Source organism: Mucilaginibacter pocheonensis (assembly GCF_031456535.1).
Classification (GTDB): Bacteria; Bacteroidota; Bacteroidia; order Sphingobacteriales; family Sphingobacteriaceae; genus Mucilaginibacter; species Mucilaginibacter pocheonensis.
Genome location: NZ_JAVDUU010000003.1, coordinates 461,374 through 517,394, shown reverse-complemented (window position 1 = coordinate 517,394; position 56,021 = coordinate 461,374). Strand labels below are relative to the sequence as shown.

63 protein-coding genes (2 of these 63 only partly in view) are annotated in these 56,021 nt (G+C 41.8%); 20 read left to right on the top strand and 43 right to left on the bottom strand.

The genetic code is table 11. The features are described 5' to 3' along the window. From J2W55_RS15590 to J2W55_RS15505, 18 genes are all read right to left on the bottom strand, one after another. Nucleotides 1-278: the 5' end (the start) of a baseplate J/gp47 family protein gene (locus tag J2W55_RS15590; protein WP_310097416.1), read on the bottom strand. Its footprint begins 3,511 nt before the window's first position; 278 of the gene's 3,789 nt are visible here — the first part of the coding sequence; it begins with the start codon at nt 276-278; the stop codon falls past the left edge of the window. After that, nucleotides 278-685: a gp25 family contractile injection system sheath assembly initiator gene (locus tag J2W55_RS15585; RefSeq protein WP_310097414.1), complete on the bottom strand. Its 408-nt coding sequence runs from the start codon at nt 683-685 to the stop codon at nt 278-280. The genes J2W55_RS15590 and J2W55_RS15585 overlap by 1 nt, the downstream gene beginning before the upstream one ends. Before the next feature lies 1 nt (nt 686). Then, nucleotides 687-1,028: a PAAR domain-containing contractile injection system baseplate protein gene (locus J2W55_RS15580; protein WP_310097412.1), complete on the bottom strand. Its 342-nt coding sequence runs from the start codon at nt 1,026-1,028 to the stop codon at nt 687-689. A gap of 31 nt (nt 1,029-1,059) precedes the next feature. Continuing rightward, nucleotides 1,060-2,856 carry a type VI secretion system tip protein VgrG gene (gene vgrG / locus J2W55_RS15575; RefSeq protein ID WP_310097411.1) on the bottom strand — a complete coding sequence of 599 codons (1,797 nt, stop codon included), beginning with the start codon at nt 2,854-2,856 and terminating at the stop codon, nt 1,060-1,062. 3 nt (nt 2,857-2,859) lie between these two features. Next, a complete protein-coding gene (locus J2W55_RS15570; protein WP_310097409.1) occupies nt 2,860-3,579 on the bottom strand; it encodes a CIS tube protein in 720 nt (239 codons plus the stop codon). After that, entirely contained in the window at nt 3,579-3,740 is a 162-nt protein-coding gene (locus tag J2W55_RS15565; protein ID WP_310097406.1) for a DUF5908 family protein, read from the bottom strand. Before J2W55_RS15565 ends, J2W55_RS15570 begins: the two co-directional genes overlap by 1 nt. 38 nt (nt 3,741-3,778) lie before the next feature. Further along, the gene (locus J2W55_RS15560; protein ID WP_310097403.1) at nt 3,779-4,306 is read right to left on the bottom strand and encodes a phage tail protein; all 528 of its coding nucleotides are present in this window, start codon (nt 4,304-4,306) and stop codon (nt 3,779-3,781) included. 2 nt (nt 4,307-4,308) lie between these two features. Next, nucleotides 4,309-4,740, bottom strand: coding sequence for a phage tail protein (locus J2W55_RS15555; protein ID WP_310097400.1), 432 nt, complete (start codon nt 4,738-4,740; stop codon nt 4,309-4,311). A 42-nt stretch (nt 4,741-4,782) separates the two neighbouring features. Further along, nucleotides 4,783-6,792, bottom strand: a complete 2,010-nt coding sequence (locus J2W55_RS15550) for a phage tail sheath C-terminal domain-containing protein (RefSeq protein ID WP_310097398.1) — start codon at nt 6,790-6,792, stop codon at nt 4,783-4,785. Between the two features lie 18 nt (nt 6,793-6,810). Beyond that, nucleotides 6,811-7,983 carry a hypothetical protein gene (locus tag J2W55_RS15545; protein WP_310097395.1) on the bottom strand — a complete coding sequence of 391 codons (1,173 nt, stop codon included), beginning with the start codon at nt 7,981-7,983 and terminating at the stop codon, nt 6,811-6,813. Further along, nucleotides 7,980-8,576 (bottom strand): contractile injection system cap protein, encoded by a 597-nt coding sequence (locus tag J2W55_RS15540; RefSeq protein ID WP_310097392.1) that lies wholly within the window; start codon nt 8,574-8,576, stop codon nt 7,980-7,982. Before J2W55_RS15540 ends, J2W55_RS15545 begins: the two co-directional genes overlap by 4 nt. Nucleotides 8,577-8,940: 364 nt before the next feature. After that, entirely contained in the window at nt 8,941-10,476 is a 1,536-nt protein-coding gene (locus tag J2W55_RS15535) for a RagB/SusD family nutrient uptake outer membrane protein (protein ID WP_310097389.1), read from the bottom strand. A 25-nt stretch (nt 10,477-10,501) separates the two neighbouring features. Then, nucleotides 10,502-13,834: a SusC/RagA family TonB-linked outer membrane protein gene (locus tag J2W55_RS15530; RefSeq protein ID WP_310097386.1), complete on the bottom strand. Its 3,333-nt coding sequence runs from the start codon at nt 13,832-13,834 to the stop codon at nt 10,502-10,504. A 384-nt stretch (nt 13,835-14,218) separates the two neighbouring features. Further along, nucleotides 14,219-15,097: a hypothetical protein gene (locus J2W55_RS15525; protein ID WP_310097384.1), complete on the bottom strand. Its 879-nt coding sequence runs from the start codon at nt 15,095-15,097 to the stop codon at nt 14,219-14,221. A 39-nt stretch (nt 15,098-15,136) separates the two neighbouring features. After that, nucleotides 15,137-16,381: a YdcF family protein gene (locus J2W55_RS15520; RefSeq protein ID WP_310097381.1), complete on the bottom strand. Its 1,245-nt coding sequence runs from the start codon at nt 16,379-16,381 to the stop codon at nt 15,137-15,139. An 82-nt stretch (nt 16,382-16,463) separates the two neighbouring features. Beyond that, entirely contained in the window at nt 16,464-18,917 is a 2,454-nt protein-coding gene (locus tag J2W55_RS15515) for a bifunctional YncE family protein/alkaline phosphatase family protein (protein ID WP_310097378.1), read from the bottom strand. A gap of 22 nt (nt 18,918-18,939) precedes the next feature. After that, on the bottom strand, nt 18,940-19,776 hold the full coding sequence (locus J2W55_RS15510) for a hypothetical protein (RefSeq protein ID WP_310097374.1): 837 nt from the start codon (nt 19,774-19,776) through the stop codon (nt 18,940-18,942). 115 nt (nt 19,777-19,891) lie between these two features. Then, nucleotides 19,892-20,035: a hypothetical protein gene (locus tag J2W55_RS15505; RefSeq protein ID WP_310097371.1), complete on the bottom strand. Its 144-nt coding sequence runs from the start codon at nt 20,033-20,035 to the stop codon at nt 19,892-19,894. A gap of 115 nt (nt 20,036-20,150) precedes the next feature. On the opposite strand from J2W55_RS15505, the gene J2W55_RS15500 reads away from it, so the two are divergent. The 5 genes from J2W55_RS15500 to J2W55_RS15480 all read left to right on the top strand — a co-directional run bounded on the left by J2W55_RS15500 (nt 20,151) and on the right by J2W55_RS15480 (nt 24,359). Continuing rightward, nucleotides 20,151-21,197 (top strand): winged helix DNA-binding domain-containing protein, encoded by a 1,047-nt coding sequence (locus J2W55_RS15500; protein ID WP_310097369.1) that lies wholly within the window; start codon nt 20,151-20,153, stop codon nt 21,195-21,197. Nucleotides 21,198-21,314: 117 nt separating this feature from the next. Next, entirely contained in the window at nt 21,315-21,869 is a 555-nt protein-coding gene (locus J2W55_RS15495; protein ID WP_310097366.1) for a carboxymuconolactone decarboxylase family protein, read from the top strand. A gap of 165 nt (nt 21,870-22,034) precedes the next feature. After that, a complete protein-coding gene (locus tag J2W55_RS15490) occupies nt 22,035-22,646 on the top strand; it encodes a pyridoxamine 5'-phosphate oxidase family protein (protein ID WP_310097364.1) in 612 nt (203 codons plus the stop codon). Next, on the top strand, nt 22,647-23,531 hold the full coding sequence (locus J2W55_RS15485; RefSeq protein ID WP_310097361.1) for a helix-turn-helix domain-containing protein: 885 nt from the start codon (nt 22,647-22,649) through the stop codon (nt 23,529-23,531). A 51-nt stretch (nt 23,532-23,582) separates the two neighbouring features. Beyond that, nucleotides 23,583-24,359, top strand: coding sequence for a DNA-formamidopyrimidine glycosylase family protein (locus tag J2W55_RS15480; protein ID WP_310097358.1), 777 nt, complete (start codon nt 23,583-23,585; stop codon nt 24,357-24,359). Between the two features lie 113 nt (nt 24,360-24,472). Here J2W55_RS15480 and J2W55_RS15475 read toward each other — a convergent pair whose 3' ends face one another. The 4 genes from J2W55_RS15475 to fbaA all read right to left on the bottom strand — a co-directional run bounded on the left by J2W55_RS15475 (nt 24,473) and on the right by fbaA (nt 27,228). Continuing rightward, complete coding sequence (locus J2W55_RS15475; protein WP_310097355.1) at nt 24,473-25,063, bottom strand: hypothetical protein; 591 nt, start codon at nt 25,061-25,063, stop codon at nt 24,473-24,475. Between the two features lie 79 nt (nt 25,064-25,142). After that, nucleotides 25,143-25,574 (bottom strand): GNAT family N-acetyltransferase, encoded by a 432-nt coding sequence (locus J2W55_RS15470; protein ID WP_310097353.1) that lies wholly within the window; start codon nt 25,572-25,574, stop codon nt 25,143-25,145. Then, nucleotides 25,534-26,037, bottom strand: a complete 504-nt coding sequence (locus J2W55_RS15465; RefSeq protein ID WP_310097349.1) for a low affinity iron permease family protein — start codon at nt 26,035-26,037, stop codon at nt 25,534-25,536. Before J2W55_RS15465 ends, J2W55_RS15470 begins: the two co-directional genes overlap by 41 nt. 111 nt (nt 26,038-26,148) lie before the next feature. Continuing rightward, nucleotides 26,149-27,228 carry a class II fructose-bisphosphate aldolase gene (fbaA, locus tag J2W55_RS15460; RefSeq protein ID WP_310097346.1) on the bottom strand — a complete coding sequence of 360 codons (1,080 nt, stop codon included), beginning with the start codon at nt 27,226-27,228 and terminating at the stop codon, nt 26,149-26,151. A 203-nt stretch (nt 27,229-27,431) separates the two neighbouring features. On the opposite strand from fbaA, the gene accD reads away from it, so the two are divergent. Continuing rightward, nucleotides 27,432-28,277, top strand: coding sequence for an acetyl-CoA carboxylase, carboxyltransferase subunit beta (gene accD / locus J2W55_RS15455; RefSeq protein ID WP_310099085.1), 846 nt, complete (start codon nt 27,432-27,434; stop codon nt 28,275-28,277). A gap of 70 nt (nt 28,278-28,347) precedes the next feature. On the opposite strand, the gene J2W55_RS15450 is transcribed toward accD, so the two are convergent. The 4 genes from J2W55_RS15450 to glmM form a co-directional block, all read right to left on the bottom strand. Then, complete coding sequence (locus tag J2W55_RS15450; RefSeq protein ID WP_310097344.1) at nt 28,348-28,575, bottom strand: hypothetical protein; 228 nt, start codon at nt 28,573-28,575, stop codon at nt 28,348-28,350. Between the two features lie 26 nt (nt 28,576-28,601). Beyond that, nucleotides 28,602-29,084, bottom strand: a complete 483-nt coding sequence (locus tag J2W55_RS15445) for a hypothetical protein (RefSeq protein ID WP_310097341.1) — start codon at nt 29,082-29,084, stop codon at nt 28,602-28,604. A gap of 168 nt (nt 29,085-29,252) precedes the next feature. Next, nucleotides 29,253-30,389, bottom strand: a complete 1,137-nt coding sequence (locus J2W55_RS15440) for a cysteine desulfurase family protein (RefSeq protein WP_310097338.1) — start codon at nt 30,387-30,389, stop codon at nt 29,253-29,255. Between the two features lie 85 nt (nt 30,390-30,474). Beyond that, complete coding sequence (gene glmM / locus J2W55_RS15435; RefSeq protein WP_310097335.1) at nt 30,475-31,863, bottom strand: phosphoglucosamine mutase; 1,389 nt, start codon at nt 31,861-31,863, stop codon at nt 30,475-30,477. Nucleotides 31,864-32,183: 320 nt separating this feature from the next. Between glmM and J2W55_RS15430 the strand changes: the two genes are divergently transcribed. Together J2W55_RS15430 and J2W55_RS15425 are read left to right on the top strand one after the other, a co-directional pair. Continuing rightward, nucleotides 32,184-32,747 carry a phosphatase PAP2 family protein gene (locus J2W55_RS15430; RefSeq protein ID WP_310097333.1) on the top strand — a complete coding sequence of 188 codons (564 nt, stop codon included), beginning with the start codon at nt 32,184-32,186 and terminating at the stop codon, nt 32,745-32,747. Next, nucleotides 32,747-33,463, top strand: a complete 717-nt coding sequence (locus J2W55_RS15425; protein ID WP_310097330.1) for a ZIP family metal transporter — start codon at nt 32,747-32,749, stop codon at nt 33,461-33,463. The genes J2W55_RS15430 and J2W55_RS15425 overlap by 1 nt, the downstream gene beginning before the upstream one ends. Before the next feature lie 11 nt (nt 33,464-33,474). Here the strand turns inward: J2W55_RS15425 and J2W55_RS15420 are convergent, their stop codons facing one another. Then, nucleotides 33,475-34,551: a M20 family metallo-hydrolase gene (locus J2W55_RS15420; RefSeq protein ID WP_374726369.1), complete on the bottom strand. Its 1,077-nt coding sequence runs from the start codon at nt 34,549-34,551 to the stop codon at nt 33,475-33,477. Nucleotides 34,552-34,674: 123 nt separating this feature from the next. Beyond that, complete coding sequence (locus tag J2W55_RS15415) at nt 34,675-35,979, bottom strand: MFS transporter (protein ID WP_310097325.1); 1,305 nt, start codon at nt 35,977-35,979, stop codon at nt 34,675-34,677. Between the two features lie 142 nt (nt 35,980-36,121). Between J2W55_RS15415 and J2W55_RS15410 the strand changes: the two genes are divergently transcribed. Both J2W55_RS15410 and J2W55_RS15405 read left to right on the top strand, forming a co-directional pair. After that, nucleotides 36,122-37,408 (top strand): DUF2851 family protein, encoded by a 1,287-nt coding sequence (locus tag J2W55_RS15410; RefSeq protein ID WP_310097323.1) that lies wholly within the window; start codon nt 36,122-36,124, stop codon nt 37,406-37,408. Nucleotides 37,409-37,410: 2 nt separating this feature from the next. After that, nucleotides 37,411-37,632: a PspC domain-containing protein gene (locus J2W55_RS15405; protein WP_310097320.1), complete on the top strand. Its 222-nt coding sequence runs from the start codon at nt 37,411-37,413 to the stop codon at nt 37,630-37,632. 64 nt (nt 37,633-37,696) lie between these two features. Here the strand turns inward: J2W55_RS15405 and J2W55_RS15400 are convergent, their stop codons facing one another. Then, nucleotides 37,697-38,056, bottom strand: coding sequence for a DUF1493 family protein (locus tag J2W55_RS15400; RefSeq protein ID WP_310097318.1), 360 nt, complete (start codon nt 38,054-38,056; stop codon nt 37,697-37,699). 196 nt (nt 38,057-38,252) lie between these two features. Between J2W55_RS15400 and J2W55_RS15395 the strand changes: the two genes are divergently transcribed. Beyond that, nucleotides 38,253-38,942 (top strand): HAD family hydrolase, encoded by a 690-nt coding sequence (locus tag J2W55_RS15395; RefSeq protein ID WP_310097315.1) that lies wholly within the window; start codon nt 38,253-38,255, stop codon nt 38,940-38,942. Continuing rightward, entirely contained in the window at nt 38,939-39,568 is a 630-nt protein-coding gene (locus tag J2W55_RS15390; RefSeq protein ID WP_310097313.1) for a CatA-like O-acetyltransferase, read from the top strand. Before J2W55_RS15395 ends, J2W55_RS15390 begins: the two co-directional genes overlap by 4 nt. Here the strand turns inward: J2W55_RS15390 and J2W55_RS15385 are convergent. Then, nucleotides 39,565-40,074, bottom strand: a complete 510-nt coding sequence (locus J2W55_RS15385; RefSeq protein WP_310097310.1) for a GNAT family N-acetyltransferase — start codon at nt 40,072-40,074, stop codon at nt 39,565-39,567. The two genes, J2W55_RS15390 and J2W55_RS15385, sit on opposite strands and share 4 nt — an antisense overlap. 69 nt (nt 40,075-40,143) lie before the next feature. Continuing rightward, a complete protein-coding gene (locus J2W55_RS15380) occupies nt 40,144-40,476 on the bottom strand; it encodes a cupin domain-containing protein (protein WP_310097307.1) in 333 nt (110 codons plus the stop codon). A gap of 196 nt (nt 40,477-40,672) precedes the next feature. Between J2W55_RS15380 and J2W55_RS15375 the strand changes: the two genes are divergently transcribed. After that, nucleotides 40,673-41,560 carry a DnaJ C-terminal domain-containing protein gene (locus tag J2W55_RS15375; RefSeq protein WP_310097304.1) on the top strand — a complete coding sequence of 296 codons (888 nt, stop codon included), beginning with the start codon at nt 40,673-40,675 and terminating at the stop codon, nt 41,558-41,560. Between the two features lie 17 nt (nt 41,561-41,577). Further along, nucleotides 41,578-41,871, top strand: a complete 294-nt coding sequence (locus J2W55_RS15370) for a chaperone modulator CbpM (protein ID WP_310097302.1) — start codon at nt 41,578-41,580, stop codon at nt 41,869-41,871. Nucleotides 41,872-41,891: 20 nt separating this feature from the next. Here the strand turns inward: J2W55_RS15370 and J2W55_RS15365 are convergent, their stop codons facing one another. Next, nucleotides 41,892-42,668, bottom strand: a complete 777-nt coding sequence (locus J2W55_RS15365; protein ID WP_310097299.1) for an enoyl-CoA hydratase/isomerase family protein — start codon at nt 42,666-42,668, stop codon at nt 41,892-41,894. A gap of 269 nt (nt 42,669-42,937) precedes the next feature. Between J2W55_RS15365 and J2W55_RS15360 the strand changes: the two genes are divergently transcribed. Together J2W55_RS15360 and J2W55_RS15355 are read left to right on the top strand one after the other, a co-directional pair. Next, nucleotides 42,938-43,411: a ferritin-like domain-containing protein gene (locus J2W55_RS15360; protein ID WP_310097294.1), complete on the top strand. Its 474-nt coding sequence runs from the start codon at nt 42,938-42,940 to the stop codon at nt 43,409-43,411. 18 nt (nt 43,412-43,429) lie between these two features. Then, the gene (locus J2W55_RS15355) at nt 43,430-43,756 is read left to right on the top strand and encodes a hypothetical protein (protein WP_310097291.1); all 327 of its coding nucleotides are present in this window, start codon (nt 43,430-43,432) and stop codon (nt 43,754-43,756) included. A gap of 4 nt (nt 43,757-43,760) precedes the next feature. Here J2W55_RS15355 and J2W55_RS15350 read toward each other — a convergent pair whose 3' ends face one another. From J2W55_RS15350 to J2W55_RS15325, 6 genes are all read right to left on the bottom strand, one after another. Next, on the bottom strand, nt 43,761-44,144 hold the full coding sequence (locus tag J2W55_RS15350) for a hypothetical protein (protein ID WP_310097288.1): 384 nt from the start codon (nt 44,142-44,144) through the stop codon (nt 43,761-43,763). Between the two features lie 84 nt (nt 44,145-44,228). Then, entirely contained in the window at nt 44,229-45,026 is a 798-nt protein-coding gene (locus J2W55_RS15345) for a DUF6438 domain-containing protein (RefSeq protein ID WP_310097284.1), read from the bottom strand. Nucleotides 45,027-45,066: 40 nt separating this feature from the next. Beyond that, nucleotides 45,067-45,699: an HAD family hydrolase gene (locus J2W55_RS15340; protein ID WP_310097282.1), complete on the bottom strand. Its 633-nt coding sequence runs from the start codon at nt 45,697-45,699 to the stop codon at nt 45,067-45,069. Nucleotides 45,700-45,881: 182 nt separating this feature from the next. Beyond that, nucleotides 45,882-46,331 (bottom strand): GNAT family N-acetyltransferase, encoded by a 450-nt coding sequence (locus J2W55_RS15335; RefSeq protein WP_310097279.1) that lies wholly within the window; start codon nt 46,329-46,331, stop codon nt 45,882-45,884. Between the two features lie 35 nt (nt 46,332-46,366). Continuing rightward, nucleotides 46,367-47,026: an MBL fold metallo-hydrolase gene (locus tag J2W55_RS15330; protein ID WP_310097276.1), complete on the bottom strand. Its 660-nt coding sequence runs from the start codon at nt 47,024-47,026 to the stop codon at nt 46,367-46,369. A gap of 95 nt (nt 47,027-47,121) precedes the next feature. Continuing rightward, entirely contained in the window at nt 47,122-48,474 is a 1,353-nt protein-coding gene (locus tag J2W55_RS15325; protein WP_310097272.1) for a PhoH family protein, read from the bottom strand. A 231-nt stretch (nt 48,475-48,705) separates the two neighbouring features. Here J2W55_RS15325 and J2W55_RS15320 point away from each other — a divergent pair, with 231 nt between their 5' ends. Both J2W55_RS15320 and J2W55_RS15315 read left to right on the top strand, forming a co-directional pair. Further along, nucleotides 48,706-48,975, top strand: coding sequence for a c-type cytochrome (locus J2W55_RS15320; RefSeq protein ID WP_310097269.1), 270 nt, complete (start codon nt 48,706-48,708; stop codon nt 48,973-48,975). Between the two features lie 13 nt (nt 48,976-48,988). Then, entirely contained in the window at nt 48,989-49,477 is a 489-nt protein-coding gene (locus J2W55_RS15315; RefSeq protein WP_310097266.1) for an anthrone oxygenase family protein, read from the top strand. A 615-nt stretch (nt 49,478-50,092) separates the two neighbouring features. Here J2W55_RS15315 and J2W55_RS15310 read toward each other — a convergent pair. Together J2W55_RS15310 and J2W55_RS15305 are read right to left on the bottom strand one after the other, a co-directional pair. Then, nucleotides 50,093-50,851, bottom strand: coding sequence for a TIGR03915 family putative DNA repair protein (locus J2W55_RS15310; RefSeq protein WP_310097263.1), 759 nt, complete (start codon nt 50,849-50,851; stop codon nt 50,093-50,095). Nucleotides 50,852-50,853: 2 nt separating this feature from the next. Beyond that, entirely contained in the window at nt 50,854-52,110 is a 1,257-nt protein-coding gene (locus J2W55_RS15305; RefSeq protein WP_310097260.1) for a putative DNA modification/repair radical SAM protein, read from the bottom strand. A 161-nt stretch (nt 52,111-52,271) separates the two neighbouring features. On the opposite strand from J2W55_RS15305, the gene J2W55_RS15300 reads away from it, so the two are divergent. Further along, nucleotides 52,272-52,685: an organic hydroperoxide resistance protein gene (locus tag J2W55_RS15300; RefSeq protein WP_310097258.1), complete on the top strand. Its 414-nt coding sequence runs from the start codon at nt 52,272-52,274 to the stop codon at nt 52,683-52,685. Between the two features lie 22 nt (nt 52,686-52,707). Here the strand turns inward: J2W55_RS15300 and J2W55_RS15295 are convergent, their stop codons facing one another. Beyond that, nucleotides 52,708-54,165 carry a cellulase family glycosylhydrolase gene (locus J2W55_RS15295; RefSeq protein WP_310097255.1) on the bottom strand — a complete coding sequence of 486 codons (1,458 nt, stop codon included), beginning with the start codon at nt 54,163-54,165 and terminating at the stop codon, nt 52,708-52,710. A gap of 131 nt (nt 54,166-54,296) precedes the next feature. Continuing rightward, nucleotides 54,297-54,737 carry an Hsp20/alpha crystallin family protein gene (locus J2W55_RS15290; protein ID WP_310097252.1) on the bottom strand — a complete coding sequence of 147 codons (441 nt, stop codon included), beginning with the start codon at nt 54,735-54,737 and terminating at the stop codon, nt 54,297-54,299. Nucleotides 54,738-54,870: 133 nt separating this feature from the next. Between J2W55_RS15290 and J2W55_RS15285 the strand changes: the two genes are divergently transcribed. Then, nucleotides 54,871-55,317, top strand: coding sequence for an acyl-CoA thioesterase (locus tag J2W55_RS15285; RefSeq protein ID WP_310097249.1), 447 nt, complete (start codon nt 54,871-54,873; stop codon nt 55,315-55,317). A 47-nt stretch (nt 55,318-55,364) separates the two neighbouring features. Here the strand turns inward: J2W55_RS15285 and J2W55_RS15280 are convergent, their stop codons facing one another. Then, nucleotides 55,365-56,021, bottom strand: partial view of an FAD-binding oxidoreductase gene (locus J2W55_RS15280; protein WP_310097246.1) — the 3' portion only. It continues 741 nt past the right edge of the window; 657 of the gene's 1,398 nt are visible here — the last part of the coding sequence; its start codon lies off the right edge, out of view; the stop codon is at nt 55,365-55,367.

The window sequence follows — 56,021 nt, the reverse complement described above, 5'->3', positions numbered from 1 at the left end:
TTAATAAATGGTGCGTAGGCATCCGTTTTCCATTCGGCCACAGAGGCAATGATTACCGCTAGATCTTTGCTCATGAGCTGTTGCCAATCGCCATTTACGGTATTGGTATTATCATAATAATTAAGCCACGAGCTATATTTTTTTGTGAGCAGGATCAGATCAGCAGGGGTTCGCTCATCTACCAGGGCACATTTTGCCAGTAAAGCATCCAATGCACGCTGCGCCTGGCTGGTGCCATTATAGGATAAAAGCTTGGTATCGAAACAATTATTTGCCATTAGTGTATTTCTGTTCCTTCGTTTTTATAGTAAGGATATACAAAATTGAACCTTGAATTTGTAGTGCGAACGGTGTAGTTAAGGATGATCAGGATCACGCCTTCTGTTTCGCGGCTGTCGTCAACCTGTATTGAGCTCAGATCAATGCGGGGCTCATAGTAAAGTATGGCCGTTTTGATCATTTCGCGTATATAGGTTTTAAAGGTGGTGGTCATCGGCTCAAAAAGCATCTCGTCAAGATTACAGCCATAATCAGGCACCATAACCCGTTCACCCTTGCGTGTGGCCAGTAGTATTTGCAAACTAAGCTGAATATCAGCCTCATCGCTTGTCATGATCACCGTATTTGCAACGGTGTCAAATGCCGGCGGAAAACTCCACCCCGTTCCTAAAAATGAATCAGACATATTAACCTCCTATAATTACCGTTGGACATCCTATTATTATTGAACCGCCATGCACTGTAGGGTCGCCCATACGTGCGGCCGGCTTACCACCTATAAGTACTGTAGATGAGCCATTTGCAATAGAATCAGGCGGACCTGCACAGGTACACATATCGCCCACACAGGCCGCGGGCAGCCCTCCTATTAATACCGTCGGGCTACCCGGTGGCAGTACAGGTCCGCCTACATGTGGAACCGGTCCGTTAAACATCGGGCAAACGTGCATATCTGAAACTCGTGCTGCAAAAGGCATTTTTTGTTGTTTTATGGTTGACTTTGTGATCAATAAGAGCTTTTTTAACATAAAAACTGCTCGTTTTGATCAATAAATTACATTAGTTGATCATTACTACACCGCCCTTTATGGTTGCGGTACCTGAGCCCTCAACTTTTACAGATGGCGCCGATAATGAGGCGCTGCCACTGTCGGCTTTTATAGATGCGCCGCCGGCACTTACCGAAAAACTTGAGGATGGACTGAGCGAAATATTTACCGCTTCAATGGTCAGGTCGCCGGTTGCCTTTAGTTTGATATTGGCACCACTCTCCAAACTTATGGCCGATGAATCCATAGTAACCTTGTTGCTGTTCTCATCTTCCAGCTGGATATATCCATCTTTCTCGCTGATGGTTACCTTTTTGCCCGCGGGTGTTTCAATTTTTAATGATTTTTCATCATCGTTAAATATCATTTTCATCCCGCTGCGTGAGGTGTACCCCTTTTCATCGTTTTTATTGGCGGCTTTTAGGGGAGCCGGCTTTGTGCTGCTGTTGAGCATGCCCAGTACCAAGGGGTGCCGCGGGTCGTTATTCAGGAAGCCTACCACAACCTCATCGCCAATTTCGGGGCGAAAAAAAGTGCCCCGGTTATCACCGGCATCCAAACAGGCAACACGGGTCCATATTCCGTCTTCGCCGGCATCAATAATTGGCAACCTTACCCTGATGCGGTCCTGGCTGTCGGGGTCATTTTCCAGATCAGTAACTACACCTATCTGCAGACCCTGTATGGCGGGCAGCATATCTGCTGCCGGAGCCGAACTTACATCGGGCTGGCGGGCAAATAATTCATTTGACAAGCCAAACTGTACATCGGTTGTCCAGTTCCCGTTCACAATTTCATGCCTTACACCCGAAACAAACACTTTTCCGTTAAAACGATCGCCCACACCGCCTATATTAATGAGGTCGCCGGGATTCAGCTGGCCGCCATACCCACGAAAGCGAACCCTCCCGCGGCAGCGCGACATACGCGCTTTTTGCAAACGGCTGTCGGCCAAACTTTGTAGCTCGTCAGCTGTAATATCTTCGCCCGTGTACAGGTCATACTCCGTTACCCCAAGCACATTGCCCAGGTCACTGCTTGAAATGTTGCCATTCTCTTCAAAGCCGGGCTCAGCGGCACTCGCGGTAGCAATTTCCTGGTTGGTATAATCCCAGGTTTTGGCAGTAAGGCTTTGATATTGGTTACGGGCGTCAAGGTCGGCATCAAACTCCAGTATGGTTGCGCCAAATAGGGCGTCGAGCACGGTTTCTGAACTAAAATCTGGTTTTTTTATGGTTATTTTCGCATTATCAACCACGCAAAGCTTTCCGTTGGCTTCCATCCGCGATACCATAAAATCCCAATCGGTACTATCATACTGAACAATGGATTCCAGCTGCGCGCTGGTATCTTCAATATCGCTGTCAAGCCCGTAAGCACCAATGATCTCTGTAACAGCATCACTGTCTTTAACATCATAAAAGTATTTGTTTTTGCGGGCTACGGTCATTTTTACCGCTTTATCGCGGCAATCCAATATCAATACCGGCGAGCCATTGCCCCGTATTTTAAGACTATGCCTTAAAATAATACCATTAAAAAGTGGTTGTTCATCGGCATGGTAACCTGCGGCTATTTCAATTTCGGCCCCGGGAACCAGCGTGGGTTCATTACTTATTGCAAAATCCTGTGCTGCGGCGTCGCCATCATATATAACCAGTTTGGCTGTGGGGATGCGGTTTATCTCCTTGCTGAAATTCATTGAAGCCACCTGGTACGATGCCTCCAATACATTGCCGTTTACTTTTATGGTGAAAGTAACCAGGTCGGTATTTTGTGTTCCGGGTAATGTTTGGCTTAATGACATGATCTATTTTGCAATTGGTGGAAAAATAATTTTAGTTCCGGCTACTAACCTTTTAAAATCCGACAGGCCGTTGTATTGCGCTACCTGGTAGTAATACTTACTATCGCCGTATTCTTTGTAGCACATCAGCGGCAGGGTATCGCCTTTTATTACCGTTCGTATATGCGTCAGATCAGGCGACTGCCGGTTTTCAATGGCTGCCAGCTTGGTTTCGTCAATTACGCCCTGGAAGGTACAATCAGCCTCGGCGCGTAATGGCGAACCATCGGGATTAAACAATTTAAAGGTGAGCGTCATCCGCGTCATCTGGCAATTGTAAAGCAGCGGCCCCCACTGTAGCTGTACATAACGTGGCTGGTGCGTTGTGCCATCAAAATTGTACACCACGCTTTTAAACTTTTCAAAATCCTGAACCACGTCCGGCTTATCTGCCGGCAAACCCGGTACAGCCAAGCCTGATAGCAGCCCGCCGCCGCCTCTTTTTATTACGCCGGTACCATCAAACAGAAATTTAAAGCTCAATGATTGCGGCGACCGCTTGCTGAACGATGTTATACTTTCGCTTGAGCCCTGCGCGCTTTGCTGGTTCACCTCAGTTCCGTAGGTAAGGGCGTATGATTCAGGGTTTATCAGCACATCATATTCCAATCCTTCGGCTTTGGTACCAAAACTGATATCCGTATAGGCTACCAGCTTCATCTTTTTTAATTCACCCAAACTCATCAGCGTTCAGTTTTTTCTTTTAAAATTTCAAGTACCTGTTCCACGCATTTGGCAATAATATCGTCACTTGCAACGGCCGGGGCAGGCGATGATGACGGGGAGTTTCCTGCCCCCTCATGCACTGTTGTTGTAATTTGCAGTTCGCGTATCTCTACTGGCATTGGTTTAATTATTTAAACTACCGGTTTAACCATGTTGATCATCCTACAGAAATGCTGGCACTCGCGCTGGCGCCGCCGCCCAGCAGATCGGCTACGGCCCCTACCGCGGCTCCTACCGCTGCCGATAGGTTCAGCGTTTTATAATATTCGTACCGCAGGGTCATGGATTCAATAACTATCTGCCCCTGCTCTGCATTAAATTCTGATATGCTGTATTTAATGGGGATAGCGTTGGCTATGTACCAGGACGATACCGGTAAATGATCTTCATTTAAAAGCGATATCAGCATATTGGTAGGCTGGTAGTTAAAGTTCTCAATACTGTCAAGGCACCATGCGGTTACTCCTGATACCGGTGTCATTCCACGTTTTAAAACCAGGTCTGAATATCTGTTGCGTCCGGGCAGGCGGTGAACAAAGCGGTTTTCGCCTCCTTCCTTGTAAGTGTCAAGGTCAACATCAACCGTAAGGCCTGTAACATCCTGAAAGCGGAAATCATTAGGTACCTGCGGAAATATCTCAAACACCACCAGGAAATGGAACCCGGTAAAAGGATAATCAAACATGACTATTCGTTTTGCATGGTTAAGCCTTCATGAGCCAGTTCAAGCGTTTCAAGGGCCACGTCGTTACCATCGGCCTTTAAATCGGTTGAGGTAACTTTGGTTGGCCAGGCGTTTTTAACTTTCCATACAACCACCGGTGCCAGCGTTTCATCAAGCAGGCTTATGGTAATATCGCGCCTTTCAACAGTATTCATGTTGATGGTGTTGAACCAATTGTAAAACTCATTGTCTGATTTAAAAATACCGCGCTTTAAAGTAATGTTGCTGAACTTGCGCTGCCCGGGCATCTTTATTTTATGATATTCGGGGCTTGCACCGTCACGGTATTCAATTACGTCATTTGTTATATCAAGTCCGCTTACGTCAGTGAAACCGATGCGTGTGCCGCCCCAGTCAACACTAAAATGGAATTTCGGAAGTGGGTAATTAGCCATAATATTTGATTTTTAGGTTGATAATGAATTTTTAATAAATAATTAAGCTTGTTGCTGGATCTGTGAAAAGCGCAGGATGATAAACTCGGCCGGACGCACAGGCGCCATGCCTATCTCAATGATCATTTTGCCATTAAGTATATCATCAAACGTCATGGTTTGGCCCAGGCCAACTTTTACATAAAATGCCTGTTCGGGTTTTGGGCCCGCCAAAGCGCCAAGGCGCCACAGGTTGGTGAGGTAATTCTCAATCATGGCGCGCACACGTACCCAGGTATTGCCGTCATTTGGCTCAAATACAAATTGCATAGCGGCTTTTTTAACCGATTCCTCAACCATAATGTAAAAGCGGCGCACAGATATATACCTGAAATCGTTACTGTTGCCATCCAATGTGCGAGCACCCCAAACCAATACGCCTTTGCCGGTAAAGGCACGTATGGCGTTAACTGACTTGCCTGAGTCGGTATCAATGTTCAGGTCTTCCTGCATATTGTCGTCAATATTTACCAATGGCTCAACCACGGTATTAACACTCACATTGGCAGGGGCCTTCCAAACACCGCGGGTGCCGTCAACAGAGGCATAAATGCCGGCCATAGCGCCACTTGGCGGTACTACAATACCCTGGTTTTTAATGGCTAATGTAATGTTGTTATACACCGCGCTTGAATCATTTAACTGGATCTCAAGATTTGCCAGGCGTAAATTCACTTCGTTTATAAAAGCCGATATGGAATTGATGACGCTTGAGTACAGGTTATTTACGCGGGGCCTGATGTATTTTACAGCCGCGGCATCGTCTGCAGGTGCAGGTGTGCCGTATACGGTAGCATCGGCGGCTATCGCTGCATTTGGATAAGTAGCAAAGCCACCCGCTGTGGCTGTGCCTACAGCTCCTCCGGGGAAACTGTCATCCAACAGGATCAGCTCACGTATCAGTTGGTCCATAGGTGATATATCCGCAGCGGTAGCCCCGGCCCTGATATAGCCTGTATGGATGTCTTTTGTTGTACGCCCACCATAAATATGGCTTGGGTCAGCATCTGTCAATGTAGCGTTTAAAGCTATAAAACCCAGCAATATATCTTTAATGTACCCAAAGCGCAGCTGTAGCTCGGGCTTGTTATTTGTTGCGGGTATTAAAGCATATGCATCAGTGAGCGGCACGGTGTTATAAGGGGCAACATTGAACGGGGCGGCAAAGTTGGGCGTTTTTATAAATGGGTTAACATGGTTTTTTAAATCGCTTATTGCCTTGTCAATCTGGGTTACAAAAACATTATTGGTTATGATTGTATTTGTGGCAACGTTGGTACCGGCGGGTTTTTGCAGCTTGATGTTCTGATACGAAAAACCGTACGATAAGCTTGAACGCAACCACGGATAATAAGCGGCCCCATAGTTTAAATTGGCCGACCCAATGCCATTCCTGAACACGGTTATCACGTCGGCATTATCAAACGTCCGCTCCTTGTCGCCGTTAAGCACATCCAGTATCACAAACCTGTCCTGCAGGTCGGCACATGCTTTAAGGGAGGTTGTAGCCAGGTTATTAAAATCACTGGCGCCAAACAAAATAGCATCTGGGATAACGATCAGCGTAGGTTCGTCCTCCTTACGTAAAACCTCAAAACTTTTGATCTTTCCCGATTCGATAAAATCAGTGATGCTCACCGAACCGTTGCTGTTATATTTTCCAACCGAAATGATATAACAGTTAATACCGCCGTTATTATAAAACATCCGTACGGCGTTGTACAACTGGTACCTTGGCGATATGGTTACCGTATCAACGCTATTGTCGGTCTTGAGCGCAACATTGGCTGTAAGGTTTGGAAAATCGGCCCCAAAATACTGTACATACTGTACCAGTGATGAAATGCGTACAGCCTGGTTAACCACGCTTTTGCCATTTTTTGTTGCATCCTGCGTATACCCGATAAATACCGGAACCGCAGTGGCCACCTGAGCAATAGATGGCGGAAAGGATGGAATTTCATTCACATAAACCCCTGGAGTTTTAATTGTGCTTTCGTTTATTTGTGACATATTTTTTATGGGTTTTTATTAAAAATTTAAAAAGATCTCTGAACACGGATAAGTATCTGTTCCCTTTATGATAGTGGAAAGCCGCTGTGGGTCTGCACAGGCAATTGGGGAGTAATCATGATTGTTTACTGTCAGTTTTAAGTTAAGCGCCTTATTGCTCAATGGTATAGGCGTAAGTGATGTAATTACGCTTGCCGGGTTGGCAAAGTGGTACAGGTTTGCCGCATCATTTATTTTACCCAGCTTGTTGCTTGCCAGGATATATTTCCAGATGGTTGCCCGGTTTAAAAAGTATATGCTAAATTTAGACATCGGGCTAACCAGCAAACCAGCCGCATCAACCAGTTGGCAAGGTGCCGGCGCCGCATCATTAAAAATGTCAATTACCGCGAATACCTTGCTCCCGTTCAATTCGTCATTGATATATATCCATTGTTGCTTTCCGTTAATGGTTAAGGAATATTTACCGGGTTGTAACCCGCTAAGGTCAAGCGTGAACGATGAAACCGGGTTTGAAAAAGTGATTGTTTTTGACAGCACGGGTTTGGTATAAGTGGCCGCAGCGGTATCATAGCCTAAAACCGATATGCCGGCCGAAGGCTGCACTGACCCTAACTGGTAAGTGGATACAGGCGGCAGCCACTGCAGGGCATCTTTTTCAGACAGGTATTGGTTTTTATCCACCTTCATCCAGTGATCGGTATGTGTAAGGTCAAATTGGTGCAGCGGATCATTGGTAACTATGGCGCGGTACACCTCATTGGCCGCATTGGTTGCCAGATCACCAGGATGATAAGTATTTGCATTATTATAAAGGGGTATTGGCGATGAAAGGAACGTTTTTGCGTTGCTAACGTTATTGTTGCGGTTGGTGAAGTAATAAATTTTACCCGGATTGGTTGATGATAAATTGGTAAAGTTGTAAAACAGTGAATTGTTAAGCTTCATGAAAAAGGTAAGCTGCATTCCCGTTTCAACCGGGATGAATGGCTTTAAGGGATTAACATTACCGCTGCAATGTATGCCGGCATATAATTGATTGTTATGCTGCTTAACAATCATTTTATGACCGTTGATAACCTTTGAAGTTTCCGTTGATACCGCAATGCTGAAGTCGGTACACAGCTGGTCTTTATAGTAGCTATGCAGCAGTTCAACAGTGAACAGGTTTCCGAAATTTACATCTATCATAACGTTTGCACTGTTTTATCGTTAACCATAATTTCATGCAGCAATGGCGCATTGCCCTGTGAAAACTCTTCGCTGATACTTATCATGCGTACTTTATACATTACCGACGGCAGGTACTTGGAGCCCAGTATCCCCCATAAATTATTCATATCCTGAAATGATAAGGTGTTGAGGTCGAGGATCAGTTTTTCGACACCGGCCGGCAAGCCCGGCGAACCAGGCTGTGTAAACACATTTTGATATTGAAAGAACTGGATGATGTAAGAGATGCGCTTTAATGACTCGGAGTACGATGACAGGTTAACCGCGAACAATACATACAGGTTGATGTATACTTTAGGGTTTTTATATATAAGGCTGTTATCTTGCCTTACATAGTTTTCGGGCGATTTGCTAACCCGGTCCTCTTCGATATTAACCAATGTGATAAAAGCGTTTGACGGGGCGTTACCGTTGCCCCCTCCTTTGGTTTCGGTATCGTTCCAGGCAATATTTGCCAGCTGGATAAACGAATTGCTATCAGAAGGATCCAGTTTCAAACGCAGATAGGTATCCAGCTGCGCATTCAAGAATGTTAAGACCTGATCTATCATTTATATTAAATTTATAATGGTTATAATTCTGCTTTATGAAGGGACCATAAAGCAGAGGGGTATTAATAATTGTAAGGGATAATTACTATGGGAGTAAAATTAGGTTCTTAATTATTAATTAATATGCGTACTTCCACTAAAAAACCAAAGAATGCTCACGTATTTTTACGCATTTTCAGGTAACTGTATAACAGCTGTTTAAAATACATTTATTCTACCCCGGAGTTAATTAACAAAGGTGGAAAACAAGCCCTGCGAAATGGTCTTTTAAAAGCATTCCGACCCGCTTCGCCGTATCTGTGTGTAAACAAAAAAAGAGGGCCGTAATGCGGCCCTCCTTTTTAACTATACATTATTTGAATGATCAATACCCGGGGTTTTGATACATTTTTGTTGGGTTCAGTTTGTATTCATCAAACGGAATTGGGTAAAAGCGATCTTTAGTGGTGAAGTTTGAAAGCTGCGCCGAACCAAAATTTGCCTGCGCTTTGCCTTTAAAATATGCTACCAGCTGATCGGTAGTAAACGCTCTCAACAAATCAAACCAGCGGTGGTGTTCAAACGCCAGTTCAACACGGCGCTCATGTAAAATAGCCAGCTTTAACGTTGGATACTTTGTAGCATAGTCGCTGTTTAATATTGACGCAGCATAAGCAGGCATACCTGCCCTTGCACGTACCATATCCAGATACTGAATAGCTGTGGCGTCGTCCCCTAAATCATTGTTAACTTCGGCAAGCATCAGGATCACATCAGCGTAACGCATCAGTATCCAGTCGTTACCGCCATAGCCCAGTTTGCCGGCACCGTCGCTCACATCCCTGAACTTGGTAACAAACCAATCTTTAACAATAGGGTCATTTGCGTATTTAACGGAGAAGTCCTTGCGGGGGTCACCGGTTTCATAATCGTTGATCAGATCATGTGTAACATTATAGCCAACACCAGAGGCGGCTTTCTGTGAGTTGATGGTTTCGCCCTTTGCCTGGTTATTCGCCGCTAATGACGAGCTGAAATTGATATCGCCCTGCTTGTTCACGATCTGAAAAATTAATTCAGGGCAGGTCGCTTTTTTGTTCACATCAAAAACGTCAGTATAAGGAATACTGCTTAGCGCGCCGAAAGTGCGCATGTTATAGGCATTTGTTAAATATGTTTTAGCATTGGTAAGGTTGGCCTGACGGTCACTTTGATTTAAAGTAGTTGCCATAGTTAAATATACCTGTCCTAAAAGTACGTTGGCAGCGGCTTTTGACGCGCGGCCGATACCGGCGCCTGTTTGCAGGTTAGGCAGCGGGCTGTTGTTAATTACGTCTTTCAGGTCCGTTACTATCTGCGCGTATACGGTAGCCTGTTTTTCACGGAACGTTGCGGCAGCTACTTCCGGCGCGCTTAATTGTTTGGTTACCAACGGAACATCGCCCCATAACCGCACCAGGTGAAAGTATATCAGCGAGCGTAGAAATTTTGCTTCGGCAATATATTGCAGCTTTTGGCTCTGATCGGCAAACGGAACTTTATCAATATATGACAGCACAACATTTGCACGCGTAACTGTACCATACAATGATACCCAGTGGCTTTTTAAGTAAGTATTGCTGGGTACAAGCGAAAAGTTATTAAACTGGAAAGGTTCGCCGGCGTTTGATTGGTTGTCATTGGTGCCGGTGTCATCTGAACGCTGGTCGGTCCACAGATCGCTGCTTTCGCCTATATTGTTTGAACTGCGCAGTGATTCATAAATACCATTAACGGCCAGCAATATATCATTAGGCGACTTAAAATTATTGTCGAGCGTAATGGCATTGGGGTCATGCTCGGTTAAAAAGCTTTTTTTACATGCAGGGCTTATCGCTATAAATGCTGCAAGGCAAGCTATAGTTATTAATTTTTTCTTCATCTCTATATTCTCGTTAAAAAAATCTTTAAAAAGTAACATTAACACCTAAGTTGTATGACCTAACCAGCGGATAAGTACCATAATCAATACCTGGCGCAAGGTTAACAGCCTGCGTATTATTGGAGGCGCTGCCCGAATAATTATAATCAACCTCTGGGTTGTAACCTTTATACTTTGTAATGGTAAAGGCATTCACTACGGATGCAAAAACGCGTGCTTTGCTTATGCCCAGGGTAGTTTGCAAAAACTGGGGCAGCGTATAGCCAAGCGTTAAATTTGTACAGCGCAGGAATGACCCGCTTTGCAGGTAAAAAGTTGATAAGCGGGTGCTGTTGCTTTGTGTACCGCCACGTGACGCGCGGTATACCAGGCCGTTACCCGGATCGGCGGCGTTTCTGTAGCGGTTGGCAACATCTGCATACTGGTTGCCTGAGCCTTCCATATTGTACAGGTAATAATCCTGCCCGTCCAATATTTTATTGCCGTATGAACCATTAAAGGATGCTCCGATATCAAAGTGTTTGTAGGTGCTGTTTAAAGCAAAGCCATAAGTAAATTTGGCATAAGGCGAACCAATAACGGTTTTGTCAGCATCATTTACTATGCCGTCGCCATTGGTATCTACAAAATACAGATCGCCGGGTTTAAGCGGATTGGTTGACGAGGCCGACGGCGCAACTTTACCAATGTTTTCCGGAGTTACCATACCACCTACCTTATAACCATAAAACATACCCACCGGCTGGCCCAGTGTGGTAATATTGGTTAAGTAAGAACGCTCTGCCCCATTGATAATCAATGTGTTATTACCCGGAAGTTTTACCACCTTATTGCGATTAAGCGATATGTTGCCGCTTGCATTAAATGTAAAATCCTTTGAACTAACTATTTTTCCATCAAGCTGGAGGTCAAAACCTGTGTTACGGATCTTGGAATCGCGCAGGTTGGTTAATATAGTTGTAGCGCCGGATATGGCCGAAACAGGCTGGTTATATAATAAATTATAGGAGTAGCTTAAATAATAATTGGCGATGATTGACAAACGGCCCTTGAATAAGCCTATATCAATGCCTCCGTTATATTGTGAAGTTGTTTCCCAGCTAAGTTTTGGATCCCTGATACCACCGGCATAAGTAGCGGTTGTAATGTTTGCATTGTTCCCGAAAACCACACCTGCAGGGCTTGCCAATGTTTGCTCAAAACCATAGTTTGGAATATTGAAGTTCCCGCTTTTACCCCAACTCGCGCGGATCTTTACGGTTGACTGCTCACCTAACAGGTTATGGTAAAATGGTTCTTCAGACAGTGTCCATCCGCCGGCTACTGATGGGAAATAGCCATATTTGTTCAAAGGGCCGAAGCGCGATGAACCATCAGCGCGGAAAGAGGCCGTCAGGAAATATTTACTGTCAAAATTATAATTTACACGGCCCAGGTATGATAATAACGTATATGCCGATTTGGCTGTAGGCAACGCCCCGTTTACTAAAGAAGTGCCTGTGATCAACGTAAAATTGCTTGGATCGGCACCCTTGCCGGTAATCTCGGGTATGTTGTCATTCTGAAACCCTTTTGCTGATACACTTATAATATCGCTTGTAGTTTTTTGGGCGGTATAACCGGCTAACGCGTCAAGGTGATGCTTACCAAATTGTTTATTATAATTTAATGTATACTCAGCAAGGCGGTCAACAATATTGGTTGTTTGCGCTGTTGCCGTAGCTGCCGCTATTGATTGGGTTGAACCCGGAGGGAAAGCACCACTGCTTAAATTTGTTGGCAGGTAAAAATCATATTTTTCATTATACACTTGTGTACCCAAATTTACCTTGGCGTTAAAACCCGGCAGTATATTATAGGTTACGTTTGCGTTATAAGTGCTGCGGTAACCTTTACGGGTAATTTTAACGCGTTCGGCAAGGGCAACCGGGTTTTCAATACTTTGATAACCATAGGCTGCCGATTGTGAAGCTTCGGCATTGGTAGCCAGTGAGCCATCGGGGTTGTAGGCTGGCAGGTATGGCATATAAATAAGCGCGCCTAAAATTGGTCCGTGGTCAAAACGTCCTTCCTGTACTTCGTTATTGGTATTTTGGGTATAGGAAACGTTGGCACCAACATGAAGTTTCTTGCTGATATCGCCATCAATATTGGTTCTGAAATTCAGTCGCTTTTGCCCTGTTGTATGGATAATGCCATCCTGGTTTTGATAAGCGCCGCTTATATAATAACGGATATCTTTTGACGCCCCTGAAAATGAAAGGCTGTGTTTCTGGAAAAAAGCGTTATGATACAGTTCATCCTGCCAATCGGTATTTACAGTTTGATGGATAAGCGACTGACTTGCAAAATCATAAAGACCGTCGGGTATGCTTACACTTCCGGCACTACCTACATTGGCAATACGCGCGGCATTATTATCAGAGTACATCGCATCATTCCATGTGTGGCCTCCATTCACCCAAAGGTCTTTGTATGTATTGTTTCGGCCATCTATCACCAACTGCGCGGCCTGGTCTGAGTTGAGCAGCTTTACTTTGTGGGCCAGCTGATTGATACCCGTTTGCACATCGTACTGAAATTTCCCTTTACCTTCTTTACCGCGTTTGGTTGTGATGAGCACTACACCGCCCGATGCGCGCGAACCATAAATAGCTGCAGAAGCCGCATCCTTTAAAACGTCTATACTTTCAATGTCGTCCGGATTGATAAAAATATCGTTACCGGCCGGGTAACCGTCTATTACGTATAAAGGATCTGAGCTGGCGCTGAACGAGCCAATACCCCTAACCCTTATTTTGGTACTTTGGTATGGCGCGCCGCTTGTTTGCGATACCTGAACACCGGCTACTTTGCCAGCCAGCGCCTGGCCTAAAGTAGGTGCTGCTAAATTAAGGTCGCTGGCTTTAACGCTCGAAATTGACCCGGTAACATCACTTTTACGAATGGTTTGGTAACCAATGGCAACTACCTCATTCAACATATTGCTTGCTGTTTTAAGCTTTATGTTCAGCACTTGCTGGTTTGTTATTACTACTTCCTGACTGGCAAAACCAATAAACGAAAACACCAGTGTTGAGCCCGAATTTATGGTTACGGTATATTGCCCCTTGCTATCGGTAGTTGTGCCTTTATGCGATACCTTTTCATAAACGCTAACGCCAGGCAACGGCAGGCCCTGATCATCAGTTACGGTACCTGATATTTTTACAGGTTCTTCGGTAACTTTATTACTTTGAGTTTTTGTTTTACTATTATTTGCGTATGCGGATGGTAAAAATGCAAACAGTATAACCAGGGCAGCACTTATCTTGATAAGATCTTTTTTTAAAAGATTGGGTATAATCTTTTTATACATATATTTAAATATTGATTGTTAATGGTAACTCCTTAAAGCATTGCAACCGCTTTTTCAGTTATTTGACAATTAATTCCCGGACCGGCAGAATATGAGGGTATTCGCCGGTTCATTATTTTCGCCGGGACGATTTTAGAATAAAAGGTTTTACTACATAGGCAATATTTTTATAGATTTTTAATAAATATCGTTTTAGTAACATTGCAATATTTAATATTTTACAATGAAATATTGCAGCTATTGAAAATATGTTAACGAAAAGCCAAATTTAATTCAATAAGCTTAAGCCAATAATGCCTGCATGTTAAGTTTATATTAACTATACAAAGTTTACATAGAACTAAACACGACTGATCTCAGATTCTTAAAATCAGCAAATGCATTTTACCAGGAGGTATTGGTAAATGTGATGTTATTTTTACGCGATGATGATACCGCTATCCCTTTATTATTATCACCCAGCAATGAAAAGCCTTCCAGTTCGTCCTCTTTACCGTCGATATTTATCTCTCTGATAACCTGCTGACTTCCAGCCTCAACTGATCTTTTCAGGTCTATATAGGTAAAGCGCCACATTCTGCCTTCCTTTTGGTTTTGAATAAGTACCAATATATTTTTTGATGGTATCCAATGCAGGTTTTGCACCCAGGCAGTACAATTGAATTTTTTATACAGTACACCTTTTTCACTTGTTTTCGCTGCCTTTTTTAAAGCCTCAGGGTCATACAGCCTAACTTCGTTACCATGGTCCCCATAATCGGCAGTGGCCACGTACCACTTATTATTATACTTTACATATTCGGGTCTTGTGCCTTGTATACACGCGTCATCATCAATGGTATTGATCAGGTTGCCGTCAAGCGTTCCGGTTTTCAGCAAACCTTTCCAGTCAATACAATAAATTACTGCCTTCCACTTGGTGCCCTCTTTATTCAGGCGGATAGAATTACCTATAAAAGTTGGCCCGGTAGCGTTATATGCAATGCCTGTTGGGTGATTGATTACATCCTGGCCATCCCTGGTTAGCTTATATTCCTTATTGACATAGGTAAGACTATCCCCAGTCAGTTTAAATTCCCGTATCATCCCTATTTCCCTGTCACCGTATAAAAAAATTCGTCCATTTTGATAGGAAATACCTTGGCATGCCCCTAACGAATCTATCGTAACAACACGTTTAACGGCCATATCAACGGTTTTATCAAAAAAAGCCGTGAGCCCGAGGCAAACCATGGCTACAGAAGCAAAAAACAATTTCTTCATGATGATATTTTTTTATTAACAATGCAGAATTTCAGCCTGTTACGGATCAAGCGGCTCATCTGCATCTATCTGCAAGGATTCAATAACCGGATAAAATTCCTGCTCGGTATCAGACAGGCGCTTGCCCAGTGTATAGGGAACGTAGCCCAGCTCTTTCTGGCATCTGGCCGCCATATTAGCAATAAAATAACTTTGTGATTTATCTGTAGAGGTGATACAAGGCTTGCTAAAAGGCATACCATAACGATATATGATACGTGCACAATTGCGCATGTTGGTAGTGGTATGCCTTGCATGAGGGTCAACCAGTATGGCATTCTCAGGTACGTGCAATTTTTCGACCATGAATTTCTTCATTTCATCGGCCTCACAATACCTGGTTTTATAAGGGTGTACTTTGCCGCCGGATGTCATGATGAACGGCGCCAGACCTTCAAAATATCTTAAAGCGGCCACCCGACAGCGCAACATACCTTCGGCACTTAATGCAACACCGTTCACATCGGGCCCTGCCCCGGGTACCAGTATCATAGTGTATTTATAATTGGCCCATTTGATGGTTTTGATCCGGTTGAACGCGTTTTTATTGGCCTTTAAGGTCATGGGTTCATCATTGGCAGCATCGCCCCTTTCGTTTATTTCGAGGCAATGCAAGGCGTAGTTCATGGATGGTACAAAGAACAGCGTTTCCTTTTTACTTTCGTCCATTATAGTTGCCGAAGCATCATAAACCAGGTTGAGGTACGATCGGCTCTTTACATTAAAGCTGATGGAATCAATTGCGGGGTAATTTGGCTTTTTACCTTCGGCGTAAACTTCGATAGCGTAGTTCACCGCTTTGACATCCTGTTCCCAGGCTTTAACCAGCAACTGTACAGGCGACAAACCTTTATACAGAATGTAAGTACCTGAGGGTATCAAATGCTGTTTCACCAGGTTGCCTAAAGCATTATCGGTTTTATACAAAGCGGCAAGCTTTTCGCCAACGGTTTTAATCTCGTCGTCACTAAACTTTATATATTGTGTAAAGCATAATGGCTCCTTGCAGGAAGTGAGCGACAGCTTTATACCATCAAGCTTATTTTGAGTAAGCTTTACAAGTTCAGGATCGGTACTTAACAGGTGTTTTGCCGCTGCGTTGTTTTGCAACAAAGTAAGCAAATAATAATTTTTAGTCTGCACAAAATCATTGCCTACCAGTTTATAATCCTGCCGGGCCGATTGGCCATAAGTATAAGAAACAACAAAGCAGCAAAGTATGAACAGGCACTTCTTAAAATTCATGGAGCAAAGGAACTTTTTTGTTATTAAGTGATGATTAACATTCATTAATCAAATTGAATAAGGTGTGACCATTGTTAAATGATCAATCATCGTCATCTTTCTTTTTTTGCTCCAATAACACAAAAGCGCTCCTTTTAGGGGCAGGCATTACAGAATGTTCGCCCTTTACTGATTTCCAAACTACCTCGTTCAGGTCCAAATCAGGTACGGCATCTTCCTTCGCAAAATTGAATAACTCAGACCGTTTGCTGCTTTCGTTTATGGCTATATTACGTCTTTCCAGGTCAACCTCAACAGGTTTCAATTGATATGGGGTTACATCTGCCTTGCTGGTAAAGCATTCATACAATGGCATAGCGCCTGCATCGTACTGGCTCATGGGCGGCAGGCCGAGTATCAGTTCCATGGTACGTAAAAAACCTGAAGTAGAGTACATGGTGTGTACCACCGCGTTTCGTTTTACATAAGGGCCTACTACAAACGCGGGCGAACGATGCGCGTCAATATGATCGGGGCCGTTTTGGGCGTCGTCTTCCAGTATAAACACAACCGATTCTTTCCAGATAGAACTTTGAGACAAATGTTCAATAAAACGGCCAATGGCCAGGTCATTATCAGCAACCGCCGCAACCGGTGATATTTTTCCTTTTTTTTGCCCGCTGGTATGATCGTTTGATATGCGGATAGTATTAAACTGCGGAACCGCGTTTATAGTAAGTAACGAGTCAAAATCATGCTGCCAGGCATCAACACGCACCTGGTCTTTAACATCGAGGTCAAAGCCGGGCGAATGTGCGCAAATATGCCCCTGTAAAGTTTTGATATTAGCTTTTCCGTCGTCGCTAAATTCGCCATAACTGCGATAGCTTATTCCGGCACGTTTGCAGTAATCCCATATAAAACCATCACGGGGGTAAGTAACCGGACGGCCGCCCTCAAAACTGGTACTGCCCCCGCGGCTGCCGTAACTTGTTGGCCACGTTTTTTCTATTACATCCGTTGCATAAGCCGCCATGCTCCAGTTATGCCCGTCGGCGCTAACTTCTGCATCTACATAAAAATTATCGAGCAAAACAAATTCCTTCGCCAGCGCGTGATGATTAGGGGTAACATGCTTGCCAAAAAGGCACAATGAAGTGTCGCCATTCCCTTCCGGCACATCACCTAAAACCTGGTCATAAGTGCGGTTTTCCTTTATAATATAAAATATGTGTTTTATAGGCGATTTTTCACCAAGCTTGCGCGGTACGGGGTTCCCTGCTTCGCCATCGGCCGTAATTGTTCTTTTATTTGTAAACGGAGTATTGGCATAAACCTGGCGTGTATATTGTTTTAGCTGGTCGGGTTTGGGAGCATCAATAAATGATAACGACCCTTTAAACAAACCCGCAATATATTGCAGCCTCCTGTTAGCTGTACTGCCGGTTTGGTATCCGCTGTTATCGGCTTTTGAAATGGGCTGCGGCCCCTGCGGATTGGCCATTGAGCTTAAACCTTTGCCGTTGGTTACCAGTATTTTGCTGCCCAACGTTTTCACGTTTGTAGGATACCAGCCTACCGGGATAAAACCCTGGCTTTTGCTGTAACCGGGTTTTGATACATCAAATACGGCAAGGCAATTATTATCGGCATTGGCTATGTACAACATTTTTTCATTAGCGCTAAGGGCCAGGCCATTTGTGGTTGAGCCCGTAAGCCGGGTTGGGTATAAGGTAGTGGCCACGGTTTCAATTACCTTACTGCTGTTGGTATTGATGATTGAAACCGTATTATCATTGGCATTTGCCACAAATAAATACGTTCCTTTTTTATTTAAAAGCAACTCATTGGGATGATCGCCGGTAGCTATTTTGCCGGTGATAGTTTGTGAAGCTGTATTTATAACCGCAACTGCCCTGCCCCCCCAAAGAGAAACATATAACTTAGTTTCATCAGGCGATAGCACACAGCTATAGGCAATTGCCGGTAATTGCACTTTATTAAGAATTTGCTTTGCCTGCGGATCAATAATATACAGTGTACTGTCCTCTTTGGTTACGGTATATAACCGGGTATTGCCTTTGTTAACCACAATGCCTGTTGGGCATATTTTATTTTTAGGCCACGGCGTTCCCAGTTTTATAGTATCAGCGTTGTTCAATTTATTACCCTGCAGATGGAAATCAAGTATCCAGTTATCATTACCGCCCGATGCGTACAGGTGTTTTTCGTCGCGGCTGAACGCCAGGCCATACCATGATTTACTCAATACCTTCTCATCCAGTAATTTTTCGCTCCTCGGATCTATAAGTTGTAATGATTGCGTGCTTTGGCCGTTGTTGGTAACTGCAAGTAACCTGCCTGAGGTGCTCAACTGCATGTTTAAAGGGAGGTCGCCAAGTGTTAACGAACGCCCTGCGGGGCTTAGTTTCCAACCGTTGGGAAGCAGTACCTGCCCGGTACCTTTTACTTTACCCGGAACTTGTGCTATGGAATAAACACAGGCCGACAGGCATATAACAATGACAGATATGGATTTTTTTATATAAATACTCATAAAAATAAGATCAAAACGGTGATTAATGTAAATTAAAAGAAACCTGCGCTCTTATGGTGTAACCATTTTGGGAGATTGTTGACAGGTCGCGTATGGCTTCGGAAGGAATCACATTACTGTGTGTAGCGTAAAAAATAGGTCCGCCACAAATTGAGAATCCAAATTTTGAACCTACAGGGGTATAATTAATTGATGGACCTACCAAAAGTTTAGCACCGCCTTCCGCCTCCTCCGAATCCCAGAAACCTTCCAGGTCCTGCCCTACGGCTTCTACCCCGCCAAAAAAGCTACCAGCAATACGATGATGAAATCCAACGCTGGTAACCAGGTCAATATCATCCCTGAATTTATCAAATGCTTTTTCAAAGCGCAGGTTACCGGTAAACTTCCATGAAGCGGCATCAAATGAGCCGGTAACCCGGCTGAATATAGATTTAACATTTGTCCAGTCGCGGCTTGCCCCCAGGCTTAAACCTATACGCGGGCCAAGCGGCTGTTTACCACCAATAAAGTCATGCATCAATTCGGCCTGTTGCGCGCTTGTGGTTCCTCCGTTTCGGGCAAAACCAACCGCGGCATTGGCATAAAACGTAAAGCGGTTACCCAGGTAACCTTTAACCGCCAGTTGCTGGTCAACACCGTTATATCCAAACGGGGCTGCTGCCCGCTCGCCATAACTGCCCGAATAATTTAAGCTCCAGTACGACGAAGTACCGGTAAGGGTATTCACAGAAAATAAAAACGGCTGAGGAGCATCCGCCACAAATTTAGCAGTGGGATTAATTGGCGTGGCGGTTTGTGCTTTGCCAGCCAGATTTAACAGTAATAGTGAAAACAAAAGGTAGAGTTCTTTTTTCATACGGCGCAATTAACTTTCTTTATATTAACCCACAGTTAGGTAAAAGTAAACTATATGTTTATGGGGTATACAGCTATAACTTTGTTACAAACCCGCCATATAAAACGGTGAGCTTTTACGTTCTTGCTTTCCTGAATGTAATTAACGATCCTATTACCACTCCTATGGCTATGCCTGCCTGCAAACTGTGTAATATAAGGCCGATGGCCATGCCAACAATTAATCCTCCGGCAAAGTATTCAGGTTTAATTTTCTTCACTTGATATAAAGTTAAAAGTTTAAAAAATAATTTGACGTACTTTTTTTGTTACTGACAGGCTGCTGTCACTTCGGACTTTAATTTTAACTTTATTATTCAGCATTTGTATATCCTTATGAAAGATCATCACCTGGCCAGTCAGCGAATTTATAACCAGCGAATTTACAATCCGGCTTTTCAAAAGCCCGAAGATGTTGTTAAACACATGGTAGCTATGCAGGCCCAGGACTATGCGGGCGCCAAATGGGCAGTGGGCCTGCGGATGCAAAACACCCATGAAAGTGTTATAGAACAAGCCATAAGCGAAGGTAAAATATTACGCACTCATTTGTTAAGGCCAACCTGGCACTTTGTTTTGCCCAATGATATACGGTGGTTGCTTACCCTTACCGCCCCGCGGATAAATGCAATAAATGCTGCTATGAGTAAAAAGTTTGAATTTACTGATGCCTTGTTTACCAAAAGCAATGTTGTATTGGCAAAAGCTTTACAAGGCAATAAACAACTTACCCGCCCAGAGCTTTTGGGTGTATTTGAACAGGCAGGGATTGCCACTAATGACCTGAGGTTTACCTTATTACTAATGAGGGCCGAACTTGACCAGGTAATTTGCAGCGGTGCCAGGGTTGGCAAGCAATTTACTTATGCTTTGCTGGATGATGTTGCACCAGCTGCCCTGCCGTTAACGCATGAAGAAGCCTTAACCAAACTCGCTTCGGGATATTTTACCAGCCGCGGCCCGGCCACGGTGCATGATTTTGCCTATTGGTCGGGCCTTACGGTAGCCGACGCGAGCATTGGATTGGAGAATGTAAAATCGCAGCTTGTTCATGAAACAATTGACGGCAAAACTTATTGGATGCCTAACAACGCTGAGGCAGTACCATCTAAAACCAAAGCCTATTTATTGCCGGCGTATGATGAATTTGCCATTGCTTATAAAAATCGTACCGCGTTGGTAAACCCTTTATATCTGAAACAGGCCCTTCACGTTGTTTTTGATCCCGCTATTATTGTTGACGACCAGGTAGTAGGCACCTGGCGCCGAACACTCAGGAAAAACACTGTTGATGTTGCCTTAAACTTATTTGGCAAACTTAATAAAGCTCAAACAAAAGCTGTTGAAATGGCTACAGCCAGATATCGGAAATTCCTGTTTTGAACCGGGGAATGTTTATCCGGGAAAATTGTCCATGCACTAACGAAATTCATCCATGTTGCAGCGTGCTTGCAGTATGCAACTTTGTATTGTCAATAACGACATACTAAAATTACTACAATGACACGTTTAAAAGCTTTAAACCCTGACCAAGCAACAGGTAAAACCAAAGAATTATTTAATGCAATACAAAGTAAACTGGGCGTAGTACCAAATATGATGCGTACAATGGGCAACTCTCCTGCCCTTTTAGAAGGTTATCTTAATTTTAGCGGCGCGTTAGCCCACGGAGCACTTGGAGCTAAAACCGGTGAGCTATTAGCACTGGCCATATCAGAAAATAACAGTTGTGATTACTGTGTATCCGCGCATTCTTATATAGGTGAAAAACTGGTTCACATTGGTGCCGATGCTATACAAGATGCCCGTAACGCAAAAGCTGCTGATACAAAAACAGAGGCCGCATTAAAATTTGCTACTATATTGGTTGCCAAAAAAGGTTTGGTAAGCGACAGTGATGTAGATGCTGTAAAAGCCGCCGGTTTTACCGAAGGCGAAGTTGGTGAAATTGTTGGCCATGTTGCTTTGAATATATTAACCAATTATTTTAATAACACAGCAAATACCGATATTGACTTCCCTGTAGCGAAACCATTGCAGGTGGTTGAAGCATAAGCAGTGGCAAGGGAAACGAATTAAGAATCCTGAAAAAGTATCTTTAAATTCGATAATCTGCTATCTGATTTGCGTTCAAAACAGCAGTTACGCTAAAAGTCAATGGTTAACGCCTTGACTTTTAGCGTATTTTTTAATTTCTTGAACTATAATAATTACCAAGTCATGAACTATTCAAAAATTGCCTTTACCGATGCTGTAAAAAATTTCCAGGAACGCTACGGCAGCCGGGCAAGTTACGGGCGTATGGAGGAACACAGATATGCTGACGGACTAACCGAAAGCGAAAAAGAATTTATAGCCAATCAGGATAATTTCTACATGGCCACCAACAGCGAGAGCGGTTTTCCCTATATCCAGTTTCGCGGAGGGCCAAAAGGTTTTTTGAAAGTACTTGATCATGAAACACTGGGCTTTATTGACTTTGGCGGCAACAGGCAGTATATTTCTGTTGGTAACCTGGCCACCAACAATAAGGTATCACTGTTTTTGCTTGATCAGGCGGCTAAAGCAAGGCTAAAGATATTTGCCGAAGCCAGTGTTTTATCCATTGAAGATAATCCTGAACTGTTTGATAAACTTGATCTGGATGACTATAAATTTAAGCCAGAAAGAATAATTTTGCTGAAAGTTGCCGGTTATGACTGGAACTGCCCGCAGCACATTACACCCCGATATACGCTTGAAGAGATACAGGAGGAATTTATGGCTCAACATGAGTATATTGACAAGCTTAGAAAAGAAAACGCGGCCCTGAAAGCACAGTTAAATCAATAAATGGCAGACCTGCAAAATACATTCACAATGGTTGATCCAATTAATGGCAACCTCGCTTTTAAACTGTTTTGGTTTGAAAACAACAGCTATTTTGATCATCTACAACGTAATAATTATTTTTCAGTGATCTGGATTAAAGAGGGATCGGGCAAATTAAAGTCAGATTTTTCGGAGTATGATTTCGATGCCAATACGCTGCTGGCCTTTACCCCTTACCAGCCTTTTATGCTGGCTTCAGATAAAAACCTGAGCGGTGTGGCTATACAATTTCATCCCGATTTTTTCTGCATCCACAAACATCATAAAGAAGTATCATGCAGCGGAATTTTGTTTGATAATATTTATCACCCTCCGTATGTGAATGTTGACATGGCCAGTGCAGCTACATTTAATATGATGCTTAGCCAGATAAAAGCCGAAATGGGAAATAAGGCGATGGCGCAATACGAAATACTGGTATCATACCTTAAAATATTCCTGATCACTGCCTCGCGCTTAAAATCGGCTCAACAAGCTATTGAACGCAAACCTGATAGTGAAAATAAAGAGCCATATATATTGCATGATTTAAAGGAAGCAATTGAAATTCATTTTAAAACCAAACACAGTGCAAGCGATTATGCCGATATGCTCAATATCTCGGCCAAGGCACTTGCGCGTATCACCAAAACACATTTCAATAAAACCATCAGCAATCTGATTGCCGAACGCATTATTATTGAAGCCAAGCGTGAATTATATTTGACCAATAAACCCATAAAAGAGATTGCCTATGAGCTGGGTTATGAGGATGAGTATTATTTCAGCAGATTTTTTAAAACCAATGCCGATGTTTCGCCGCAATTGTACCGCGATACAGTTGGTTTTGGCCGGGCAAGCGCATAAATTAAAACTTATCATATTATATTTGGTTATCCTACTAAAAACCTGTTATCCATGCCCGAATTACCCGATCTGCAAGCATTCAGCCACAATCTGAACAAAAAATTAGCCGGAAAAACGGTTAAACAAATAGCTGTTATCAATGCTAAAAAACTTAATGTTAGTCACAAAGAGCTGCAGGATAAACTTGCAGGGCAAAAGCTTGATGAAGTATACCGCGAGGGCAAAGAGCTTTATTTAAAGTTTTCAAAGGGCGATATCCTGGGATTGCATTTGATGCTGCATGGCAAACTTTTTTTGTTTAAGGATAAGCATGAAAACAAATATCCTATTATTGAACTGTATTTTAACGATGATACAGGCCTTGTGCTTACAGATTTCCAGGGCATTGCCACCCCAACTTTAAACCCCGAAGATAAAGACGCGCCTGATGCATTATCAAAAGACGCGGGTGTTGATTACTTAACCGCCCGGTTGCAAAAAACTAAAACTAATATTAAAACTGTACTGCTTGACCAAAAGATCATAAGAGGCATTGGGAATGCTTATGCCGACGAAATACTGTGGCATGCTCGTATATCACCATTTTCTGCAAGCAATAAAATACCAGCAGATAAGGTTAAACAACTGGTTAAATCAATTCACAGTGTATTGAAGGAGGCTGAGAAACAAATCATTAAGGCCAACCCGGATATTATTAGCGGCGAAATACGGGATTTTATGAACATCCATAACGCTAAGAAAACGAAGAGCCCAACTGGTGCGGAGATCCAGGTTAAGGATGGCTCCCGAAAAACATATTATACCGAAGAGCAGGAATTATATAGCTGATTTGGGGTTATTATCCATCATAATGAAAACATGTGGTTACGAGGACGAGGCGATCTCGTCGGTAACTGAAGAGATTGCCACCTTATCGTTGCAATGAGGTATTAAATAATAAATTACTTTAGCTTCTTTACCAGCACATTAAAATCTGCCCCTACTACGGGCATCTTTTTCCATTCGACATCCGGGCCTTTTTTATAATAAGTGCCACCATTTAGTAGGCCACACGAAAATCCAAGGCTTTTTCCGGGTATTGTACTTAAAAATTCAACAGAAACCAATAGCTCTCCCTTTACTTCAATTTTGTAAGGCGAAAGGTCAACGCTGATCAACTGGTTACTGGTTAACGGGGTATTGGGATCCTTTTCCCTTGTTATTGATCCCTTTATATCTTCCTTAACCAGGTTATCACCCTGCGGCAATCTATCGCCCATGGCATACACATTCACTTTAAAGGGGATGGTATCCTTACCCAAATTGTCGACATGAAAAGTAAGCTTGAGCAATTCAACCGGTTTGTGACCCGCATTCATCTTAATACCTACCTGGCCGCCCTGCACAATATTGAAGCTATTATTGGTTGTTCCTGAGCGGGATTTATTACCAATTGTTTTGGTTTTGTCCTGAGCCCGTACATTTAAAGCCAAAAAGCAAATAAAACAGGTAAAAAGTAATTTAAGGTTTGCGGTTGTTTTTTGAGGCGACATACTTATTTTAAAAAATTTAAAAAATATTAATTAAATGGAAGACGAGGATATGCGCCTATTGGTTGCACAGGTATTGCTATTATTTTCTGATCATTTTGTAATGCTTTATACCGGCTTCTTCAAACTCAGGGCCTGTTTTTTCAAAATTAAATTTCTCATACAATGACATAGCCTGTATCTGTGCATGTAAATAAACATAACCGGCGTCTGCTGGCAAATCGTTTAAAGCGGCCTGTACCAGGGCCTGTCCTACTCCAAAACCTCTGAATTTTTGCAATACTGCAAAACGTTCCAGTTTATAGCCTTTTTCTGTTTTTCGCCAGCGGCAAGCTCCCGCCGGTTCACCGTCAACAGTGGCCAAAAAGTGGTTTGATTCATCCTCAAACTCCCATTCCAGTTCGGGCGGGCAATTTTGTTCCACAACAAAAACCTCGCGTCTTACAGCGAATACTTTATCAAGCTCGGTTTGCTCAGTTACTTTTTTTACTTCTAACTTTAAGTTTGTGTGCATTGTAATGTGGCCTGGTTTTTAGTATGTCTAATTTAGCGGTATGGTTTTCTTCAGCTGCATCAATAGAGTGTGTACAGGTAATGTCGTCTTCCTGTTGCGCCAGGACGGCCAACCGAACATAAAACTTATGCAGCTGATCAAGTTCTTCTTCGGTAATATCCTCAATATCAACCATACGGTTACTCGCGCCCTGGTGTGAGGCCAGCAATTCATTTAATTTTAAATGTATCGCCTTTGAATCCTTATTCTGCGATTTCTGGATCAAAAAAACCATTAAAAAGGTAACCACTGTGGTACCCGTATTAATAATAAGCTGCCAGGTGTCAGAATATTTAAATATAGGGCCGGTAATGCCCCATACTATGATAATACCTATGGCAATTAAAAAGGCGTAAGAACTGCCTGTTGCTATAGTAGCCCAATTGGCAAATTGTTCAAATAAATTCTTCTTTTTTGTGGGCATGGTAGTAGGATTTATTATATAATATGGTAATAGAGTTTATTATACAATTATAGAAACAACAAAGCGCCGATACAACAACTGTATTGGCGCTTTGTTAGTATAAATGCGGGCTTATAATTTGCTGTTTACATCAACACAATTCAAATCTTCAAAAGCAGCAGCTAATCTTTTCACAAAAGTTTCTTCGCCCTTACGTAACCATACACGCGGATCGTAATATTTTTTGTTCGGAGAATCTTCGCCCTCTGGGTTACCTATTTGATGTTGCAGGTAAGCTTCTTTTGATTTGTAATAATCTTTTATACCTTCCCAGTATGCCCATTGCATATCGGTATCGATATTCATTTTAATGGCACCGTATGAAATGGCTTCGCGAATTTCTTCCTGGCTTGAACCAGAACCACCGTGAAATACAAAGTTGATAGGTTTTTCGGATGTTAAGCCAAATTGTTTTTTTACATACTCTTGTGAGTTATGTAAAATTACCGGCTGCAATTTAACGTTACCTGGTTTATAAACACCATGCACGTTACCAAAAGCGGCAGCAACGGTAAAACGCGGGCTTACCTTTAAAAGGTGCTCATATGAATAAGCAACATCTTCTGGCTGGGTATATAAACGTGAACTGTCAACATCTGTGTTATCAACGCCGTCTTCTTCGCCACCGGTTACGCCTAATTCAATTTCCAGTGTCATACCTAATTTAGCCATGCGGGCCAGGTATTTTGCAGAAATTTCAATGTTTTCTTCAATAGGCTCTTCAGAAAGATCAAGCATATGCGACGAAAAAAGTGGTTTGCCTGTTTCAGCAAAGAATTTTTCGCCATGATCCAATAAACCATCTATCCATGGTAAAAACTTCATGGCAGCATGGTCTGTATGTAAAATTACGGCCACACCATAGTGTTCGGCCAGTAAATGAACATGCTTAGCCGCCGATACAGCGCCTAAAATACAGGCCTGAAGTTTTGAATTATCCAATGATTTACCGGCATAAAATTGTGCGCCGCCATTTGATAGCTGAATAATTACCGGGGAGTTTACCAGCTTAGCTGTTTCCATAACTGCATTAATGGTATTTGTACCAATAACGTTTACTGCCGGTAAAGCAAACTGGTGCTTTTTAGCTACTTCAAATAGTTCCTGCACTTGATCGCCGTGCAGAACACCTTTATAATTTTTTAAATCCATGAGCTTTTATTTGGGCCTCGAAGTTATAAAATTTCTTGGTTTTAAGTTATAAATAGATAAGAGATTTTAGATAAGGGATTTTGGTGTAAGCAAGGTACTTAAGCAAAAAATGACTAAAGTTGTCTTATATCTGATATCTAAAATCTTATATCTAAATTATTTTTTCGTTTCTTTGTAATCAATTGAAAGAGCTCGACATAGATATGGCATGGTTTAAACGAGAGTTGAAAGGGATAATTACGACTACTGAGGAAAAGAAAGAAGCCCCAGATGGCATCTGGAATAAATGCCCTAATTGTAAGAAACCCCTGCATTATTCTGAGCAGGTTGAAAATCAATATGTTTGCCACTACTGTGGCTATCACCTGCGCATTGGTTCAAAAGAATATTTTGCGGTACTATTTGATAATAACGAATTTACAGAGTTGTTTACCGATCTTACGTCAGGTGACCCGCTGCATTTTGAGGATACTAAAAAGTATACCGACAGGCTAAAGGAAACTCAAACTAAAACCGGCTTAAAGGATGCCATACGTGCAGGAGCCGGTAAAATTGACGGGCAGGACCTGGTAATAGCCTGTATGGATTTTAATTTTATTGGCGGTTCCATGGGATCGGTGGTTGGCGAAAAGATAGCCCGCTCAATTGATTACTGTATTGCTAATAAAGTTCCATTCCTGATGATCTCAAAATCAGGCGGGGCGCGAATGATGGAAGCCGCCTTCTCTTTAATGCAGATGGCCAAAACATCGGCCAAACTTGCTTTATTGTCACAAGCTAAAATACCGTATATTTCGTTACTAACTGACCCAACCACGGGAGGTGTTACAGCATCATACGCTATGCTTGGCGATATCAATATTGCTGAGCCGGGAGCACTGATAGGCTTTGCCGGGCCGCGGGTTATTAAGGAAACAATTAAAAAAGATTTGCCCAAAGGGTTCCAGACTGCTGAATTTGTTCAGGAGCATGGCTTTTTAGATTTTATTGTTGACCGCAGGGAAATGAAAGAGAAGTTGGCGTCGTTTATTAAAATGATGGCTAATTAAAAGAATCATAAAATAACAAAACAGGCTATCCAGTTTGGATAGCCTGTTTTGTTTGTAATAATGCGGCATGTTACCGCCCAATTGACCCTTCCAAAGCGCCTCCGCCTTCCACATTCTGATCGGGAAGATCGGCAAGGCTTCCGTCCTCATGTAACACCTTAAAGTGTTTTTTATGAGGCCCATACTTTTCAAGGTAATCTTCACATTGATTGATACTGCTATCAATATTCTTGTTAAATGCCCTTGCTTCATTAATGTTACCCTGCTTCTTAGCAGGTTCAAAACTGCTGTACATCATGGTCTTACCCCCTATCTTAGGTTAAATTAAATACCCTCCGTACCCGGCTCATGGCCTACCATTCTGCCGGTTGTACGTCCTTGCGGCCGACTCTCAAAATCGGCTTTAGACGGTCCTTCTGATGGGAATTCTCTTTTATCGGGAGGCGTAACATCATTCTGTTCGCTGTATGAGGTATTGGCTCCTTCTTCTGGTTGATTTACTTCTGATTGCTGGTTGTAGCCAGTGCCTTCGTTTTCTGATTCGCCTTCTTCAGGTATTTCGTTATCGTCATCCTCGACGGGCAATTCATCAGGCTGGTCATATTCTTCGTCCTCATCATTCAGGTCCTGTTGATTAAACGTAGGTTCCAGATCATTAGTATAGTCGTCCTCGTCTTCTTTTAGTTCATCACCGTCAAGATCGCTGCTTGAAAAAGCATCTTCATTCTCATTATAAGCGTCGTTTGTATTGTCGTAATCATTACGATCGTCCTGGGGATCCCAGGTTTGTTCATTATTCAAAATCATAGGTTTTAATTTAGTTGTTAATTAATAAACCTATGTTATTGCTATATTGTTTCAACTTTATCGAAATAAGAAAATAAATTTCATCACGAAGAAATAATGAGCTGAGCAAAAAAAGCTTGCCATCCTAAAAGCGGGAAGGCAAGCCAGTAAAAATTTTTAATGATACGCTTATGCGTTCACCAGGCAAAGCTCGCGAATTTTGGCTACCGTATAATCAACTTCCTCGCGGGTGTTGTACTTTGAGAAAGAGAACCGGACAGACGGACGGGATGAACTGGCGCCAATAGCAGTAAGCACATGCGAGCCAATATCAGTGCCTGAACTGCAGGCACTGCCACCTGACGCCGATATACCGGCAATATCAAGGTTGAACAGCAGCATATCTCCCATCTCCATTTCGGGAAAAGCGACATTTAATACGGTATACAGGCTTTTATCAGCATCGGTTTCACCATTAAAGGTAATTCCGGGTATTTGGTCAGTTAACTTACCCATCATATAGGATTTTAAGCCCTGGATATGCTGGCGATGATGCTCCATTTCTGAATAGGCTATTTCAAGCGCTTTGGCAAGACCAACAATACCATAAATATTTTCAGTACCGCCGCGCATATTACGCTCCTGCGCACCACCATAAATAAATGGTTTTATTTTAATACGATGATTTATATGTAAAAAGCCAACCCCTTTTGGCCCGTGAAGCTTATGCCCGGCACAAACTAAGAAATGTGCTTTGAGCTTGCTTAGGTCATGCTCATAGTGCCCCATAGTTTGCACGGTATCACAATGGTATATGGCGTTATATGCTTCACATAGGTCGCCGATGCGCTGCATATCTGAAAGGGTACCAATTTCGTTATTGGCATGCATAATAGATACAAAACTGCGTTCGTTATCTTTTAACAGCGTTTCCAGGTGGTCATAATCAACATTGCCCTTGCTGTCAACGTCAACAAAGCTTAGTTTAATGATACCTGATCTTTCCATGGCTTCCAGCGTGTGGATTACCGCGTGGTGTTCAATATGACTGGTGATGGCATGTGTTATCTGATGATCAACAATTCCGCAGCGGATGGCGGTATTATCGGCCTCGGTACCGCTTGAGGTGAAAAATATTTCGGCAGGTGATGTATGTAGTAAGCCGGCAATTGTTTTACGTGCCCTTTCAATAAGTGTCCTTGCTTCGCGGCCATGCGCATGAATAGATGACGGATTACCATAATGGTTCTCCATAACCTTGTACATCTCTTTTAAAACCTCAGGATCAAGCGGCGTAGTGGCAGCATTATCAAAATAAACACGCATCTTTTTAACATTGAAATAGTGAATTATTGATTTTTAAGGGCTACAGAATATCAAATTAATAATCCGGTAACCAATAAATCAACAATTAGTTCACTTGTAAAACTTCTTTTATATCGGCAATTATTTTATTTGCCAGGCCATTTGCTACCGTTTCTGAATTACCTTCAGAATAAATTCTGATAATAGGTTCGGTATTTGACTTACGCAAATGTACCCATTCTTTATCAAATTCTATTTTCAATCCGTCAATTGTGCTATGTGGGTGTTTGCTGTACTTCTCCTCAATCTTAACTAAAAGGGCGTCGATGTCCATTCCCGGCGTTAATGTTATTTTATTTTTTGAAATAAAATAACCCGGATATGACATACGCAGGCTTGAAATTGACTTGCCATACTTAGCCAAATGAGTTAAAAACAAAGCTATGCCAACCAATGCATCGCGGCCATAATGCAATTCGGGATATATTACGCCCCCGTTGCCCTCGCCACCTATCACCGCGTTCACCTCTTTCATTTTGTTAACTACGTTCACTTCGCCAACTGCGGCGGCATGGTATTCGCCTCCTTCCTTCTCGGTAACATCACGCAGCGCCCTGGTTGATGACAGGTTTGATACCGTATTGCCTTTGTTATTCTGCAAAACATAATCGGTTACAGCTACCAGGGTATATTCCTCGCCAAACATGTTTCCATCCTCGCAAACAAAGCACAACCGGTCAACATCCGGATCAACCGCTATCCCTAAATGAGCTCTTTTAGCCTGTACTTCTTTTGAAAGGTCAGTCAGGTTTTCAGGCAAAGGCTCCGGGTTGTGCGGAAAATTACCATCCGGCTCACAATAAAGCTCATGAACAGTTTCAACGCCCAGCGCCTGCAGTAAGGCCGGTATAAAAATGCCGCCCGTTGAGTTAACGCAGTCAATCACCACACTAAACCTGGCTTTTTTTATTGCCGCCACATCAACCAGCGGAAGCGCCAATATCAGGTCAATATGCTTTTGTAACCAACTGTTATCCAAGGTAACTTTACCCAGGTCGTTCACATCGGCATATTTAAAATCGCTGTTCTCAGCCATTTCAAGTACTTCTTTACCATCGGTATCACTTATAAATTCACCGGCGGCGTTCAGCAATTTAAGGGCATTCCATTGTTTAGGATTGTGGCTTGCTGTTAATATGATACCCCCTGCCGCATTTTCGCCGGTTACGGCAACTTCTACGGTTGGTGTTGTTGATAAACCAAGGTCGATCACATCAATGCCAAGGCCCAGCAAGGTGCCTGTAACCAGGTTATTTACCATGGTACCTGAGATGCGTGCATCCCGGCCCACAACAATTTTTTTTATTCCCGATTTTTTTACGGCCCAGGCTCCGTACGCCGATGTAAATTTTACAATATCCAATGGTGTTAAGCCATCGCCAACAGCGCCTCCTATGGTGCCCCGTATCCCTGAAATAGATTTTATAAGTGTCAAAATTATCTTGTTTTGGTGAGCAAAAGTAAAAATATTTAAACGATAAGCTGTGTAAAAATGTGCACAATTTGCTTATTAAACATCTATTTGCGTCAAAAATTATAACGCAATCGTTTGTTTAATAATGTTTTGACTTTTCACCTTTTCATGGCAAAGCACAAATGCAACAAAGTTACAATATGTATTTAAATTGTAAATTCTTCGGGTATTTGCCGGCATTAACTATTATCGCATCAATGTTGTTTAAAGTAATTAATACCTTTGGCAATTAAGTTTAATACCATATTTGCTGGCTTTTAATTTTTACCTGAAATACACCAATGCCTGAACATTTTTTGCAGCTCGACCGGCATTTATTTTATTTTATTAATCATGACCTGTCAAACCCGTTTTTTGACTTGATCATGCCGTTATTGCGTAACCCCAGGTTTTGGATCCCCTTGTATATTTTTATTATTGGTTTTTGTATTTATCATTATAAAAAACAGGGCGCCATTATCATCATATTGCTGGCTTTGGCTGCAGGCTTTGCCGATTTTACCAGTGCAAGCATTATTAAATATAATGTAAAAAGACTGAGGCCCTGCCGTGATCCTGTCGTTGCTCAAACCGACATTAGCCGGGTGCCCTGCGGAATGGGTTACAGCTTCCCTTCTACCCATGCTACCGACCATTTTGCCATGGCCATATTTTTAAGCCTTGTTTTTTTCAAAAAATGGCGATGGATATGGTTTTGGACAATATTATGGGCCGGGCTCATTTGTTTTGCCCAGGTTTATGTTGGTGTGCACTTTCCTGTTGATGTGCTTTGCGGCGCATTGTATGGTTCCCTGGTTGGCGCATTGTTTGCTTTCATTTTTAAAAAATTACAACCCTCTTTTTAATGGCTGCCTGGAAAATTGTTTTATTATTTTTTAGTGCCTTTTGCGGCGGCACATCTGTGTTTTTCTTTAAGGGCGATAATCATAAAACCCTGAAACTGGTACTGGCATTTAGCGGAGCATATCTGTTTGGCATCACCGTTCTGCATTTAATTCCCGACGCTTATCATGGCAACGATAACTGGGTTGGTGTTTTTATACTCGCGGGCTTTTTATTCCAGATCATATTGGAGCAGTTTTCAGACGGTATTGAGCATGGGCATATGCACAAACCAAAGCATGATCATGTGGTATTTCCACTGGGCATTATGGTTAGCCTTTGCCTGCACGCTTTTTTAGAAGGGATGCCGCTTGCACAGGGCAACCAGGACCAGCTGGTTTATGGCATTGCACTGCACCATATACCAGCCGCCTTTGCGCTGGCAACCGTTTTGCTTACCAACCGCCAAAATAAAAGGAATACCATACTTTTTATAACCTTATTCGCTATAATGGCTCCTGCCGGTTATTTTTTTAGTACAGCCTTAAGCAATGGTGATATTGGTAATTTACAACATTATTTTAACCGTATTATGGGTGTTGTAATAGGTATATTCCTGCATATATCAACTACCATTCTTTTTGAGTCAAGTGCCGATCACCGGTTCAATCTGCGTAAAATGATAGCTGTATTGCTGGGTGTAGCTATTGCATTGGCGGGGTTTGTAGGCGAACTTTAACCCCAACCGACTCAATTTATACTTTCCAGCATTTTAATGTACAGTTCTATACCTTCCTGTATTTCATCCACATAAACAAACTCATCAGCTGTATGGGAACGTGCTGAATCACCGGGCCCAACTTTGATAGACGGGATATCCAGCAATGATTGGTCTGACGTTGTTGGCGAGCCATAAGTGGTGCGCCCAAGCGCGATACCTGCTTGCACTATAGGATGCTCTTGGGGTATAGATGACGGTTTTAGCCGTATAGAACGCGGGTTAACATCGCAGCTTACATGCTGCCTGATGATGTCCAATACTTCTTCGTTGCGATAAGCATCGGTAACCCTTACATCAACGGTAAAAGTACAGCTGGCCGGTACTACATTATGCTGCGACCCTGCATTGATTATAGTAACCGACATTTTTATAGGCCCAAACACTTCTGATTCTTTTGGAAATTTAAAGCTACGGAACCATTCAATATCTGTTAAAGCCTTATAAATGGCGTTGTCACCCTCTTCGCGGGCAGCATGGCCGGCACGGCCATGTGCAACACAATCCAGCACCATTAGCCCCCGTTCGGCAATGGCAAGCTGCATCAGGGTAGGCTCTCCTACTATACCAAATTCCAACTTCCCTAATTCCGGAATAATCAATTCCAGGCCGTTCACGCCGGATATCTCTTCTTCGGCTGTGGTGGCCAGGCAAAAATTATATTTTAAATTTTCTTTATCATGAAAATAAAGGAACACCGCGATAAGCGATACCAGGCAGCCACCAGCGTCATTACTGCCAAGGCCGTAAAGTTTGCCATCCTCAATTTTAGCATCATACGGATCACGTGAGTAGCCTGAATTAGGCTTTACCGTGTCATGATGAGAGTTGAGCAAAATAGTTGGTTTCCCGGCATCAAAATGTTTGTTCCAGGCCCAGATATTATTCATTTTCCGATGGGTTACAACGCCATGTTGCTGCAGAAACTCGTTGATCAGATCGGCGGTGCGGTCTTCCTCTTTGCTAAAGGATGGTATGGATATTAATTGTTGCAGTAACGTTACTGCCAGTTGAAATAAATTATTGTTATCGGCCATATATGCAGGCATATCCTATAGTGGTGAGGGGCAAAATTAATACTTTTTTCTTCATCGGGCGTCAGTTACACTTATTGACAAACGAAATAACCATTACCGTGTTATCTGCCAGTGCCAAAAAACTTTCCCGATCCCTTATTCATCCTCCATTTTTGAATGTTTGCGGGTATCATTCATGGTGGTATATAATATAAGCGATAAGGCTATGCAAATGGTTACATACCAGTAAAACCATTGCTGGTGATGCCCGTTTTTAAACAACAGGGCTATATACTCGGCAGTCCCCCCAAATAATGATACGGCAATAGCATAAGGAAAACCCACCCCCAACGCACGTACATTAGCCGGAAAAAGCTCTGCCTTAACTACCGCGTTGATGGAGGTATAACCACTAATGATGATTAAGGCACATAATATCAGGGCAAACGCCACCCAAACATCTTTGGTTTCGCTTAAAAGAGTAAGTATAGGGATAGTAGTGAGTGTGCCCATTACTCCAAAACCGATCAGCAACGGTTTTCGGCCTACCTTGTCAGACAGCAAACCAAATACTGGCTGCAATAACATAAAAACCGCGAGGGTAAGGGTTGATACCATGGTGGCGCTGCTTTTGCTGAAGCCCGAAGTGTTAACCAGGAACTTTTGCATATAAGTAGTAAATGTATAAAAGGCAAGCGTTCCACCTGCTGTTAATCCTATAACTGTAAATACGGCTTTGGGGTGTTTAGCCAATGCACGCAATGTACCTTGAGTGGAGCGGTCATGATGATCCTCATTTTTAAAAGAGGCCGACTCCTGCAAACTGCGTCTTAGATACATGGTAATAACAGCTAAAAAAGCGCCGATACCAAAGGGGATGCGCCAACCCCAGTCATGCAGCTGCTGTTCGGTTAAAAAAATGCGCTGCAATAAAACCAGAATACCCAATGCCATTAACTGGCCCATAATAAGTGTTACATATTGAAAACTGGAATAAAAACCACGATGTTTTTTCCCTGCCATTTCGCTCAGGTAGGTCGCGCTGGTGCCATATTCGCCGCCAACGCTTATTCCCTGTATAATGCGGGCAAGCACTAATAATATGGGTGCAAGCACTCCTATTGATCTGTAACCCGGGGTAATGGTAATAATAAGCGAACCTACACTCATTAGCAATACCGATGTTGTTAAGGCTGTTTTACGGCCATATCTGTCGGCAAAAGTGCCCATGAGCCACCCACCTATAGGCCGCATTAAAAAGCCAATAGCAAAAATACCGGCTGTGTTTAATAGCTGTACGGTTTGATTGTCTGACGGAAAGAACGCGTCAGAAAAATACAGGGAAAACGCGGTATACACATACCAGTCATACCACTCAACCAAATTGCCCAATGAACCACCAATTATTGATTTTATTCTTCCTCCTGTTGTTTTGGGTATTACTTTAGTTTGTTCAATCATAGCATGACATTGGTATCTGATAAATGTAAGGGATAATTTTATTGATATTACTAAAAATCAACGAAATCGGAGCTTTCAAAAAATCATTAGTGAAAATTCAAAAAATCATATTAAGCAACATCTAAAATCCCTACCTTGTTTCATGCTTTTTACAGAGGACTTTTTGCACTATGTATGGAAATTCAGGCTGTTTGATCATGCAAAACTGCAAACTGATGACGGTGAAGAATTGGAGGTTTTTTCGGCGGGAATGCACAATACCGACTCGGGCCCCGATTTTCATAATGCCCGTATCAGGATAGGTGAAACCGTTTGGGCCGGGAATGTTGAAGTGCACCTTTCAGCTTCAGACTGGCAAAAGCACGGCCACACCACCGATAATGCTTATGAAAATGTGATATTGCATGTGGTTTATCAGAATGATGAACCGCTAACCTTACCCAATGGCCGTAAAGTACCAACTTTACAATTAAAGGACCGTATACCTGCCGAACTTTATAATCGTTACCATCAAATGGTTTTCGGGCAGCAAAGTATAATTCCCTGCGAAAACAGTATTGCCGGTATTGATAAGCTGATCATGAATAATTGGCTTACTCGTGTTTTGATTGAACGATTGGAAACACGCTCAAAAGCAGTTATAGATAGGTTAAACCTTTATAGAGGCGACTGGGAAGAGACGTTTTACCAGTTTCTAGCCGCAAACTTTGGTTTTAAAACTAATGCGCTGCCCTTTGAATTGCTGGCGAAATCATTACCGCAGCTTATCCTGGCCAAACACAAAAATAATCCCATGCAAATTGAGGCACTCATATTTGGGCAGGCCGGCTTTTTAGAGGGGGAACTTCAGGATGAATATCCGCTTAAATTAAAAGAAGAATATAGTTTTTTACGAAAGAAGTATAACCTAAAACCTATTGAGAATCATTTATGGAAATTTATGCGGCTGCGGCCTCAAAATTTCCCAACCGTCAGGCTGGCGCAATTCGCGGCACTGATAGTGCAGTCAAACCATTTGTTTTCCAAAATTCTCGAGATAAAAGATATTAACGCGTTAAGGGCCCTCTTTACTGATGTTAAGGTAAATGAATACTGGGACAATCATTACCGGTTTAATGTGGCATCAAAACCATCAGCCAAAACCCTCGGAGCTTCATCAATTGATATATTGTTGATAAATACGCTGGCGTTGTTTCTGTTTAGCTATGGCAAACAGCACCAGCAACAGCATTATATAAGCAGAAGTTTGAAATTATTGGAAAATTTACCGGCCGAACAAAACAATATTACCGAAGATTTTATTACCTTAGGAGTGAAAATAAACAATGCATTTGAGTCGCAGGCCCTGCTGGAGTTGAAAAATAATTATTGTAATTATAAGAAATGCCTGCAATGTGGCGTTGGTAATAAGATATTAAAACTTGCCTGAAAATGATACAGAGAATACTTACTTTTTTTGAACGGTACTCATTTGGTGTTTGCACCTACCTTGGCGAACGATTTAATGTTTCTATCTCAAAGATCCGATTGTTTTTTATTTACTCGTCTTTTCTCGCGGTAGGGTTTCCACTTATATTTTATTTCTTCGCGGGTATTGTACTGGATATACGCAACTACGTTAAGCGCCGCCATACGGGGGTGACAGACCTTTAAACGCTAACTGGAGCGGCTAATATAAATAGCCGATCACTTAGCTGTGATTTCTGAACAACTCACATTACACCAGCCTTCCTGTTTTTACGGCATCCTGCAGATGACGTACCTTAAACTTGGGTTTATAACAATATTGAGCCAGTTGCTTTACCCAAGTGCTATTGTAACCAAACATTAATTTTATCATCCGTACGCGGGTTGAGCCTTTGGGGTAGCCATACTTGTACCAGCTAAATTTGGATTGGTCAAGCTTAAACTGGTCGGCAAAATCAGCAAGGAAAAGATCGATCTCAATATCAAAAATATCAAGATCTAAATCGATGCTGGTATCCAGGCTCAAGCTACCCGGGTCTACATGATTCAGCTTATAGCGGTCGCAATAATCAACAATAAATTCTTTTAACGGTGGCAGTACTTCTTCCATTTTAAACGAATATAGTTTTGACCATTTTGGATATATGACGCGGTTTTAAAAATTAGGTTGCATCTGTAAATACTTTATTTTAAAAAAAAGGTTACAGTAAATGATCAGATTATATATTGTTTAAATGACACAATAACCTTTATGCTAAATAATTAAAGCTGTATGATTATTATTGCAGTACAGATAATGCAGGCATATGAAACTAAAAGTAATAGCTTTTGACGCAGATGATACCTTATGGGTAAACGAGCCTTATTTTCAGAATACCGAAAAAAAGTTTTGCAGCCTGCTCGAGGATTTTTTACCGCAGCATACTGTATCAAACGAACTTTTTAAGATAGAGATTGAGAATTTACCGCTTTATGGATATGGCATAAAGGGATATATCCTGAGCATGATAGAGGCCGCGTTAAAAATATCTGATAAAAAGATAAGCATTGATGCAATTGATCTGATACTGGAGTATGGAAAAGAAATGCTCAATGAGCCCATTGAACTTTTGGACGGTGTAGAAGAAGTACTGGCAACTTTAAAAAAGCACTACAGACTGGTTGTTGCCACGAAAGGCGATTTGCTTGACCAGGAACGCAAATTAAAAAAATCGGGGCTTGCACATTACTTTCACCATATCGAGATCATGTCTGACAAGCGCGAAGATGACTATACTAAGCTGATAAAGCACCTCGATATTAACTCCAATGAATTTATGATGGTGGGCAATTCTTTAAAATCAGATGTGATGCCTGTTTTAAATATAGGTGGCCATGCTATCCATGTACCTTTTCATACTACCTGGGCCCATGAACATGTTGAAACCAATTTAAGCCACGAAAATTTCAGGCAGGCTGATACGCTTGGCGAAATTTTGCCGTACATACTTACATGAAACATAAGCTAAATATTGATACCTGGGTACGCAAAGAACATTTTAACTTTTTTAAAAACTTTGAAGAGCCATTTTATGGTGTTGTGGTAAATATTGATTGTACAGCAGCTTACCGCTTTGCCAAAAATAACGGGGTATCGTTTTTTCTGTATTATCTGCACAAGTCATTATCGGCGGCAAATAATATTGAGCCTTTTAAATACCGCATTTATGGCGATGATGTTTTTGTTTATGACCAAATAAACGCAGGTCCTACTATTGGCCGGGATAACGGCACCTTTGGGTTCTCGTACATTGATTTTCATCCATCGTTTGAGGATTTTGAAACCGGTGCAAAAAAAGAGATTGAACGGGTTCAAAGCACCACTACCCTTTTTGCGCCAAAGCTTGATGATGATATCATTCATTTTTCATCGCTTCCCTGGATAAATTTTACCAGTTTATCACATGCGCGCAGTTTTTCTTTTCCGGATAGCTGCCCTAAAATATCCTTTGGAAAAATGACAGAAAATGACGGGAAACTAACTATGCCCGTTTCTGTTCATGTACATCATGCGCTAATTGATGGCTTGCATGTAGGCCAGTTTATAGACCAGTTTCAAGAACTAATGAACAGCGGTATCTAAACTGTTTTCTCCATCACCACCAGTTCTATTACCTGCTTGGGTTCGCCAAAACGACCGTGATCATGAAATGGCTGTATCTCGCCGGTAAGTGAGTAACCACGACGCTCATACCAACTGATAAGTTCCTTACGGGTGCTGATCACTGTCATGGTAATAGTATGGCAGTTAAATTGTCTGGCATACGCTTCCGCGGCTTCAAGCAGGGTCCGCCCTACCCCTTTGCCTTGTAATAAAGGCGACACGCTAAACATACCCAGATACAATTTAGTACCCTTAACCTCCAGGTAAACACAGCCGGTAATGAGGCCATTTTCATCTGTATATTTTAATATCGCTACCAATTCATTATTAAAATACTCCGTTAGCATGGCTTCGTCTATCCTTATGCCACTTATCATATCGGCTTCGGTAGTCCAACCCTTTTTTGATTCTTCGCCACGATAGGCGCTGTTTACTAAAATATTCAATTCGGAAACATCGGCAAGCGACGCTTTAGACACAGGCATAAATTTTATTTATTGGGATGGCAAACTTAATACTTTATGTTGGTTGAACGTGAACGCAGCCGAAAGTTACTAAAACTTAAAATCTTCGCGTACGGGGTCAAATATGTCAATCAGCTTACAATCGGTAATGGCCCGGCCGCCGTGTATTACATTTGGTGGAATAATAGCGTAGGTGCCGGTATCCAATATTTGCGATACCCCATCAACCGTAAGCTCAAACTGGCCCTCAACAACAAAGGCGCACTGGTGATTGATATGCTGGTGCATGGGCGATACTGCTCCTGCTTTTACCTCTAAAAAGTTGATGGTGTTGTTTTGGGTGTGTATGATCTTGGAGAAATAGCCGGGTGTCATTTCCCTGGTGGGAATGTCCTCAAAATGGTTAAATACTTTGTTGTCCATAATAGTGCTGGCCCTTAGTGGGTCAGTTGCGTAAAAATATAAAATTTACCTTAACCGGATGGCACGGTTTAAAATGCGTATGCGGCAAACAAATTATGACTACGTTTTTTCACTAAGGTCATAAAAGTTGTTATCGCCCAAAACTAAGCTGTATATTTAAGGTTTATTACATATTCTACAATATTTTAAGCGTCATATGGCTTTTATTGATTATTATAAAACACTGGGCCTCACAAAATCAGCAACAGATAAGGATATAAAAAACGCTTATCGAAAGCTGGCACGCAAATATCATCCAGACCTTAACCCAAATGATGCCGGGGCACATAAAAAATTCCAGGAACTGAATGAAGCCAATGAGGTGCTAAGCGACCCCGAGAAGCGTAAAAAGTACGACAAATATGGTGAAAACTGGCAGCACGGCGAAGCTTATGAGCAACAGGCCAGGCAACAGCAAAGCGGGCAAGGCAGCTATGATGGATTTGGCGGATTTACCGATACTGAAAGTTTTGGGGGTGGTGATTTTTCTGACTTTTTTAAATCGATGTTTGGTGGTGGCGGCAGCAGACAAACTAAATATCGCGGACAGGATTTTAATGCCGAACTGCACTTAACACTTCGGGATATTACACAGACTCACAAACGCACCCTAACGGTTAATGGAAAAAATATACGTATTACCATACCCGGGGGGATAGAGAATGGGCAAACCATTAAAATAGCAGGACATGGTGGCCCGGGGGTAAATAATGGTCCGGCAGGCGATCTCTATATTAAATTTTTTATACCCGACGACGCCGGTTTTAAGCGCGAAGGCCCTAATTTATATACAACTATAAAGCTCGATCTTTATACAGCGGTGCTTGGCGGCGAAATAACCGCCGAAACTTTAACAGGTAAGGTTAAGGTGAAAGTAAAACCCGAAACACAAAACGGCACCAAAGTAAAACTTAAGGGTAAAGGGTTGCCTGTTTACAAAAAGGAAAATGAATTTGGGGACTTATATCTTACTTATGACATACAGATACCCACAAACCTTACCGATAAGCAAAAAAAGTTATTTGATGAATTATCAAAATCCTGATGTAAATATAAAAGGACATGAAAACAGTAAATTTGATAACCGCCAGCGATTTTTGTTTATATCATAACGTAACGAACTCTTTTATAGAATCATTACAGGAAGCTGAATTAGTTGAGGTAACCATAATTGACGATGTTGTTTTTATCCCGGAAACAGAACTGCAAAAACTTGAGAAACTGGTAAATCTTTATGAGCTTGATATAAACATAGCCGGTATTGAAGCCATAGTTCATTTGTTAAGCAAAGTTGAAAAAATGCAGGAAGATATGCGCAGCTTACGCAATCGCTTGCGGTTTTATGAAAGTGAATAATAAACGCTCAGCTTTGCAATTTATCTGTTGCCGCTCAAAAACCGCTGTAAAGCCTGCTGGGTAAAAGGCGATAGTACCAGTTCGCCGCTAATAGCGGCACGCCGGGTTAATAATTCATCCCAGTCTTCAGTGCCTTCCCATAGTATTTGTTTTAGTCCGGTCAGGGCGTCTTGATGGTAAGAAGACAGTTTTGCAGTAAGCTCAGCAATGGCGGCATCAAGCCCGGCAATATCCTGGAATACCTCATTGTATAAACCTTTGTCGCAGGCCCATTGTGCCGTTTGAAAATCAGTAGCCCTGATAGAAAGCTGCGAAAAAGCAGGCAACCCTATTTTACGTGTTACAGCCGGCGATATCACAAACGGGCCTATACCTATGGCCAGCTCACTTAATTTTATGGCAGCAAATTGTGTAGCCAAACAATAATCAGCAGCGGCGGCAAGGCCTACACCACCGCCTACAGCCTTACCTTGTACCCGCACTATAACTATTTTAGGCGATTTACGGCAGGCATTGATGACCTTGGCAAAACCCGAAAAAAACAACGCCCCGGCGTTTTTATCTTTAATTTGCAACAATTCGTCAAAGCTTGCCCCGGCGCAAAAAGTACGGTCGCCTTCGCTTTTCAGCACAATTACTTTTACTTCATCGTCATTACCAGCCTGCTCAATATTTGCAGTAAGATCATTTAGCAAAGCCGCCGGTAATGAATTTTGCGCCGGATGGTAAAAACTAATGGTTGCTACACCGTTTGCGCTTTTAAAAAAAGAAACATTTCCGTTATCGGTAGCAGGCATAATTTACAGGTTTGTTTAAATGATATAGTCGTTAAGTACAACGCCAGCTCAATATCAGAAGTATTTAACTTACCTGCAATTTTCCTGTAAAATAGTTTATCATATATACGATAAAGGCACTCCATTAATGGCATCTTTTTATATGACAGATGCGCGGTTAAAGCGCTGGTTTATACGTTCAGAAAAGCAGTTATTTTGCCTATATCTTTATATTAAATTAAAAACATTAACCCATATGATATGTTTATTATTTTATAAAAACAAAAGCCATGGGAGTTTTACAGCATATACAACATCAGATTTCGGCGTTGAACGATCTGATCAAAATAAATAACGATCGCATAGCCGGCTATCAGAAAGCAAATGAAAGCATTGATGAAACAGGATTAAGCCTGCTTTTCAATGAATATATTGATCAAAGCAAAAACAATGTATCTGAGTTAAGGGAATACATCCGTGTATTGGGTGGCAGCCCAACAGATGGCACTACACTATCGGGCAAGTTTTACCACGCCTGGATAGATGTTAAAGCTACATTCGTAAATAAAGACAGGCACAGCATTTTGGCCGACTGTGAACGAGGCGAAGACATCGCAAAAAAAGCATACCGCGCAGCGTTGGACGATAAAGAACTGATATGGGAAGATGCGCAGGTTGTATCTATACTCAATAGTCATTTGGAGGGTTTGAAAGTTTCCCACGATACCATCAAAGCCCTGCGGGATACCGAAATTAGTGTATAAAGTATTTAATACTATGTTATGAAGATTCCAGATCAGGACTTTTTGAAAGAATATAAGCCACTGCATGTTCCGCATGAATATAACCCTGACGACAGTACACAGGACAAGGTGATCTATGCGTTGGCGCTGTTAAAAGAGGCCACTGCCAACCAAGTGGCTCTTAAATTAGCTTCGTTCGATGCGGAAACTCCCGCTGTAACACATCAAAAGAACGCAAAGGATATTCTCAACTATTTATTTAATAAGGGTTTAATAAAAGCCATTAATAAAAACGGAGAATTAAACTACAACCTGAGTAAAATTGAAATTCCAAACTCTGGGAAAGCCGACGAGATCGCTGATTAATGCTTTATTGAGTAATCGGTTTGATTGATATCACGCTATCAACAACAAACACACTTATCCCTCGCCAGGGCAGTGTATGCAAGTATTCTTTATAATGTAATTCCAGGTATGATCCTGCACTGCCGCTAAGTTGTTTTGCCACCCTTTCATCAGTAACCGAAAACATGAACTCGTTTGATGATATGTTACCACCCTGGGCTGGTGCGCGTATGCCGCTTTGTATTAACCGCCCTTCATAAGTTTTAAACATATAACCTTTCTTTACAAAATAGTTCATGGAACCCGCCTTAACACCTTCGCCAAAAACAAAATAATAACGCTGGTACACAAATCCGGTAATTAATAAAAGTACAACTATTATGATAATTGTTTTGGTGCGGGTTTTCATAAGAAGCATATTTTTATCTAAGCTACAAAAACTTAATAAGTAAACAATATCATAAAAAAAGTAAAAACAGGTAAGACCAGATGGTTATTGGTTAACCGGCGTTAGTTGTATTTTTTTATAGGACGATAGCATGAAATTAACCAGATCAATAATGTTTAGCGGGGGTTCATTAGTGGTTATGCTTAGTTTTTTCTTATTGTTGGCAAAGTCAATGGCAAAATAATAATTTGGCGCGTCAACAACCTGGTTGCCCTGCTGCCAGTCGTTCATCTTTTTAAGTTCGCTGTGTTTTAACCAAAAGTTCAGGCTATCCAGCTGAACGGCCGATAACCTGCCCGTATAATTGCCCTTGTATGGTTGGGCATGTTCACCTGCTTTTAAATGATAGTCGCCATTTGGCCAGATTTCAATACCCAACTGCGGGCAGTCGCCAAAGCAGGTAGATGATAAAAAGTAGATCTTTGAAAACTCTATGTTTTTATCATAGCTGTTCTTAAAGTTCCTGAACTCGTAGGTTGTATTACCAGCCAGTTTTATGGCATTAGGTTCAACAGCTTTTAAATACAGCCGGTTGTGGTCAATATGCCTTATTAAAAATTTAAAATTGTCCCTATGTTCCTGCTTAAAATTATCAGCGCTGCTGTGATAAATATCCGCCATAATCAGGGTGTCATTAATTATGGTATAATGGGCTTTGCTGCCGGCATATCCAACAAAATTATAATATACTTTTTTGTCAGAGAAATACAGGTGCCCTAATGAGGATGTTATCCATCGTTCGGCATCAATACGGGTGCCTTGGGTAAGCGGCGCTTTTTTTTGAGCGAACAGTACATGAAAAACCGAGGTAAATACTAATAACAAAAAACTGCGCTTCCTCATTGATGATCTATTTTTAAGCTGATGAGATCCCGGCAATGTTTTACAAACTCATATAATATTTTGTTAACGATTCAAAATCGTCAAATTTTAATTCGTAATCGTCTGTTTTGCCAAAACCATAGGATACAAATATAAAGGGTATACCTGCCATGCGTGTCTGCTCAGCGTCACCATTGGTATCACCAATATAAACCGGATTTTTAAGCTGGTGTTTATCTATCAACAGGCGCATGTTGTGATGCTTGGGCATATTATTTTGCCCGTAAGCTATTGAGTCGGTAATATAGCCCTCAATTCCGGCCCATGTTATAAACAGGGGGATGATGCCTATTGCGCAGTTGCTTAATATAAACAGGTTGTATTTGGTTGCCAGCTGCTTAATACCCGAAGTAACGCCGCTATACATGGTACCGCCGCTTGTGGGGAGTATTTGCCTGCGTTTTTCATTAACATCCATGTAAATACCATAGGCGCTGTCATCATCTAAATCGGGCATTAAAACTTTGGTAAGCTTTTTACCTTCCATACCCATTACCTCCATCAGATCATTACGGCCAATGGTCCTTTCTATGTTCTTTTTTTCAAATACGAGGTTCCAGGAGTTGGCATAGGTATCAACGGCGTCCCAAAGGGTTCCGTCCATGTCAAATATCAGGCTATCGGGTTTCTGCATAAGTACAATTCAGCATTTTTGCTAAAGATGTAAAAATTACCTTATCCTTAAAAACGAAGTTCATGTTTTCTTCATTATTAATCTTCACCTTAGCAGTGTGATAAGGTTAATGTGGGCCAGCTTAGCAGGAGGTTGGTTCCATAGGGCCTCCGCGGTAAAACGCGGGGGCTTTTTTTATTGCTTCATATGGCTTTACGGTAATAAAAACTGGTAGTATTAGCGTCCTGCTTAACAAACCCGGTAGCTTCATACAAACTTTGGGCTGTATAATTATCAACAGCGGTTTCTAACTGTAAAAATGTAGCGCCATGTGTTTTTGCAAAGCCAGCAGCGGCTTTCAGCAGCGCCTCGCCTATACCCTGTTTACGGTGATCAGCATCAACAAACAGATCATTAAGCAGCCAGTTTTTTGTTGCTTTTACCGATGAAAATAGCGGATATAACTGTGTAAACCCAACCGCTTCACCATGATCAATGGCTGCAAATATTACCGACTCATTATTTTCGAGCCGGTTTTTTATGAATGTTTCGGCGAGGGCCATATCAGATGGCTGCTTGTAAAATATGCGATATTGGTTAAATAACCTTGTTACCAGCAGGTAGTCGGCAACATTGATTTGTTTTATTTCCATTGACTTTTGTTCAAACTTATTAGCGCTTATAAATATCAAATAGTTATACTGTCGCCCACTTTATATATTTCATGAAACTTTATTCCGGCCTTTTCAAAATGCTTTACATAAGCCGCATAACGTTTCTGAATAAAAAACTCCTTGGCATAACCGTCATGAACGGGAAGTACTTGCTTAGGCGCTAATTTATCAGCAAATGAGGATATCATTACCTCGCTGGCAAATGGGGCCATGGTTACCATGATCAACAATTCGATGTTTTTAAAAGCGATCAATTTATCTTCCATTGAATCAACCGGATGAAGTACTTTGTCATTGATCAAAAAACCGGTCATTTGCGGCAATGGATTGTCCATGATCAGTTCATGCTTTACCGGAAAAGCCTGTAATTTAAAAGGGCCGAAATGCGCTATAGCGTCTTCAAGAACAGTGTATTTAATAGCGGCCTTATCTAATTGCTGCCCAACCTGGCTGTTTGTTATTATCTGTGCCCCGCTCACATCAAGTATGCTTTTTAAAATATCTATAACAAAATGATCCGGATGAATATGAGTGATCACGATAACGTTTACATCGGCGAACATTTGAGGGATTACTAATCCCTCCATAAAAGAATAATCGCCCGGGTCGAATAGTATTTTATAGCCATCAAGCTCAAACAGGAGGCATGAATGCAGGTATTTTGATATTTTCATTTTCACTGGCAGTTTATTGAATAAACCTATAAAACAGGCGAATGGTTTTTAACCGGCGCCGCTGCCTCCCGGTTCAAAACAAATCCAATAAAACTCTATAACAACTGGGTGGCCAGGTTGGCCAACTCGCTGCGCTCACCTTTTTGCAGGGTGATGTGTGCATATAACGGATGCCCTTTTGCCTTATCTATCAGATAGGACAAGCCGTTACTTTCGGCGTCAAGATATGGCGTATCTATCTGATAAATATCACCGGTAAAAACAAATTTACTGTTTTCGCCGGCACGTGATATGATGGTTTTAACCTCATGCGGGGTAAGGTTCTGGGCCTCATCAACAATAAAAAATATTTTGCTCAATGTACGGCCGCGTATAAAAGCCAGCGGGGCAATGGATATTTTATCATTGGTTACCAGTTCATCAATTTTTGTCTGCATCTTTTCATCATCAGCAAACTGGTCTTTAATAAATTTCAGGTTATCCCATATCGGCGCCATGTAGGGATCAATTTTTGATTTAATATCGCCAGGCAAAAACCCAATATCCTTGTTGCTCAGTGGTACAATAGGGCGGGTAACAAAAATTTGGCGGTAATATTTGCGCTGTTCAAGCGCGCTGGCCAATGCAAGCAGGGTTTTCCCGGTTCCGGCGTTGCCCTGAATGGTCACCAGTTTAATATCAGGATGTAACAGCGCGTGAATGGCAAAAGCCTGCTCCATATTACGGGGCGATATATTGAATACAGGTTGTTCGGTAACTTTTTCCAGTTGCTGGCTTTGGGCGTTGTAAAAACCCGAAACATTATTTTTTTTACCCTTTAACACATAAAAGTGGTTGTTGGTATATGATCCTATAGGTAAACCTTCGGTAGTTAGGTTTTCCTGTTTGTTAAACAGTGTTATTAGTTTTTCGGCTACTTTGTCAACATCGGTTGTACCGGTATACAGTTCATCAAGATTTTTAACCTTGCCTGTCTCATAGTCCTCGGCGTGCAGGTTCAATGCTTTGGCTTTCAGGCGCAGGCAAATATCCTTTGATACCAGCACCACCTTTTTACCCGGGTTTTCTTCTTGTAAACCTAAAGCGGCATTCAATATGCGATGATCTGTTTTATCTGATCCAAAAACCTCCTCGGCATCAACAGCGGTAGTTTTAACATCCATTGCCACCTTGAAACTGCCTTTACTTTTGCCATTAAGCGGGATCCATTCGTTTACCAGGCTGTTGTGCGACAGGTCATCCATAAGGCGGATAAAGCTCCGGGCCTCAAAATTACGGGTATCATTACCATTCTTTTTATTGTCGAGTTCCTCCAGTACCTGTATAGGTATGGCCACATCGTGTTCTTCAAAGTTCTGGAATGCGTTATGATCGTAAAGGATCACTGAGGTATCTAAAACAAATATTTTTTTACTATCTGTCTTCCCGTTCTTACCATCTTTATTCATAGCCTACTAATTTAAGCAATCTGTTGTTAGTTTCAAGCATAAAGATCAGATGTGAAGCCCAATTTGTGTGCCGGGCATTTTTCTTAAAATTTTAACAGATTGTCGGTTTTGTTCTATTTTCTCTTTTGGTATCACCGCAACTTTACCAAAAAATAACACGCGATGAAATCATTGATCTTTAAAAAACACAGCAAAAACCGAAGCATATTTAAGCTTGTTGCGTTTTTAATCATGCTTAGCTTCCTTACCACGGCAAAGGCTCAGAACATACCCCTAACCGGCAAGGCATTATTTGAAAACAAGTGCGCCAAATGCCACGGCACTGATGGAGCAAAAGGCCGATGGGGCGCCAAAAATTTGCAAATAAGCCAGTTAAACAATGATGAATTGTTTAAAACAATAAGTACAGGCAGGGGTATTATGCCAAACTGGGGTAAAAAGCTATCCGCATTACAAATACGCTCGGTAATTGAATACATTAAAACTTTAAGAAAATACTAAAATGAAATTTAATATGGCAACGCTTATCCTAATAATCACTGCAACCTTAACCGCGTTGATCGCCGGCTTATTTTATAGCTATAGCTGTTCCGTAAACCCCGGACTGGGAAAACTCTCTGATCGTGAGTATATTAATGCTATGAACGCCATTAATACTGTTATCTTGAATCCGGTGTTCTTTTTAAGCTTTATGGGTACCCTGGCGTTGCTTCCGTTAAGCACGTTCCTGAACTATACGCCCGGGCATAATACCCGCTTTATACTTTTATTTATCGCTACCATAATTTATGCCGTTGGCGTATTCGGTGTAACCATTTTTGGAAACGTACCTTTAAATAATACACTTGCCAGGGTTAATACAGCTACCGCATCATCTGATGAGTTGTCAACGTACCGTTTGATGTTTGAAGGGCCCTGGGTTTTTTTGCATACCATCAGAACGCTGGCCAACGTGGTAAGTTTAATATTGGTTATTGTGAGCTGCTGTATCGAAAGCAAGTAGCCCGGTTTTTCTGTTCAGCTTTAAAAAAACCTTATAAAAGCGAAAACGGGAGTCTTTTCTTTCGAATTGATCTCCCGTTTCCTAACTATTGTTCAACCGTAGTTTCCCAATAGCATCAAGTTTTGTGTATTATGACCGACATGCACTCGTCTACCGTTCTTGCGAACGGCTGATTACTTCATGTCATTGGTTCTGTTGCGGTTCTCCGTGAAGTTCCTGCATCTTCCCAACGCCTCATCTAATCACGATCATTTTTCAAAAGACTCTCGTCCTATCATTTTTTCATGTGACTCAGGGACTTCTTCTGATCTTTAGTTTTCCCGAAGGTCAACCCGATTCAAATTCTGTAATCCTGAAAGGCTGTCAAAGTACGTCGTTCTTGATGATTTCAATATCGGGACATATCCGGAATTTGACAAGTGTTTTTTTTATTTTTTATTAACATGTTATTAACATTTAGTAATTGTTTATTAACATCATTAAATTAATTGATATACAGCATCTTATTTAAAATTGTTGATAATGTTTACAGGTTTTAAACAAAAGGGCTATCCACAAAAACTGGGATAAGCAATAAATTAAGGGGCACTAAAAATGCGTAAAATTGAAAATTCTTTAAATTTTTTCAGTTAAATGCCTCCAATATCGCCTGGGAATGTGCCTTAAATGGAGCTTAGTATTTTTACGGGAACTAATATTAACGCTGGCAAAATAGTTTTTCCAGAGATGCTGATAAATACGTTCGTCTTCGCTGAAAGCAGATATTACATTGGCAGGTTTGTTGACTTCCGAAAAATCAAGCGTTATATATTGGGTATCATGCAGATCATAATAAATACCGTAGCCGCGCTTAATATCATAAATGATCCATTTTTGATCGGCATACCTGTTTTTAAAATGCCTGACAAGCAAGGGCAACACATTAAAATCGGGCTCTACAACCGCGTAAAAAGTTTCGTCCTGCAATTTTTGAAAACACACAAAGGCTTCCATACGATGTTTTTCGCGTCGTACCATTTTTATAATTTCTGATACGCGCATAACATATTTGTTGCCGTAATCTTCTTCCACATTCTGATCGGTATCAAAAACATAGCGAATGAAACCTATCAACGCGTTTTCTTCGTTCTCCATTTCGGCCATATGGGCTATGTAAAGCCGCTGTACGCCGTTGGCCGACAGCTTTTTTCGCAATCCCCGTAAAACTCTGTTAGCACGATTCTCGTCGGTAACAACCTGCAGCACCTCTTCAAATAAAGCGCTGCTGTGCCACTCCCCTTTTTCTAACTTTACATGGAACAGCCTGCGTTCGTAAATTTCAAATACGGCCGTAAGCAAACCTTCAAATGTACCATCGTAAATAAGTGTATACATGATCAAAACAAATTGAGTTGAGTTTGGGTGTTCCTGATATATTTACTTCCAGACTCGGCCATGATAAACTGTTTAATATTGTTGCCTGTAAGATCGCGGCGTTCAAACCGGCTGTTTTTACAGGTAATAAAATACCTGGCCCTGTTAACCGCCACCCCAATTTTTTTTAACTGCTCCCACCCCAGCCTGGCAAACTTTCGGGCACTTACAATTTTTTGTGCCGATTGCAAGCCTATCCCCGGCACCCGCAATATCATTTGCAGATCGGCTTTATTAATATCGACAGGAAATGCTTGCATATTACGAATTGCCCAACCCAGTTTAGGGTCAATATCCAGATCAAGCAAGGGCTGCTCATTGTTCACTATCTCGTTCACGTGAAAACCATAAAACCGCATCAGCCAGTCGGCCTGGTAAAGCCGGTTTTCGCGCACCATAGGTACCGCGCTGTTCAAGGCCGGTAACCGCTTATCTGCCAGCACGGGTACATAGCCCGAATAATAAACCCGTTTTAAATTAAAGTTTCGGTAAAAGTAACTGGCCGATTGCAATACCTGCTGATCACTCTCCGGCGTAGCGCCGATGATCACCTGGGTGCTTTGGCCGGCAGGGGCGAATAAGGGCGCTTTTTTAAATAGCTTTTTTTCCTCTGTATGCCGGATGATCTCATCTTTCAGGAAACTCATCGGATCTATCATGTCCTGCCGGTTTTTATCAGGAGCCAGGAGTTTTAGCCCGGCTTCAGTTGGCATTTCCAGGTTTACACTCAGGCGGTCGGCATACAAGCCGGCTTCGCGCATCAATTCGTCACTGGCTCCCGGTATTGATTTTAAATGGATATAACCATTAAAATTATGCTCGGTACGCAGCTTTTTTGCCACCCGAACCAATCGCTCCATGGTATAATCGGCATCTTTAAAAATACCGGAACTTAAAAACAAACCCTCAATATAATTTCGGCGATAAAAATTAATAGTAAGATCAACAACCTCCTGCACAGTAAACGCGGCCCGTTTAATATCGTGATTCTTGCGTGATATACAATAAGCGCAATCAAAAATGCAATGATTGGTAAGCAGGATCTTTAACAGCGATACACAACGCCCATCTTCGGTATAACTATGGCAAATACCATTGCTGGCATTCCCCAACCCTTTATTTTCATTTTGACGCTTACTACCGCTCGAAGCGCATGATACATCATATTTGGCAGCATCCGCCAAAATATTCAACTTTTCTGTTATCCGGTCTGCATTCATATCAAATCAAAAATACTAATATTTTTAGCAAAATGAATTGTTGTTTGAATTTATTTTTTTAACCTGCCATTTATTCGACAACCTTAGTGGAAAGCCGCTATGCTGCATTTATTAAAACATAAACCATGTTCTCCGGTTGATTTTAAAAAAGAATTGTGATCATGGAAAGAATATATACTGCTGTAGTTACAGCAAAAGGAGGCCGCGACGGCCACGTAAATTCAGAAGACGGAATTATTGATATGGATCTTAGAGCGCCCAAAGCAATGGGCGGCGAGGATGGTTACCCAAACCCCGAATTGTTGTTTGCCAGTGCATGGGGATCATGTTATTTAAGCGCCCTGGGGTCGGTAGGCGTACGCGATGGCATAAACGTGACCCAGGCCACGGTTGATGTGCACATCCATTTTAACAAAGAAAGCGAAGCCTCTTATGCCCTATCAGCCGAACTGCATGTACACATTCCGGGCGTAGATTGGGATGTGGCCCAAAAAATGGCTGATGCCGCGCACAAGGGCTGTCCTTACTCCAAAGCCACCCGGGGCAATATTGATGTAAAAGTTGTTGCAGACTAACAAAAGCCCCGGCATGAGGCTCTTACTTCAATACGCTTATCTGTAATACTTTGTCGTTCAAGCCATCGGGCACCTGGATATCATTGCCGTTAAATACAACGCTTTTTAGTGTAGTGCCATCGGTAGCATCCGTCCATACTGCTTTATATTTTCCGTTAGGCAAATTGAGCGATAAATTATACGGTTTCATAGCCAAATGCTCTATGTAAATTATCCATTGCCTGTTATTGCCGCTCAAAGCCTCCGTAAACGCGCCGGGCGAAGCCTTTACAACCTGCTGATCGGGATGCAGTTTTATAATATCCAAAGCATCAAAATAATGTTTCAGTATACCAAACTGTTTGCGCAGTTCAGGACTACCGCCGCCCGGAGCTTTATAAGAAGTGTCCCGCCCGGTTTCCATCCCCGCGGAAAACGAATAATCAAGCATATTAAACAGGGCCCCGCCTGCCATTAAAAAACGCCAGGCCTGCCTGCGATAGGTAGTGTTCAGGTTACCTGCGAACCCTGTTTCGTTAAAACCTATCACCTTATTGAGGTAATAGTTTTCACTTACAGCCTTTGGTAAAGCATAGTGAAAATTAAAAACTGAAATATTAGGATCAGGGTTGGTAACCGGGTATTGGAAATTGGATATATTTTGCGATATCAGGTGCCGCTGTGATAATTTGCTTTCTTCGTCTTTGATCCAGCTTGCTACCTTACGCTGCCAGTCGTTTGACCGTTGAGATACGATCTCCAGGAAATTCCTGAAATCTTTAACATCGCCATATTCATTGCGCAATATCACGGTATCTTTCTGAATAGCGTAAGGTTCATTTTGCACCTCAAAGTAAAAGTTGTTAAATCCGTTAAGTTCCTTAACAATTTTGCGCACATATTTTTCCTGACAAGCCAGGATATTGCCGTTCAATAAGGTATTGGCAAGCGCGGCGCTGATGTCGGCGGTTTTATTGATATTGTTTTTTGTGTTCAGCGGGCTATACTCCCATCCGTGTTGATAGTATGATGAAAACAAATTTACCTCAACGATCACTCCCTGGTGATCGGCCTCGGTCATAAACTGCTTCAGGCGAACAAAGTAATTCTCGTCCCATTTATCAAGATCGAATTTATTGCCGCCCAGTTCAAAGCCGGTTTGATTGCTGCGTTTCCAGGGTAATATTAAATTTTGCTCTGTTGGGGCAAGGGTATTGTTCTTTATGCCAAAGTCACCCGGTTTTTCTATATAGGCTCCGGTAAACAGGCGTGTAGTATTAAGCCCATCCTGAGCTATTGTTTGCAAATAAGTTTTGTAATCAAAACCTAAATTGATAACAGAACCGTAATGTTCGCCCGAACCCACCAGCAGCGTTGGCTTGCCCTTGTATAAAAAATAATGCGGGTTTTGAGGATGAAGTTTTATGGGCTGGGTGGTTTGCGATAATAAAGTTGTCGATATCAGTAGCAAGCCGGCTAATTGGAGTATAATTTTTTTCATTAAAAGGATATAACTGGTAGCTAAATATACCTTTTTAATCATTCCCCTCATTAATCAAACAAAAAAAGACCGCCCCATATGGGACGGCCTCTAAAAAAACCAAACTAACTACTTATGAAAACAATCTTTAATTATTTTACAGCTATTTCTCTTGATTGAAATTTAGCTTCTTCTTTTTTAGCGACAATCAGCTTCAATATACCGTCGGCATAATCAGCTTCAATTTTTGAATGATCAGCACTTTCTGGTAAGGTAAATGAACGGGTGAACGAGCTATAACTATATTCACGTTTGCTGAATTTTTTACCTTCATCTGTACTTTCAGCTTTCTTTTCGGCTGATACAGTTAATACATTCTTGTCCAGGTTGATCTTAAAATCTTCTTTCTTTAAACCGGGTACAGCCAGCTCAATATGAAATTCGTTTTCAGTTTCTGCAATGTTCACTGCAGGTACGCGGGCAACTAATTTATTACCCAAATATGAATCGTTCAAAATAGAATCGAATACATCATTAAAGAATGGGTTCACCGCGTTGTTTTTTAATCCGTTGTTAAATTTTACAAGTGTCATTTTAAATATATTTAAGTTTTTGTTTTTGTTAACTTCGTAACATACTAATCAACTGTTATACCATGTGATAAAATCGGCAATTTAAAAGACAAATTGTCACATCAAATGATTTTTAGCAGACAAACTGACATAAATGGCTGAAAAACTTACAGATTATAAATACAAAACGGATATATCCATCCGGTTTTCTGACATAGACGCCTTCGGGCATGTGAACAATGCGGTATATTTAACCTACTTTGAAATTGCGAGAAGCAATTATTGGAAAGAAATAATTAACTGGGACTGGAACCACGCGGGCATCATTCTTGGCCGCTCAGAGATCAACTACCTTAAGCCAATTACTATTAACGACCAGATAGCCTGTTATGTGCGTACCATACGCATAGGCAACAGCAGTTTTGATGTGATGCATGTGTTAGTTAAAATAACACCCAATGGCGAAGAAATAGTAACCACCGGTAAAACGGTGTGTATCAGTTACGACTATTCCGCCAATAAATCAGTCCCCATTCCTTCCAGCGAGCGCCGGAACATGATTGAATATGACGAGCCAAGATTGATATTGAATACAAATTAGATAGAGTGCAGATGAATTTCTAAATCATCTGCACATCTTTATATCTGTCAGAATATCTTACCCGGATTTAAAATTCCTTTGGGGTCAAAAACTTTCTTGATGCCTTTCCATAAGGCAAAATGTACTTCTGAATATTTTATCGGCATAAAATCCTTTTGCACAAGGCCTATACCGTGCTCGCCCGAAAGGGTGCCACCCAGTGATACCGTTAGCTCAAATATTTCGCGGATGCCAAACTTTAACTTGTTGTTCCAGTCTTCATCACTCATTTTGCCTTTAATAATATTCACATGCAGGTTTCCATCACCGGCGTGCCCATAACAAACCGATTCAAATCCATATTTGGCGCCAATTTCTTTTATACCCTTTATTAACTGAGGCAACGCGGCTCTGGGTACAACACTATCTTCTTCTTTATAAATGGAGTTTGATTTTACCGACACTGCCATAGTTCGGCGCAGGCGCCAAAGCTCTTCTTTTTGTGCCGATGAATCTGCAAACAATACTTCTTTACAATGATAAGCCTCTAAAACAGCGTTTATCTTTTCGCAGTCGGTAAATATCACGTCCTGGTTGGTGCCATCAACCTCTATCAATAAAAAAGCTTCGATACCATCATGCAGGTCAAAGGCAATATCGTCATGTTCCTTTACCCACTCCACTCCCCTGCGCTCCATAAACTCCAGCGCAGAAGGCACAATACC

What these genes read in the sequence shown, in the direction of transcription:
- J2W55_RS15585 (WP_310097414.1), bottom strand. Translation starts at nt 685, where the DNA reads ATGTCTGATTCATTTTTAGGAACGGGGTGGAGTTTTCCGCCGGCATTT.
- J2W55_RS15580 (WP_310097412.1), bottom strand. Translation starts at nt 1,028, where the DNA reads ATGTTAAAAAAGCTCTTATTGATCACAAAGTCAACCATAAAACAACAA.
- vgrG (WP_310097411.1), bottom strand. Translation starts at nt 2,856, where the DNA reads ATGTCATTAAGCCAAACATTACCCGGAACACAAAATACCGACCTGGTT.
- J2W55_RS15570 (WP_310097409.1), bottom strand. Translation starts at nt 3,579, where the DNA reads ATGAGTTTGGGTGAATTAAAAAAGATGAAGCTGGTAGCCTATACGGAT.
- J2W55_RS15565 (WP_310097406.1), bottom strand. Translation starts at nt 3,740, where the DNA reads ATGCCAGTAGAGATACGCGAACTGCAAATTACAACAACAGTGCATGAG.
- J2W55_RS15560 (WP_310097403.1), bottom strand. Translation starts at nt 4,306, where the DNA reads ATGTTTGATTATCCTTTTACCGGGTTCCATTTCCTGGTGGTGTTTGAG.
- J2W55_RS15555 (WP_310097400.1), bottom strand. Translation starts at nt 4,740, where the DNA reads ATGGCTAATTACCCACTTCCGAAATTCCATTTTAGTGTTGACTGGGGC.
- J2W55_RS15550 (WP_310097398.1), bottom strand. Translation starts at nt 6,792, where the DNA reads ATGTCACAAATAAACGAAAGCACAATTAAAACTCCAGGGGTTTATGTG.
- J2W55_RS15545 (WP_310097395.1), bottom strand. Translation starts at nt 7,983, where the DNA reads ATGATAGATGTAAATTTCGGAAACCTGTTCACTGTTGAACTGCTGCAT.
- J2W55_RS15540 (WP_310097392.1), bottom strand. Translation starts at nt 8,576, where the DNA reads ATGATAGATCAGGTCTTAACATTCTTGAATGCGCAGCTGGATACCTAT.
- J2W55_RS15535 (WP_310097389.1), bottom strand. Translation starts at nt 10,476, where the DNA reads ATGAAGAAAAAATTAATAACTATAGCTTGCCTTGCAGCATTTATAGCG.
- J2W55_RS15530 (WP_310097386.1), bottom strand. Translation starts at nt 13,834, where the DNA reads ATGTATAAAAAGATTATACCCAATCTTTTAAAAAAAGATCTTATCAAG.
- J2W55_RS15525 (WP_310097384.1), bottom strand. Translation starts at nt 15,097, where the DNA reads ATGAAGAAATTGTTTTTTGCTTCTGTAGCCATGGTTTGCCTCGGGCTC.
- J2W55_RS15520 (WP_310097381.1), bottom strand. Translation starts at nt 16,381, where the DNA reads ATGAATTTTAAGAAGTGCCTGTTCATACTTTGCTGCTTTGTTGTTTCT.
- J2W55_RS15515 (WP_310097378.1), bottom strand. Translation starts at nt 18,917, where the DNA reads ATGAGTATTTATATAAAAAAATCCATATCTGTCATTGTTATATGCCTG.
- J2W55_RS15510 (WP_310097374.1), bottom strand. Translation starts at nt 19,776, where the DNA reads ATGAAAAAAGAACTCTACCTTTTGTTTTCACTATTACTGTTAAATCTG.
- J2W55_RS15500 (WP_310097369.1), top strand. Translation starts at nt 20,151, where the DNA reads ATGAAAGATCATCACCTGGCCAGTCAGCGAATTTATAACCAGCGAATT.
- J2W55_RS15495 (WP_310097366.1), top strand. Translation starts at nt 21,315, where the DNA reads ATGACACGTTTAAAAGCTTTAAACCCTGACCAAGCAACAGGTAAAACC.
- J2W55_RS15490 (WP_310097364.1), top strand. Translation starts at nt 22,035, where the DNA reads ATGAACTATTCAAAAATTGCCTTTACCGATGCTGTAAAAAATTTCCAG.
- J2W55_RS15485 (WP_310097361.1), top strand. Translation starts at nt 22,647, where the DNA reads ATGGCAGACCTGCAAAATACATTCACAATGGTTGATCCAATTAATGGC.
- J2W55_RS15480 (WP_310097358.1), top strand. Translation starts at nt 23,583, where the DNA reads ATGCCCGAATTACCCGATCTGCAAGCATTCAGCCACAATCTGAACAAA.
- J2W55_RS15475 (WP_310097355.1), bottom strand. Translation starts at nt 25,063, where the DNA reads ATGTCGCCTCAAAAAACAACCGCAAACCTTAAATTACTTTTTACCTGT.
- J2W55_RS15470 (WP_310097353.1), bottom strand. Translation starts at nt 25,574, where the DNA reads ATGCACACAAACTTAAAGTTAGAAGTAAAAAAAGTAACTGAGCAAACC.
- J2W55_RS15465 (WP_310097349.1), bottom strand. Translation starts at nt 26,037, where the DNA reads ATGCCCACAAAAAAGAAGAATTTATTTGAACAATTTGCCAATTGGGCT.
- fbaA (WP_310097346.1), bottom strand. Translation starts at nt 27,228, where the DNA reads ATGGATTTAAAAAATTATAAAGGTGTTCTGCACGGCGATCAAGTGCAG.
- accD (WP_310099085.1), top strand. Translation starts at nt 27,432, where the DNA reads ATGGCATGGTTTAAACGAGAGTTGAAAGGGATAATTACGACTACTGAG.
- J2W55_RS15450 (WP_310097344.1), bottom strand. Translation starts at nt 28,575, where the DNA reads ATGATGTACAGCAGTTTTGAACCTGCTAAGAAGCAGGGTAACATTAAT.
- J2W55_RS15445 (WP_310097341.1), bottom strand. Translation starts at nt 29,084, where the DNA reads ATGATTTTGAATAATGAACAAACCTGGGATCCCCAGGACGATCGTAAT.
- J2W55_RS15440 (WP_310097338.1), bottom strand. Translation starts at nt 30,389, where the DNA reads ATGCGTGTTTATTTTGATAATGCTGCCACTACGCCGCTTGATCCTGAG.
- J2W55_RS15430 (WP_310097333.1), top strand. Translation starts at nt 32,184, where the DNA reads ATGCCTGAACATTTTTTGCAGCTCGACCGGCATTTATTTTATTTTATT.
- J2W55_RS15425 (WP_310097330.1), top strand. Translation starts at nt 32,747, where the DNA reads ATGGCTGCCTGGAAAATTGTTTTATTATTTTTTAGTGCCTTTTGCGGC.
- J2W55_RS15420 (WP_374726369.1), bottom strand. Translation starts at nt 34,551, where the DNA reads ATGCCTGCATATATGGCCGATAACAATAATTTATTTCAACTGGCAGTA.
- J2W55_RS15415 (WP_310097325.1), bottom strand. Translation starts at nt 35,979, where the DNA reads ATGATTGAACAAACTAAAGTAATACCCAAAACAACAGGAGGAAGAATA.
- J2W55_RS15410 (WP_310097323.1), top strand. Translation starts at nt 36,122, where the DNA reads ATGCTTTTTACAGAGGACTTTTTGCACTATGTATGGAAATTCAGGCTG.
- J2W55_RS15405 (WP_310097320.1), top strand. Translation starts at nt 37,411, where the DNA reads ATGATACAGAGAATACTTACTTTTTTTGAACGGTACTCATTTGGTGTT.
- J2W55_RS15400 (WP_310097318.1), bottom strand. Translation starts at nt 38,056, where the DNA reads ATGGAAGAAGTACTGCCACCGTTAAAAGAATTTATTGTTGATTATTGC.
- J2W55_RS15395 (WP_310097315.1), top strand. Translation starts at nt 38,253, where the DNA reads ATGAAACTAAAAGTAATAGCTTTTGACGCAGATGATACCTTATGGGTA.
- J2W55_RS15390 (WP_310097313.1), top strand. Translation starts at nt 38,939, where the DNA reads ATGAAACATAAGCTAAATATTGATACCTGGGTACGCAAAGAACATTTT.
- J2W55_RS15385 (WP_310097310.1), bottom strand. Translation starts at nt 40,074, where the DNA reads ATGCCTGTGTCTAAAGCGTCGCTTGCCGATGTTTCCGAATTGAATATT.
- J2W55_RS15380 (WP_310097307.1), bottom strand. Translation starts at nt 40,476, where the DNA reads ATGGACAACAAAGTATTTAACCATTTTGAGGACATTCCCACCAGGGAA.
- J2W55_RS15375 (WP_310097304.1), top strand. Translation starts at nt 40,673, where the DNA reads ATGGCTTTTATTGATTATTATAAAACACTGGGCCTCACAAAATCAGCA.
- J2W55_RS15370 (WP_310097302.1), top strand. Translation starts at nt 41,578, where the DNA reads ATGAAAACAGTAAATTTGATAACCGCCAGCGATTTTTGTTTATATCAT.
- J2W55_RS15365 (WP_310097299.1), bottom strand. Translation starts at nt 42,668, where the DNA reads ATGCCTGCTACCGATAACGGAAATGTTTCTTTTTTTAAAAGCGCAAAC.
- J2W55_RS15360 (WP_310097294.1), top strand. Translation starts at nt 42,938, where the DNA reads ATGGGAGTTTTACAGCATATACAACATCAGATTTCGGCGTTGAACGAT.
- J2W55_RS15355 (WP_310097291.1), top strand. Translation starts at nt 43,430, where the DNA reads ATGAAGATTCCAGATCAGGACTTTTTGAAAGAATATAAGCCACTGCAT.
- J2W55_RS15350 (WP_310097288.1), bottom strand. Translation starts at nt 44,144, where the DNA reads ATGAAAACCCGCACCAAAACAATTATCATAATAGTTGTACTTTTATTA.
- J2W55_RS15345 (WP_310097284.1), bottom strand. Translation starts at nt 45,026, where the DNA reads ATGAGGAAGCGCAGTTTTTTGTTATTAGTATTTACCTCGGTTTTTCAT.
- J2W55_RS15340 (WP_310097282.1), bottom strand. Translation starts at nt 45,699, where the DNA reads ATGCAGAAACCCGATAGCCTGATATTTGACATGGACGGAACCCTTTGG.
- J2W55_RS15335 (WP_310097279.1), bottom strand. Translation starts at nt 46,331, where the DNA reads ATGGAAATAAAACAAATCAATGTTGCCGACTACCTGCTGGTAACAAGG.
- J2W55_RS15330 (WP_310097276.1), bottom strand. Translation starts at nt 47,026, where the DNA reads ATGAAAATATCAAAATACCTGCATTCATGCCTCCTGTTTGAGCTTGAT.
- J2W55_RS15325 (WP_310097272.1), bottom strand. Translation starts at nt 48,474, where the DNA reads ATGAATAAAGATGGTAAGAACGGGAAGACAGATAGTAAAAAAATATTT.
- J2W55_RS15320 (WP_310097269.1), top strand. Translation starts at nt 48,706, where the DNA reads ATGCTTAGCTTCCTTACCACGGCAAAGGCTCAGAACATACCCCTAACC.
- J2W55_RS15315 (WP_310097266.1), top strand. Translation starts at nt 48,989, where the DNA reads ATGGCAACGCTTATCCTAATAATCACTGCAACCTTAACCGCGTTGATC.
- J2W55_RS15310 (WP_310097263.1), bottom strand. Translation starts at nt 50,851, where the DNA reads ATGTATACACTTATTTACGATGGTACATTTGAAGGTTTGCTTACGGCC.
- J2W55_RS15305 (WP_310097260.1), bottom strand. Translation starts at nt 52,110, where the DNA reads ATGAATGCAGACCGGATAACAGAAAAGTTGAATATTTTGGCGGATGCT.
- J2W55_RS15300 (WP_310097258.1), top strand. Translation starts at nt 52,272, where the DNA reads ATGGAAAGAATATATACTGCTGTAGTTACAGCAAAAGGAGGCCGCGAC.
- J2W55_RS15295 (WP_310097255.1), bottom strand. Translation starts at nt 54,165, where the DNA reads ATGAAAAAAATTATACTCCAATTAGCCGGCTTGCTACTGATATCGACA.
- J2W55_RS15290 (WP_310097252.1), bottom strand. Translation starts at nt 54,737, where the DNA reads ATGACACTTGTAAAATTTAACAACGGATTAAAAAACAACGCGGTGAAC.
- J2W55_RS15285 (WP_310097249.1), top strand. Translation starts at nt 54,871, where the DNA reads ATGGCTGAAAAACTTACAGATTATAAATACAAAACGGATATATCCATC.